This is a genomic window from Betaproteobacteria bacterium (assembly GCA_016720925.1).
Taxonomy (GTDB): domain Bacteria; phylum Pseudomonadota; class Gammaproteobacteria; order Burkholderiales; family Usitatibacteraceae; genus UKL13-2.
The window spans coordinates 173,015-230,685 of sequence record JADKJR010000007.1; the positions used below are offsets into that span (position 1 = coordinate 173,015).

At 57.2% G+C, this 57,671-nt stretch carries 55 protein-coding genes and 2 pseudogenes (2 of these 57 running past the window's edge); 31 read left to right on the forward strand and 26 right to left on the reverse strand.

Annotated elements, in window-relative coordinates; genetic code table 11:
• From IPP88_12565 to IPP88_12600, 8 genes are all read right to left on the reverse strand, one after another.
• Positions 1–4,139, reverse strand: partial view of an NAD-glutamate dehydrogenase gene (locus IPP88_12565; protein ID MBL0123520.1) — the 5' portion only. 703 nt of this gene lie to the left of the window's left edge; 4,139 of the gene's 4,842 nt are visible here — the first part of the coding sequence; it begins with the start codon at positions 4,137–4,139; its stop codon lies off the left edge, out of view.
• Positions 4,140–4,444: 305 nt separating this feature from the next.
• The gene (locus tag IPP88_12570; protein MBL0123521.1) at positions 4,445–6,877 is read right to left on the reverse strand and encodes a GcvT family protein; all 2,433 of its coding nucleotides are present in this window, start codon (positions 6,875–6,877) and stop codon (positions 4,445–4,447) included.
• A 20-nt stretch (positions 6,878–6,897) separates the two neighbouring features.
• Complete coding sequence (locus tag IPP88_12575; protein MBL0123522.1) at positions 6,898–7,779, reverse strand: EamA family transporter; 882 nt, start codon at positions 7,777–7,779, stop codon at positions 6,898–6,900.
• A 54-nt stretch (positions 7,780–7,833) separates the two neighbouring features.
• On the reverse strand, positions 7,834–8,400 hold the full coding sequence (locus IPP88_12580; protein MBL0123523.1) for an HD domain-containing protein: 567 nt from the start codon (positions 8,398–8,400) through the stop codon (positions 7,834–7,836).
• Between the two features lie 3 nt (positions 8,401–8,403).
• A complete protein-coding gene (locus IPP88_12585; GenBank protein ID MBL0123524.1) occupies positions 8,404–10,050 on the reverse strand; it encodes a Na/Pi cotransporter family protein in 1,647 nt (548 codons plus the stop codon).
• A gap of 16 nt (positions 10,051–10,066) precedes the next feature.
• A complete protein-coding gene (gene phnY / locus IPP88_12590; GenBank protein MBL0123525.1) occupies positions 10,067–11,518 on the reverse strand; it encodes a phosphonoacetaldehyde dehydrogenase in 1,452 nt (483 codons plus the stop codon).
• Positions 11,515–12,738 (reverse strand): phosphonoacetate hydrolase, encoded by a 1,224-nt coding sequence (gene phnA, locus IPP88_12595; protein ID MBL0123526.1) that lies wholly within the window; start codon positions 12,736–12,738, stop codon positions 11,515–11,517. Before phnA ends, phnY begins: the two co-directional genes overlap by 4 nt.
• The gene (locus tag IPP88_12600; protein ID MBL0123527.1) at positions 12,725–13,510 is read right to left on the reverse strand and encodes a phosphonate utilization associated transcriptional regulator; all 786 of its coding nucleotides are present in this window, start codon (positions 13,508–13,510) and stop codon (positions 12,725–12,727) included. The genes phnA and IPP88_12600 overlap by 14 nt, the downstream gene beginning before the upstream one ends.
• Before the next feature lie 241 nt (positions 13,511–13,751).
• Here IPP88_12600 and IPP88_12605 point away from each other — a divergent pair, with 241 nt between their 5' ends.
• The 8 genes and pseudogenes from IPP88_12605 to IPP88_12640 all read left to right on the forward strand — a co-directional run bounded on the left by IPP88_12605 (position 13,752) and on the right by IPP88_12640 (position 23,423).
• Positions 13,752–14,792, forward strand: coding sequence for a putative 2-aminoethylphosphonate ABC transporter substrate-binding protein (locus IPP88_12605; GenBank protein ID MBL0123528.1), 1,041 nt, complete (start codon positions 13,752–13,754; stop codon positions 14,790–14,792).
• Between the two features lie 5 nt (positions 14,793–14,797).
• The gene (locus IPP88_12610) at positions 14,798–15,889 is read left to right on the forward strand and encodes a putative 2-aminoethylphosphonate ABC transporter ATP-binding protein (GenBank protein MBL0123529.1); all 1,092 of its coding nucleotides are present in this window, start codon (positions 14,798–14,800) and stop codon (positions 15,887–15,889) included.
• A 37-nt stretch (positions 15,890–15,926) separates the two neighbouring features.
• Positions 15,927–17,618 carry a putative 2-aminoethylphosphonate ABC transporter permease subunit gene (locus IPP88_12615; GenBank protein ID MBL0123530.1) on the forward strand — a complete coding sequence of 564 codons (1,692 nt, stop codon included), beginning with the start codon at positions 15,927–15,929 and terminating at the stop codon, positions 17,616–17,618.
• A gap of 41 nt (positions 17,619–17,659) precedes the next feature.
• Positions 17,660–18,777, forward strand: a pseudogene (locus tag IPP88_12620) (2-aminoethylphosphonate--pyruvate transaminase).
• Between the two features lie 68 nt (positions 18,778–18,845).
• On the forward strand, positions 18,846–20,210 hold the full coding sequence (locus tag IPP88_12625) for a glutamine synthetase (GenBank protein MBL0123531.1): 1,365 nt from the start codon (positions 18,846–18,848) through the stop codon (positions 20,208–20,210).
• Positions 20,210–21,349, forward strand: a complete 1,140-nt coding sequence (locus tag IPP88_12630) for an iron-containing alcohol dehydrogenase (protein ID MBL0123532.1) — start codon at positions 20,210–20,212, stop codon at positions 21,347–21,349. The genes IPP88_12625 and IPP88_12630 overlap by 1 nt, the downstream gene beginning before the upstream one ends.
• A gap of 14 nt (positions 21,350–21,363) precedes the next feature.
• The gene (locus tag IPP88_12635) at positions 21,364–22,737 is read left to right on the forward strand and encodes an aldehyde dehydrogenase family protein (GenBank protein ID MBL0123533.1); all 1,374 of its coding nucleotides are present in this window, start codon (positions 21,364–21,366) and stop codon (positions 22,735–22,737) included.
• Positions 22,734–23,423 (forward strand): HAD-IB family hydrolase, encoded by a 690-nt coding sequence (locus tag IPP88_12640; GenBank protein ID MBL0123534.1) that lies wholly within the window; start codon positions 22,734–22,736, stop codon positions 23,421–23,423. Before IPP88_12635 ends, IPP88_12640 begins: the two co-directional genes overlap by 4 nt.
• A 157-nt stretch (positions 23,424–23,580) precedes the next feature.
• Here the strand turns inward: IPP88_12640 and IPP88_12645 are convergent, their stop codons facing one another.
• Positions 23,581–24,804 (reverse strand): pyridoxal phosphate-dependent aminotransferase, encoded by a 1,224-nt coding sequence (locus IPP88_12645; protein ID MBL0123535.1) that lies wholly within the window; start codon positions 24,802–24,804, stop codon positions 23,581–23,583.
• Positions 24,805–24,936: 132 nt separating this feature from the next.
• On the opposite strand from IPP88_12645, the gene surE reads away from it, so the two are divergent.
• Genes surE through IPP88_12665 form a run of 4 tightly spaced genes read left to right on the forward strand, consistent with a single transcriptional unit; the run spans position 24,937 to position 29,915 of the window.
• Positions 24,937–25,680, forward strand: a complete 744-nt coding sequence (gene surE / locus IPP88_12650) for a 5'/3'-nucleotidase SurE (protein ID MBL0123536.1) — start codon at positions 24,937–24,939, stop codon at positions 25,678–25,680.
• A 44-nt stretch (positions 25,681–25,724) separates the two neighbouring features.
• On the forward strand, positions 25,725–26,363 hold the full coding sequence (locus IPP88_12655) for a protein-L-isoaspartate(D-aspartate) O-methyltransferase (GenBank protein MBL0123537.1): 639 nt from the start codon (positions 25,725–25,727) through the stop codon (positions 26,361–26,363).
• A gap of 47 nt (positions 26,364–26,410) precedes the next feature.
• Positions 26,411–27,421 carry a peptidoglycan DD-metalloendopeptidase family protein gene (locus IPP88_12660; protein ID MBL0123538.1) on the forward strand — a complete coding sequence of 337 codons (1,011 nt, stop codon included), beginning with the start codon at positions 26,411–26,413 and terminating at the stop codon, positions 27,419–27,421.
• Between the two features lie 7 nt (positions 27,422–27,428).
• A complete protein-coding gene (locus tag IPP88_12665; protein MBL0123539.1) occupies positions 27,429–29,915 on the forward strand; it encodes a hypothetical protein in 2,487 nt (828 codons plus the stop codon).
• 74 nt (positions 29,916–29,989) lie between these two features.
• On the opposite strand, the gene IPP88_12670 is transcribed toward IPP88_12665, so the two are convergent.
• Both IPP88_12670 and gloB read right to left on the reverse strand, forming a co-directional pair.
• Entirely contained in the window at positions 29,990–30,493 is a 504-nt protein-coding gene (locus IPP88_12670; GenBank protein MBL0123540.1) for a GNAT family N-acetyltransferase, read from the reverse strand.
• Positions 30,475–31,248: a hydroxyacylglutathione hydrolase gene (gene gloB, locus IPP88_12675; GenBank protein ID MBL0123541.1), complete on the reverse strand. Its 774-nt coding sequence runs from the start codon at positions 31,246–31,248 to the stop codon at positions 30,475–30,477. The genes IPP88_12670 and gloB overlap by 19 nt, the downstream gene beginning before the upstream one ends.
• Before the next feature lie 26 nt (positions 31,249–31,274).
• Here gloB and IPP88_12680 point away from each other — a divergent pair, with 26 nt between their 5' ends.
• From IPP88_12680 to IPP88_12700, 5 genes are all read left to right on the forward strand, one after another.
• Positions 31,275–32,042, forward strand: a complete 768-nt coding sequence (locus tag IPP88_12680) for a class I SAM-dependent methyltransferase (protein ID MBL0123542.1) — start codon at positions 31,275–31,277, stop codon at positions 32,040–32,042.
• Positions 32,039–32,494 carry a ribonuclease HI gene (rnhA, locus tag IPP88_12685; protein ID MBL0123543.1) on the forward strand — a complete coding sequence of 152 codons (456 nt, stop codon included), beginning with the start codon at positions 32,039–32,041 and terminating at the stop codon, positions 32,492–32,494. Before IPP88_12680 ends, rnhA begins: the two co-directional genes overlap by 4 nt.
• Positions 32,495–32,501: 7 nt before the next feature.
• A complete protein-coding gene (gene dnaQ / locus IPP88_12690; GenBank protein MBL0123544.1) occupies positions 32,502–33,227 on the forward strand; it encodes a DNA polymerase III subunit epsilon in 726 nt (241 codons plus the stop codon).
• A gap of 155 nt (positions 33,228–33,382) precedes the next feature.
• On the forward strand, positions 33,383–33,715 hold the full coding sequence (locus IPP88_12695; protein ID MBL0123545.1) for a cytochrome c: 333 nt from the start codon (positions 33,383–33,385) through the stop codon (positions 33,713–33,715).
• Positions 33,716–33,745: 30 nt separating this feature from the next.
• Positions 33,746–34,072 (forward strand): cytochrome c, encoded by a 327-nt coding sequence (locus IPP88_12700; protein MBL0123546.1) that lies wholly within the window; start codon positions 33,746–33,748, stop codon positions 34,070–34,072.
• Between the two features lie 64 nt (positions 34,073–34,136).
• On the opposite strand, the gene IPP88_12705 is transcribed toward IPP88_12700, so the two are convergent.
• From IPP88_12705 to moaA, 15 genes are all read right to left on the reverse strand, one after another.
• Positions 34,137–34,580, reverse strand: a complete 444-nt coding sequence (locus tag IPP88_12705) for a DUF1841 family protein (protein MBL0123547.1) — start codon at positions 34,578–34,580, stop codon at positions 34,137–34,139.
• A gap of 15 nt (positions 34,581–34,595) precedes the next feature.
• Positions 34,596–35,237 (reverse strand): endonuclease III, encoded by a 642-nt coding sequence (nth, locus tag IPP88_12710; protein ID MBL0123548.1) that lies wholly within the window; start codon positions 35,235–35,237, stop codon positions 34,596–34,598.
• A 17-nt stretch (positions 35,238–35,254) separates the two neighbouring features.
• Positions 35,255–35,806 (reverse strand): RnfABCDGE type electron transport complex subunit B, encoded by a 552-nt coding sequence (locus IPP88_12715; protein ID MBL0123549.1) that lies wholly within the window; start codon positions 35,804–35,806, stop codon positions 35,255–35,257.
• 10 nt (positions 35,807–35,816) lie between these two features.
• A complete protein-coding gene (locus IPP88_12720; protein ID MBL0123550.1) occupies positions 35,817–36,938 on the reverse strand; it encodes an alanine dehydrogenase in 1,122 nt (373 codons plus the stop codon).
• Between the two features lie 16 nt (positions 36,939–36,954).
• Positions 36,955–37,971, reverse strand: coding sequence for a quinone-dependent dihydroorotate dehydrogenase (locus IPP88_12725; GenBank protein MBL0123551.1), 1,017 nt, complete (start codon positions 37,969–37,971; stop codon positions 36,955–36,957).
• Positions 37,972–38,069: 98 nt separating this feature from the next.
• A complete protein-coding gene (locus IPP88_12730) occupies positions 38,070–38,798 on the reverse strand; it encodes an arginyltransferase (GenBank protein MBL0123552.1) in 729 nt (242 codons plus the stop codon).
• On the reverse strand, positions 38,785–39,516 hold the full coding sequence (locus IPP88_12735) for a leucyl/phenylalanyl-tRNA--protein transferase (GenBank protein MBL0123553.1): 732 nt from the start codon (positions 39,514–39,516) through the stop codon (positions 38,785–38,787). The genes IPP88_12730 and IPP88_12735 overlap by 14 nt, the downstream gene beginning before the upstream one ends.
• A 61-nt stretch (positions 39,517–39,577) precedes the next feature.
• A complete protein-coding gene (locus IPP88_12740) occupies positions 39,578–40,294 on the reverse strand; it encodes a hypothetical protein (protein MBL0123554.1) in 717 nt (238 codons plus the stop codon).
• Positions 40,295–40,342: 48 nt separating this feature from the next.
• On the reverse strand, positions 40,343–41,611 hold the full coding sequence (locus IPP88_12745) for a molybdopterin molybdotransferase MoeA (protein ID MBL0123555.1): 1,269 nt from the start codon (positions 41,609–41,611) through the stop codon (positions 40,343–40,345).
• A gap of 24 nt (positions 41,612–41,635) precedes the next feature.
• Positions 41,636–42,208 carry a 2'-5' RNA ligase family protein gene (locus tag IPP88_12750; protein MBL0123556.1) on the reverse strand — a complete coding sequence of 191 codons (573 nt, stop codon included), beginning with the start codon at positions 42,206–42,208 and terminating at the stop codon, positions 41,636–41,638.
• Between the two features lie 16 nt (positions 42,209–42,224).
• On the reverse strand, positions 42,225–42,806 hold the full coding sequence (mobA, locus tag IPP88_12755; protein ID MBL0123557.1) for a molybdenum cofactor guanylyltransferase MobA: 582 nt from the start codon (positions 42,804–42,806) through the stop codon (positions 42,225–42,227).
• Positions 42,803–43,642, reverse strand: a complete 840-nt coding sequence (locus IPP88_12760; GenBank protein MBL0123558.1) for a formate dehydrogenase accessory sulfurtransferase FdhD — start codon at positions 43,640–43,642, stop codon at positions 42,803–42,805. The genes mobA and IPP88_12760 overlap by 4 nt, the downstream gene beginning before the upstream one ends.
• Before the next feature lie 85 nt (positions 43,643–43,727).
• Positions 43,728–44,396: a DUF2461 domain-containing protein gene (locus IPP88_12765; protein ID MBL0123559.1), complete on the reverse strand. Its 669-nt coding sequence runs from the start codon at positions 44,394–44,396 to the stop codon at positions 43,728–43,730.
• Positions 44,397–44,480: 84 nt separating this feature from the next.
• Positions 44,481–44,900: a hypothetical protein gene (locus IPP88_12770; GenBank protein ID MBL0123560.1), complete on the reverse strand. Its 420-nt coding sequence runs from the start codon at positions 44,898–44,900 to the stop codon at positions 44,481–44,483.
• Between the two features lie 2 nt (positions 44,901–44,902).
• Positions 44,903–46,000, reverse strand: a complete 1,098-nt coding sequence (gene moaA / locus IPP88_12775; protein ID MBL0123561.1) for a GTP 3',8-cyclase MoaA — start codon at positions 45,998–46,000, stop codon at positions 44,903–44,905.
• A gap of 57 nt (positions 46,001–46,057) precedes the next feature.
• On the opposite strand from moaA, the gene IPP88_12780 reads away from it, so the two are divergent.
• The 14 genes and pseudogenes from IPP88_12780 to msrA form a co-directional block, all read left to right on the forward strand.
• Positions 46,058–46,549, forward strand: coding sequence for a DUF3305 domain-containing protein (locus tag IPP88_12780; protein ID MBL0123562.1), 492 nt, complete (start codon positions 46,058–46,060; stop codon positions 46,547–46,549).
• Positions 46,450–47,160, forward strand: a complete 711-nt coding sequence (locus IPP88_12785; protein MBL0123563.1) for a DUF3306 domain-containing protein — start codon at positions 46,450–46,452, stop codon at positions 47,158–47,160. The genes IPP88_12780 and IPP88_12785 overlap by 100 nt, the downstream gene beginning before the upstream one ends.
• Positions 47,161–47,469: 309 nt before the next feature.
• Positions 47,470–48,978 (forward strand): 4Fe-4S binding protein, encoded by a 1,509-nt coding sequence (locus IPP88_12790; GenBank protein MBL0123564.1) that lies wholly within the window; start codon positions 47,470–47,472, stop codon positions 48,976–48,978.
• A gap of 160 nt (positions 48,979–49,138) precedes the next feature.
• Entirely contained in the window at positions 49,139–49,822 is a 684-nt protein-coding gene (locus tag IPP88_12795; protein ID MBL0123565.1) for a molecular chaperone TorD family protein, read from the forward strand.
• A gap of 52 nt (positions 49,823–49,874) precedes the next feature.
• The gene (locus tag IPP88_12800; protein ID MBL0123566.1) at positions 49,875–50,093 is read left to right on the forward strand and encodes a hypothetical protein; all 219 of its coding nucleotides are present in this window, start codon (positions 49,875–49,877) and stop codon (positions 50,091–50,093) included.
• A 29-nt stretch (positions 50,094–50,122) separates the two neighbouring features.
• A pseudogene (locus tag IPP88_12805) lies at positions 50,123–53,043 on the forward strand (formate dehydrogenase subunit alpha).
• Positions 53,044–53,070: 27 nt separating this feature from the next.
• Positions 53,071–53,688 (forward strand): 4Fe-4S dicluster domain-containing protein, encoded by a 618-nt coding sequence (locus IPP88_12810; protein MBL0123567.1) that lies wholly within the window; start codon positions 53,071–53,073, stop codon positions 53,686–53,688.
• On the forward strand, positions 53,685–53,915 hold the full coding sequence (locus IPP88_12815) for a hypothetical protein (protein MBL0123568.1): 231 nt from the start codon (positions 53,685–53,687) through the stop codon (positions 53,913–53,915). Before IPP88_12810 ends, IPP88_12815 begins: the two co-directional genes overlap by 4 nt.
• Before the next feature lie 12 nt (positions 53,916–53,927).
• Positions 53,928–55,025, forward strand: coding sequence for a formate dehydrogenase subunit gamma (locus IPP88_12820; GenBank protein ID MBL0123569.1), 1,098 nt, complete (start codon positions 53,928–53,930; stop codon positions 55,023–55,025).
• An 11-nt stretch (positions 55,026–55,036) separates the two neighbouring features.
• Positions 55,037–55,360, forward strand: coding sequence for a hypothetical protein (locus tag IPP88_12825; protein ID MBL0123570.1), 324 nt, complete (start codon positions 55,037–55,039; stop codon positions 55,358–55,360).
• Positions 55,338–55,907, forward strand: coding sequence for a superoxide dismutase family protein (locus tag IPP88_12830; GenBank protein ID MBL0123571.1), 570 nt, complete (start codon positions 55,338–55,340; stop codon positions 55,905–55,907). The genes IPP88_12825 and IPP88_12830 overlap by 23 nt, the downstream gene beginning before the upstream one ends.
• Before the next feature lie 207 nt (positions 55,908–56,114).
• Positions 56,115–56,711 carry a superoxide dismutase gene (locus IPP88_12835; protein MBL0123572.1) on the forward strand — a complete coding sequence of 199 codons (597 nt, stop codon included), beginning with the start codon at positions 56,115–56,117 and terminating at the stop codon, positions 56,709–56,711.
• Positions 56,712–56,745: 34 nt separating this feature from the next.
• On the forward strand, positions 56,746–57,489 hold the full coding sequence (locus IPP88_12840; protein MBL0123573.1) for a DUF3047 domain-containing protein: 744 nt from the start codon (positions 56,746–56,748) through the stop codon (positions 57,487–57,489).
• A gap of 18 nt (positions 57,490–57,507) precedes the next feature.
• A protein-coding gene (msrA, locus tag IPP88_12845; GenBank protein MBL0123574.1) for a peptide-methionine (S)-S-oxide reductase MsrA crosses the window boundary here: on the forward strand, positions 57,508–57,671 show its start. 376 nt of this gene lie beyond the right edge of the window; only the first 164 of its 540 coding nucleotides appear in the window; its start codon is at positions 57,508–57,510; its stop codon lies off the right edge, out of view.

A 57,671-nucleotide genomic window follows, 5' to 3' on the forward strand; every position in this document is an offset into this window, starting at 1 on the left:
CGGAATACGTCCCGCGTGAGGATATAGCAGCGCACCACCTCAGCTGCGGTCGCGCCAGCTTCCTCTTGCATGCGATGCACGAATACGCTGCCGGTCCTGTTTATCGTACTGTTGGCGATTTCGGTTGCGATGATCTCGCGCTTGAGAGGATGCCTTGGCATCACATCGGCAAATTTCTCCTGTAGCGCTGTTGGAAAGTAGGTGACGAGCGAGTGCGCGACGTATTCGTCGTCGATCAGATTCGATGCCACCAGATCGTCAAACAATTCCATCTTGCTGTATGCCAGGAGCACCGCTCGCTCGGGCGCGGTCAATCCCTGTTTTTTCGCTTTGCGCTCGGCAATTTCCTCGTCGGAAGGAAGGAATTCAACTTTGCGATTCAGCCGCCCGGTCTTTTCCTGATGGCGCATGAAACGCGCCTGGGCATCAAGCAGTTTTTCAGCATTCACGCCAGAAACGGATAGCGATTGGGTCTGAAAATAATTATCTTTCAACACCAATTGGCCGACTTCATCGGTCATCGTGGCCAGTAGTGCGTTTCGATCTTTTTCGGCGAGCTTGCCAGCGTCGATCACCGCACTCAACAGGATCTTGATATTGACTTCATGATCTGAACAGTCGACGCCGCCGGAGTTATCGATGGCGTCGGTATAGATGCACCCACCGTTCTGCGCGTATTCCACGCGGCCCAGTTGTGTGAATCCCAGGTTGCCGCCTTCCGCAACCACCTTGCAGCGCAGTTCATTGCCGTTGACCCGCAAGGCGTCGGTTGCGCGATCTCCCACTTCGGCCTGCGACTGGTAGCTCGCCTTTACATAGGTACCAATACCGCCGTTGTAGAAGAGGTCGACTGGCGCTTTCAGAATGGCGCGCATCAATTCAACCGGCGTCATCGCGTTAATTGACGGATCGATGCCAAGCGATGTCTTGACTTCGGGCGTCAGCGCAATCGTCTTGGCGCCACGCGGATGAATGCCCCCACCGGTTGAGATCAGCGTGACATTGAAGTCCTCCCAACTCGAGCGCGGCAGGTTGAACATTCGCTCGCGTTCCTTGAAGGACTTGGCCGCGTCCGGATTCGGATCGAGGAAGATATGCCGGTGGTCAAACGCGGCAACCAGGCGAATATGTTCGGATAACAACATGCCGTTACCGAAAACGTCACCAGACATGTCGCCGACGCCGACCACCGTGAAGTCGGTCGTTTGAGTATTGAGGCCAGCCGGTTCACCCTTTCCGACTTCCCGGAAATGACGCTTGACACTTTCCCATGCGCCTTTCGCCGTGATACCCATTTTCTTGTGGTCGTAACCCGCCGAGCCCCCAGAGGCAAATGCATCCGCCAGCCAATGCCCGTACTCGATGCTGATCGCATTCGCATAGTCAGAGAACGTTGCGGTACCTTTGTCGGCGGCCACCACCAAATAAGGATCATCCGCATCGTGGCGAACCACGCCCCGCGGCGGTACGACCTTGCCTTTTACCAGGTTGTCAGTCAGGTCAAGCAATCCACGCAGGAAAGTCTGATAGCAGGCGATACCCTCCTTCATGTACGCCTCGCGATCGGTAGCAGGCGGCGCGGCCTTCAACACAAATCCACCCTTCGACCCCACCGGCACGATGACCGCGTTTTTTACCATCTGCGCTTTCATCAGGCCCAGCACTTCGGTCCGGTAATCTTCGGGGCGGTCTGACCAGCGCAGTCCCCCGCGCGCGACCTTTCCGCCACGAAGGTGTATACCTTCAACCCGCGGCGAGTACACGAAAATCTCAAACAATGGTCGTGGCGCGGGAAGTTCAGGCACCTTTGCCGAGTCCAATTTAAAAGAGACGTAACTCTTCCTTTTCCCTGCAGGGTCAGGTTGGTAGTAATTCGTGCGCACAGTTGCCTGCATGACGGCAAGGATGCGCCGAAGGATGCGGTCTTCGTCGGCATTCGCGACTTTATCCAGCGCATTTTCGATGCCCGTTACGCCAGCTCTGTCGTTGACGGTGCGATTGTTTTCAAGCGCCGGATCGAAGCGCGAATGAAATAGTGAGACCAGCTTGCAGGTGATATCTGCGTGCCTGGCAAGCGTGTTCTCGATGTATTGCTGGCTGAATGTGAAGCCGGTTTGCTTCAAGTACTTCGCATATGCCCGCAGCATGACGATTTCATCGGACGCAAGTCCTGCCGCCAGCGTCAGGCGGTTGAAGCCATCATTCTCGATTTCCCTGGCCCATATGCGCGAAAACGCGTTCTCGAATTTCAGCTTGACGTCATCAAGCTGGAACGCGACATCGACCGGGGACAATTCGAAATCGTGGATATACACGGCAGGTGCGTCATGGCGCTCGATCACATATGAGCGTTCGCCCTCGACGCGCACCCCCATGTTTTCCAGCATCGGCAAGGAACCGGAAAGCGGTACTGGCTTGGCAAGATGATAGAGGCGAAATCCCAAGGCGTGATCCGCGGATTCGCCGGGCTGCCGATAAAGCGTCATTGCGATGGGCTTGTCCGCCGTCATCGACTTGGCCGCGATAAAATCCGCCACCGCTTGGTCGGGACCGGTGTCCTCGGTATAGGCGGCAGGGAAGGGCCGCACAAAATCGCGGCGCGCATCGTTTGCCACGCCTTCGCCTGCAGTCTGGATCAGCCGCTCAAATACGCCATCTTCCCACCGCCGCACGGCAGCCACAACTTGCGCTTCCAGCGCCTTGAGATCAAATGCCGGTTCGGCCGCCGGTGCGGTGCGCACCAGCATATGGATGCGGGCCAGCACCGATTCCGAAAGCTGAACATTGAATTCCGTGCTGGTGCCGTTGAACGCGCGTTTGAGAATTTCCTGGAGCTTAAGGCGTACCTCGGTGTTATAGTTTTCGCGCGGCAGGTAAATCAGGCATGAATAGAAACGGGCAAAAATGTCGCGCCGAACAAACAGCTTGGTCCTGGCGCGCTCGCCTAGCCGCAGCACCCCTGTGGCGGTATCGAACAGCTCATCGTCACCAATCTGGAACAATTCATCGCGCGGCCATTTTTCCAGAATCGAATACAGGTTCTTGCCGTCGTGACTGGAATGCGGAAACCCCGCGCGATCCATGACCCGCTGGATTTTCTGCCGGAGGAGCGGAATCTGTTGCGGATTGGCGTGATAAGTCGCGGAGGTATAGAGGCCGATGAAACGGCGTTCGCCGATCACTTTTCCCTTTTCGTCGAAGCGCTTCACGCCAATGTAATCAAGGTAGCCGGAACGATGCACCGTGGCGCGGGAGTTGGCCTTCGTCAGTGCCAACAACGTCGGTTTACGTGCCAACGCACGCAGCGCCGCGGGTAACTCGTTAAAACTCTGCGAGACGCCGCCGAGCTTTGGTTCGCGCAAGATGCCCAGTCCCGAGTTGGGAACAATCTTGAGAATGTCTGCACCGTCTGTTTCCGCAAGGTCATATTCACGGTAGCCCAGAAAGGTGAAGTGGCTGTCACCTGCCCAGGTCAGGAAAGCCCTGGCTTCATCCAGCTCTTCCAGCGGAACCGACTTTGCCGCGCCGCCCATGGCACCAATGGTTTCAGTTACTTTGCCCAACATCTTCGGCCAGTCCTCGACGACGGCGCGGACATCGCTCAATACCGTGACGAGGCCATCGCCAAGCGCCTTTAATCTAGCCACATCCGTAATGCGCTCAGTCTCGACATGAATCCAGGATTCGAGCTTTTCGCCATCGTGCGCATCATTCAGGCTGCTCAACGCGCCGTGGACATCGCGAGCCACGCTGAACAGCGGATGAATGATGAGATGCGCGGCGATGCCTTGGCGGTTAATCTCCATGGCGATCGAATCGACCAGGAACGGCATATCGTCGTTGACGAATTCGATCACCGTGCAGCCGGCTTCCCAGCCGTGTTCGGCAAGTGTGGGATTGAAGATGCGCATTTTCGGGGCGCCGGACTGGAATGCCTGTCCGAAACCAAAATGGGCGAGTGTGAGCGCGCTCCATGACACCGCATCGCGTGCCAGCAAATCGTCGGCATCCACGCCACTGCAGTACTTGGTTGCAAATGTCTGCGCGTATTCGCGTTGCGCCGCAGGTGCCTTGGCGGCTATTTGTTTGGCAATTTCTGCGAGGAGGGCGATTTTTCTTTTTTCTGCCTGGGTTGGCATGGTTGTTTCCCGACGTTGTTTTGATAGACAAGAATTATATGCCCGTCGGTGGGTGCAGGATTTTCAGCAAGCAATGCCTTAATTGCGCGAAATGCAGATTGCCGTCCCGGCAGGATGCAAAACTCACTCAGGAAATTCAAAAAAAGAACAGCGATATCGCAAAAGTTGGAGGGCGCAACCAAGTCCGCGCGGGGACGACGTGGACCTCGCAAAAGTTGGCGAAACGCCAGCACTGGCGCCGCTTACAGGCCGAAAAGGCCTGGAAAGGCCCGCCAAATGGCGTCTGCGATCCTATTCTCTGTTGGTTAAGCCAGTTTCTTCGGCGGCCATGAATCCCATGCGCGCGCGGAAACACGCTCGCCCCATAACTCGATCTGAATCGGTGTGTCATGGTGTGTTCGTTGTGCCGCCGCGCCACGCGCGTAGCCGAAGCCCACGCAGGCGTTCGCTTTCGGGCTCCAGCCAACCGACGTCAGTTCGCCCACGATCTCATCGTTGATGACAATACCTTCTCCACCCCACGCGTAGATGTCGGGCGAATCGAGCACGACCGTGATGAGTTTCTTTTTCAAGGGTTGCTGCAGCTTTGTGATCAGCGCGGTCTTGCCGATGAATGTGGTGGCCTTGTCGAGTTTCACGGCATAGCTCAAACCGGCCTCGAACGGCGTCTCGTCCGGTCCGAGCTCAGCACTCCAGGCGCGTCGACCGGCTTCGATACGCAGGGCATCGAGCGCGTAGTAGCCCGCGTCCCGCAAATTAATTGCGGGCAACCCCGGTTCCCGCGCGGCGTCCACCAATGCCAGATAAACGTGGCGAGCCATTTCGACGGGTACGTAAAGTTCGAATCCCGGTCCGCCGACATAGCTCATGCGTGCCGCACGTACGCGGGCGAACCCCAAATCAATCTCACGCGTCCACGAGAACTTGAGCCGCTCGGCTGATAGATCGTCGGGACTGACTCTTGCCAGCAAATCGCGCGCCTTGGGGCCCATCAGCGAGAGCACGCACGATTGCGCGCTGACGTCGGTGAGAAAAGCATGCTCATGAGGCTCAATGTGGCGGCTGATCCAGTCCATGTCGCGTGTCGTTTGCGCGGAACCGGTGACGATCAGGAAGCTCTCCCCTGCCAAGCGAATCACGGTAAGGTCGGATTCGAAACCACCGCACTCGTTCAGCATCGCAGTGTAGACCATCTTGTCGACCGGGATGTCGATCTCGTTGGCGCACAATCGCTGCAACACAGTAAGTGCGTCGCGGCCTTGCAGCAGCAATTTGGAGAAAGAGGTCTGGTCGTACACCGCGACGCCATCGCGGGTGGCATGCTGCTCGTCAATGACCCAGTCGAGCCAGCCAGGACGACCCAACCCATGCACGGCAGGGTCCGCATTTGCGGGACGAAAATAGTTGGCGCGTTCCCAGCCGTTTTTGCTGCCGAAGACCGCGCCTTTCGCTGCCAGCAGGTCATATAGCGGCGAGGTGCGCAAGGGCCTCGCGGTCTCCAGTTCCTGTCTCGGCCAGCGCATTGCATAGTGCAGGCCGAGTGTCTCCCCGGTGCGTTGCGAGAGCGCACGCCGGTTGCCGGTGAAGCGGCCGAATCGGCGAATGTCCACGTCCCACAAATCGGATGGTGCCTCGCCCGCGATGATCCACTCCGAAATCAGCCGTCCCGCGCCACCTGAATTGGCGATGCCTGCGGAATTGAAACCGGCGCAGACAAAATAGTTGCGCAGTTCGGGTGCTTCGCCGAGGATGAAATTGCCATCCGGCGTGAAGCTCTCCGGTCCGTTGAGCAACATCTTGATCGGCGCGTTTTCCAGGCAAGGGGTGCGGTGAATGGCATTGTTCATGAGAATTTCGAACTGATCCCAATCTTCATCCAGCAACTGAAACTGGAACGTTGAGGGAATGGGGTCCACCTTCCACGGCTTGGCTTTGGGCTCGAATCCACCCATGACCAGACCGCCGACTTCTTCCTTGTAGTAGATGAAGCCGTCGGGATCGCGCAATACCGGCAGCATCGGGTGCACGCCTGGAATGGCATCGGTGACGATGTAGAAATGCTCGGCAGAATACAACGGTACATTGACCCCCGCCAGCGCGCCGAATTGGCGCGACCATTGCCCCGCGCAATTTACCAGTACGGCACATTTCACATCACCTGCGGCTGTGCGCACGCCGGTGACGCGGCCGTTCTCCGTGAGTACGCCGGTGACCTCGATGTTCTCTCGCATCGTCACGCCACGGTTGCGCGCGCCTTTTGCGAGCGACATCGTGAGATCGGCCGGATTGGCTTTGCCATCGCCCGGTATCCAGATGGCACCCTGCAAATCATCGGTTCGAAGGATCGGAAACAGCTCTCCCGCGCGCGCGGGACTGATGACCTCCACGTCCACGCCAAAGCTTCGCGCCATCGAGGCTTGTTTTCTTAACACCTGCATGCGTTCGGGTGTCCTGGCGACATTGACGCTGCCGCATTGTTTCCAGCCGGTCGCGAGCCCAGTCTCGGCTTCGAGCCGGGAATACAGTTCGATCCCATACTTGCTCATGCTGGTCATGTTGCGATTGGGTCGCATCTGCCCAATCAGTCCCGCCGCGTGCCACGTTGTTCCACAGGTGAGCGTTCCCTGCTCCAGGAGCAAGACATCTTTCTTGCCCATTGTCGCCAAATGGTAAGCGGTCGAGCATCCGGCAATGCCGCCACCGACAATAACAATTTCTGCCTGGTTAGGGAGTTTCATGTTACCTCGTAAAGAGCTTGTCAGGCCAATCGAAGTGCGGCGACCCCGCCGACGATCAGCAGTGTGCCGACACCACGTTGAACACCGAACGATTCTTTCAGGAACCACGCGCCAAGCAGTGCGGCGAACAGGACCGAGACTTCTCGCAATGCTGCGACGACGGCGACCGGGGCCTTGGTCATTGCCCACAGCGCAATGCCGTATGAGCCCAGTGAAGCGATGGTTCCCAGCAATGCCAGCGGCCATCGCTTGCGCATGTAACCCCACGCATCCAACCGATGCTGCGCACTGCGCTGTGACATGACGATGATGAAGTATGGCAGGCCGTCGATCAGGAACAGTGCGGCGACGTATTGCAGCGCGCTGCCGCCACTCGCAACGGCAACGCGTACCCCAAGGCCATCGACAACGGTATATATCGCAATGATGACCGCATTGCTTAAGGCAAATAGAACGGCCGAACGGTGGCTGGATTGCGCCCATGCGTTACGCGACAGACCCACCAGCAAGACACCAGCGCTGATGCCCGCAACGCCTGCCCAGCCGAGGATTGAGATGCGTTCGCCTATGAGCGCGCCACTGCCCATCGCCACCAGTAACGGGGCAAGGCCGCGCATGATCGGATATGTGAGCCCAAGATCACCATGCTTGTAGGCGCCGGCCAATGCAATGTAATAGCCGATATGAATAACGATTGAAGCTGCGAGATAGGGAAGCGACGCAGCAGGCGGCAGGCCCGCAACCAGAAGTAGAGGCAATGCCACCACGGTGCCCATCACGTGAATAAGCGCGGTATCGAGCGACTTGTCCGGGGCAGATTTGATCAGGGCATTCCAGGATGCGTGAAGCAATGCGCCAAACAGGACGACCAGGGTGATGGGTAGCGTCAGGGCCAGTGTCATGTCAATTCCGGTGTCCGTTGCTGCAACGCCTTGTGTGTGGAGTTGATGCCACCTCTAACGCGCTGTGGCCGACGACGTAATCAGGCATCGTTCAGCATGTTGAAGAAAATGCTTGAGTGGCGGCGTCTGGAGGCCGGCTTGCTTGGCGCGGTCGTCCCATTTTCGAAGCTGGACCGCATCGACGGCGCCGGCTTGGGTAATGAAAATGTCACACGCATGCGCCGTATACGTACCGCCCTGCAATTGAAGGCTGCGCTTCGAGTCATCCGAGAGCGCGGCCCAGTAGCCGGGATCTACATTGCAGAGATAGCGCTTGGCATCGACATGAAGCTTGATGGGATCCAGAACGCGATCCGGAAAAAGTCCACGAAGAAACGGCAATGCAAAATACTGGTGCACATCATCAATGCCGCGCAGGGAAGGTGTCTCCCCTTTGTCATTGAGCAAATGCCCCAAGTCATGCAACAGGCAGGCAGTCACCAATTCGTCGTTGGCACCCGCCTGTTCGGCCAGCAACGCCGTCTGTAACGCATGCTGCAACTGGGTAACGGGTTCGCCGCTGTACTGGCTCGCGCCAAGACGCGTGAACAGTTGCTCAATGTCGTTGAGATCAAATGGCATGACTTAGTTATCACTTGTCTTGAGTCTGCTGGCTGCGAGCACGCCGGCGGACTCAAGGATCGGATAAGCGATCGAACAGATCAGCGAATTAATGCGCCGCAACTCGCTGATCAGGTCGATATGCAGTGAACTGGTCTCAATGCTGGACGTCGTATTGTCGGACAGTCGTTCAAGATGGGCACTCGCGTAGCTGCGCTCCAAATCACGAAAACGTGCCTTCTCTTCAAGCAGCTTTTGCGCATCGCGCAGGTTGCCATTCAGGAATACGCCCATTCCCAGCCGCAGGTTGTCGACCAGCCGGGCATGTAGTTCGCAAATTTCTGCCATTCCTGCATCGGACAGATTGCGCTGCGGTTTGATTTTCTTGTCCTCGATATCTATCAGGACGCGTTCAACAATGTCGCCAATCTGCTCCATGTTGATGGTGAACGAGATGATGTCGGTCCAGCGGCGGCTCTCTTTTTCTTCGAGCGCCTCGCGCGAGATTTTGGTCATGTAATATTTGATCGCCGAATACAGTTCGTCGACCGTATCGTCAAGTTTGCGCAGGTCCCCTGCCATCTTCAGGTCGTTGTCCCTGATCACAGGCAGGATGCCGTTGAGCATGGTTTCAACAACATCGGCCTGGTGGAGTGCTTCGCGGGCTGCGCATGAGATTGCCAGCGACGGCGTTGCCAAGGCGACCGGATCGAGATGGCGCGGACGACCGCTCCTACCGGGCTTGTCCGGCGTCGGCCACCAGGCTTCCAGGCGCCGTGCCATGGATTGGGTAAACATCAGGAATCCCATTGCAATCGCCGTATTCAAGGCGAGGTGAAACATGACAACGGCCTGTTGCGGGTGGTTGAAAAGCGCGGGTATCTCGCGAATGAGCAGGCCAATGAAGGGGGCCGCCGCGAGGCATCCCGCGAGCTTGAAGATAAAGTTGCCCAGCGGCACGCGGCGCGATTCAACGGGTGACTTCGCGGTGGTGATCATCGCGAGGAGGCCGCTGCCGAGGTTGGCGCCCAGTACGAGGCCCAGCGCAACATCCAGCGGCACCACGCCCGAGGCGGCAAGTGTCGCCGTCAGTAACACGATGGCCAGGCTGGAATACGCCAACAGTGTGAGCGCCGCGCCCACCGTCATGTCCAGCAGAATATCGCTGGTCAGCGAAGTCAACATCAGTCTGACACTGGCCGACTGCATCAGCGGATGGGTTGCCTGCACGATGAGCTGCAATGCAAGGATGATGAGTCCGATGCCGATCAGGACGCGGCCCACCTGGCCGGTCGTGGTGCCCTGGCGAGAGATAAACAGGACAACACCGGAGAAAATCAGCAATGGTGACAGCCAGGAGAGGTCGAAGGAAAATACCACCGTCATCAGGCTGGTGCCAATGTCCGCGCCGAGCATGATCGCCAGCGCGGACGCCAGCGTGATCACGCCGTTCGCGACGAAGGAGGAGACAATCAGCCCGGTGGCGGTGCTGCTCTGCACGAGCGCGGTAACGCCCAGTCCTGCCGCCGCCGCGCTCATTCGATGGCGAACACTATTTGAAAGTACCCGCCGGAGATTGCCGCCGAGCACGCGCAGAATGCCGGTACGCACAATATGCGTGCCCCAGACGAGAAGCGCGATAGCCGCCAGCAGGTTCAATAAATGCTGCATCAGAAATAATGCTCATTCACCACGGCAGCGAGTAGGTCTTGGTATTGGTGAAGCTCTTCATCGCCTCTTGCACACCTTCCTTGTAGCCCAGGCCTGAATCCTTGATGCCGCCAAATGGTGTGAGCTCGAGACGATAGCCGGGCACCTCGCGCACATTTACCGAGCCGACGTGCAACTCGGCGATGAAGCGCGTAATGTAATCGAGGCGGTTAGTGCAAACTGACGATGAGAGTCCGTACGCTGTTCCATTGGAAATGCGGATGGCTTCATCGATATTCGCAAATCGAATGATCGGCGACACCGGACCGAAAGTCTCCTCTCTAACAATCGTCATCTCCGGGCGCACCTGATCAATGACGGTCGGCGCATACAGCGCTCCCTGTCGCTGATTACCGACCAGCAGCCGTGCGCCTGCCGCGATTGCCTCATTGACCCGAGACTCAAACATGCGCGCGGCCGTTTCATCGATTACCGTACCCATGTCGTTGACGGCATCAAGGGGATCGCCAAATTTCCACGAGCGGGTCTTTTCAACGACCAGATCCGTAAATTGATCGGCAACCTGCTGATGCACCAGCATGCGTTTAATGGCGGTGCAGCGTTGCCCGGAGTTCTTGTACGAACCTTGCACGGCTAACGACGAGGCTTCATCCAGATCGGCATCCTCCATCACGATGATGGGGTCATTGCCGCCCAGCTCCAGCACGATGCGCCGGTAACCGGCCTTGCCCGCGATGTATTTGCCGATGGCAACGCCACCAGTGAAAGTCACCAGGTCCACATGCGCGTTGGTGATAAGCTCATCCGCAATTTCGCGAGGGTCGCCGGTGACCACGGAAAACATTTCCGGCGGCAACCCGGCCTCGTAAAGAATATCAGCCAGCAGCAGGGCAGAGAACGGCACTTTCTCCGACGGCTTCAAGACCATGCGATTGTTGGTGGCAATTGAAGGCACGACCTTATGCGCCACCTGGTTCATCGGGTGATTGAATGGGGTGATGGCGCTGATCACGCCGAGCAAGGGGTCGCGCTGCGTATAGACCCGACGCTTCTTGCCGTGCGGCGTCAGGTCGCAGGAGAATATCTGCCCATCATCCTTCAGTACTTCATTTGCGCCGAAGCCGAGCACATCGGCAACCCGGCCCACCTCATATGTTGAATCCTTCAAGCACAGACCCGATTCAGCGGTAATCACGGCCGCGATTTCGGCGGTTCTGATGCGAACCATGGCCGCCGCGCGATCGAGGATATTGGCGCGGTCGAAGCGTGTAAGGCGCGAGCGATAAGCCGCCGCTGTCGAAAATGCAGCGCGAATCTCGTCAGCAGTCGCCTTGGGTACCGAGCCAATACATTGGCCGGTGTGCGGATTTGAAATGGCGATACTGCGCTCGCTACTGCGATCAACGCCGACAATCTTGCCGGCGATGCGCATGCCCTCGCGCCTGAAGAATTCGCTGTCCATGGTCATTGCGCCGGTTTCGCAAGGTTAAGCGCCAGGTCAAAGGCGTCGAAGTTTCTCCAGCGGCGCGCGGTAACCGGCTTGTCGATGCGACGATTGAGAATCAGTGGAACGCGCTGTTCGGAAACGCCGCCGTGCGATCGTAACGGCACGTCGAGAGCGGATAAATCGTGACGCGCGACTGACGTGCCGATGACGGTCGATCGCTCGGAAACCACCACCAGATCACCAATGCGGTCGGGCGGCAGTTCAAATCGTTCCGCGGCCTCGGCGCGGGAATAGACGCCTTCCATGCCACGTAGTGCGGCAATGCGCCCTTTTAGAGCACCACTGTCGATTGTGGCTGGCAGATAGAGGGTCGCAAACGAGCCCAGAGCCCCGTGGTGAACCACGTACGGATCGGTGATGGGAAGAATGACCCTTGCGACACTTGCACCGAGCCAGTCGTCAAGCACATCCTGCAGGTAGATCACATCAGGCGTTGCATCGAGCCAAGTTTTGGCATTCATGCCATGATCGGCGGTAACCGCAATGACGCATCCGAGCGCGTCCAGTTGCGCGAGGTAACCGTCCATCATTCCATAGAATTGGTCCGCATCGGGCGTCCCTGGCGCGTGCTTGTGCTGTACATAGTCGGTGGTCGACAGATACATCACGTCCGGCCTTTTCGTCTTCATCAGCGCAACACCTGCGGCGAACACGAATTCCGACAATGCCGCGCTATACACACTTGGCACCGGCAACTTGACCAGGCCCAGTACATCGGCGATGCCGTTATTCGCCACGGTGACTTGGTCCGCCTTCTCCGCCGAAAAGCAGATCCCACGCATCTTGTGACCCAGTAACTCGCGCAACTTGTCCTTTGCCGTGACGACAACCACAGCCTTGCCGGCATCCGCAAGCGCCGCCAGCAGGGTCGGCGCCCGCAGCCATTTTGGATCGTTCATCATTACTTCGGTATCGCTGTCGATGTCGTAGAGATAGTTGCCGCAGATGCCGTGAACGGCGGGCGTGACACCGGTCACGATAGACAGGTTGTTGGGATTGGTAAAGCTGGGAATCACACAATCACCGCATAGTGCAGTTCCCGTTGACAGAACACGTTTCATCCACGGCATATGTCCGTGTGCGACGGCCTGTGCAATGTATTCCGGTTCGCAGCCATCAACGCAAACGACAACAGTCGGTTGCTGCGGCAATTGGTACGAGCGGTTGTTAACCTTGAGCACGGGTAGACCTCGTTGTCTTGGATGCGGATTTGGCTTTGGTGGCGGGAAGTGCAGGCGTCTGTGCGACTTGGGTACGGGATCGCTGGCGCAGGTCGTGTTCGATGGTGCGCGCCTTGCTGTCCATGACATGCTCGAACATCGCCCTGCCAGCCGCGTCCGCGTCGCCCGAGGCGATCGCCTTGACGATGAGCCGATGCTCGGCCGCTGAAATTGGCATTAACCAACCATCTTCAAGATTGAGCCGGCGAAACAGCGACAGTTCCTTGATCAGCTTGCGGTAAATCTCCGCCAGTTTGCTGTTGCCGGCCAATTCCACCAAACGATCGTGAAACTTAAGGTTCAGCAGGTGATAGTGATACGCGTCTTTATCTTTGACCGCCTTTTCCATCGCATCGACCATGCCGCGAATTTCTTTCAATTGCGCCGGGGTAATGTTTTCCGCGAGTTTGCGGCCGACCAACTCGTCCATGGCTGCGCGCAGGTCAAAAATCTCGATCGCTTCTTCGACCGGGATATCGCGTACAAAAACACCGCGATTCTTGGTGATGCGTACCAATCCTGCTTCCTCCAGCATGCGAAAAGCTTCGCGCAGGGGGCCCCGCGAAATACCCAGTTTGGCGGCAATGGTCAACTCGGTCAGTTTCTCGCCGGGCGCGAGTTGTCCCGACAGAATCATGCGCTCCAGTTCGCCGTGCACCACGTTGACCAACGAGCTGGTCTGGAGCAGGGTGATAGTGGGATGAGCGGAAGTTGGTGCGGTGTCTGGAATCATTACGATAAATAATAGCCCGATATCCATGGATTGTCTACAGTCGACAAAAAACAGTTGACATCAGAATCGATGAATCGATAGACTCAAAATTACCTCAGCGCGTCCGCACGCATTTCTCGCTGTCGTTTACACTTCCCCTGTTAGCGCACTTGCATGCGTCGTGTCATGGCGGCGTTGTCACGGTGCTGACATGGTTTTGTCGCATAGTCATGAACTTTGGTCCGAACGAAAGGGGTTTTGCATGAAATACGCTTGGATAAAAACCGCATTGGCATCCGTTGTGGGATTGACGTTGGCGTCGGCGGCGTGGGCACAGAAAACACAGTTGCTCGTGTATACCGCGCTTGAAACAGACCAGCTGAAGGCTTACGAGCAAGGCTTCAACAAGGAATATCCGGACATCGAGATCAAGTGGGTTCGCGATTCGACCGGCGTGATCACCGCCAAGTTGCTTGCCGAAAAGGGCAATCCGCAAGCCGATGCCGTGATGGGGGTCGCTGCTTCTAGCCTTGCGTTGCTGGATTCAAATGGCATGTTGGCGCCGTATGCGCCGTCAAATCTTGCTGCGATCACGGCAAAATACCGCGACAAGAAAAATCCTCCCGCCTGGTTTGGCATGGATGTTTGGGGCGCGACCATTTGCTTCAATACCGTTGAAGCGGCGAAGAAAAATCTACCCAAGCCTGAAACCTGGCAGGACCTGACCAAACCAATTTATAAGGGACAGATCGTCATGCCTAATCCTGCTTCATCCGGAACTGGCTTTTTTGACGTGACCGCGTGGCTCACGCTATGGGGCGATGACAATGGAAAGGGCGGCGGCTGGAAGTTCATGGACGGATTGCATGAGAACATCGCGCAATACACGCACTCCGGATCCAAACCATGCACGCTCGCCGGAAGCGGTGAGTACCTGATGGGAATATCTTTTGAGTACCGTGCCAACAGCAACAAAGCCAAAGGCGCGCCAATCGACTTGGTGTTTCCAAAAGAGGGTTTGGGCTGGGACCTGGAATCTTTCGCTATTCACAAGGGAACGAAGAAACTCGATGCGGCTAAAAAGCTGGCGGACTGGGCCTCGAGCAAGAATGCCGCTTTGTTGTATGGCAAGAATTTCGCCATCACAGCTGTGCCTGGCGTCGCGGAGCCGCTGGCAAATGTTCCCAAAGATTATGAATCTCGCCTCGTCAACGTGGATTTCGCATGGGCCGCCAACAATCGCGAGAAAATACTGGCCGAATGGACCAAGCGCTACGACAGCAAATCTGAACCAAAGAAGTAATCAAGATGACGGGTACGGACCGCGCGAAAACAAACGCTGTACCCGCGCTTGAATTGTCCGGCATTCATAAGGACTTTGGCACTTTCCAGGCTTTAAGAAACATCGAACTCACCGTCTATCGCGGTGAGTTCGTTTGTTTTCTGGGGCCGTCGGGATGTGGCAAGACGACGCTGCTGCGCATCATTGCCGGACTGGAAGTACAGACGTCCGGCACGATTCGGCAATCCGGACGTGATATATCGCGGCTGCCGCCGGCGAACCGTGATTACGGTATTGTTTTTCAGTCGTACGCGCTGTTTCCCAATCTGACGATTTTCGATAACGTTGCTTACGGATTGGTCAATCGGCATGTGGCGCGTGCGGATATCGGAACAAGGGTCAATGAACTACTGAAATTGGTTGGACTACCGGGCAGTGGCGGCAAATTTCCGAGCCAATTGTCAGGCGGCCAACAGCAGCGCATTGCGCTGGCACGCGCAATCGCAACGTCACCAGGACTACTGTTGCTGGATGAGCCTTTGTCGGCGCTTGATGCGCTGGAGCGCGTGCGCTTGCGCCAGGAAATCCGCTCGTTGCAGCAGCGCCTCGGCATTACGACGATCATGGTCACGCACGATCAGGAAGAAGCGCTCTCCATGGCCGATCGCATCGTCGTCATGAATCACGGCGTGATAGAACAGGTGGGTTCGCCGATGGAAATCTATCGCGAGCCGGCTTCGTCGTTTGTGGTCGATTTTGTCGGCAAAGCGAATGTGCTGGAAGGCATGATTACGGCCCCCGGTAAACTCAAGCTGGGCGGCCATGTACTCGACTGCACACAATGTATCGACGTCGGCCGCGCGGTTCGCACTTATCTGCGCCCGGAAGATATCGTTGCGCGCCCCATCGAGCAAGGGGATCCCAACGTGATTGACGCGTCGATCGACAAAGTGGAGTTCCTCGGTTCGTACTGCCTTGTTCGTGTCTCCACGATTGCCTTTCCCATGGCGCTCACGGTCTACCTGTCGCTTAATTTTCTGGCGGAGCATGGACTTGAGGCCGGCAGCCAGCTCAAACTCAAGATCCTGACCGAACGCTTGCGCATGTTTGGAGCATAGATTGTCCGCGGTCAACCAGTCATATGCCGTCAACGCCATGCCCGTCACACAACGTGTGCACTGGACGGATCGTATCGGACATGCGGTACTGCTGTTGATCGCGCTCGTGCTGCTGGTGTTCTTGGCAGCGCCGCTGGCGGCGATCCTGATGCAGAGCGTTGAAGGCAAGGATGGCGCATTCGTCGGCCTGGAAAATTTTGTTTCCTACATGCAGACGCCGGCGCTGAAACAATCGCTTTGGAACAGCATATGGGTGTCCTGCGTGGTCACGCTGGTAGCGGTGCCATTTGCTTTCCTGTTTGCTTATGCGCTTACGCGAAGCTGCATGCCGTTCAAGGGCCTGTTCCGCACCATAACGCTGACACCATTATTGGCGCCATCGCTGCTTTCCGCCATATCCTTCACGTACTGGTTCGGGAACCAAGGGATGCTCAAAGACGCCATGAAGGCCGTTGGCATCGCATCGATTTACGGTGCACCGGGAATTGTCCTGTCGGAAATCTTTAGTGTGTTCCCGCATGCGCTGATGATACTTGTCACAGCGCTTTCATTGGCGGATGCACGCCTTTACGAGGCCGCCGACGCGATGGGCACAACTGCTTCGCGAAAATTTTTTACCATCACTTTGCCAGGCGCCAAGTACGGCTTGATCAGCGCGGCCATGGTGACCTTTACGCTGGTCATGACCGACTTCGGCATTCCCAAGGTGATCGGCGGAAATTTCAACGTGCTCGCCACCGATATTTTCAAGTTGGTGATTGGACAACAGGATTTTCAGAAAGGCGCTGTCGTCGGCCTGATCCTGCTGGCGCCGGCGTTGCTGACTTTCTTCGTCGATCGCGTCGTGCAGCGTAAGCAGACATCCATGCTGACGGCGCGTGCGGTGCCGTTTTCGCCGACGCCGAGCCGCGGGTTTGACATTGCCATGACGCTTTACTGCGCACTTGTCGGCGCATGGATGTTTTCGGTGCTGGGAATGGCGATCTTTGCATCGTTCGTAAAATTCTGGCCGTATGATCTTTCCATGAGCCTGCGACATTACGTATTCGGCTTGGTCGATGGTGAGGTTGGCATGGCTTTCCTCAATAGCCTCAAACTAGCCAGTGGGACGGCGGTAATCGGCACGGCGATCGTATTTGTTGGTGCCTACCTCATCGAGAAAACCCGCGGCTTGCAGGCGATGCGTCCGATCGTCCAGTTACTGGCGCTGATGCCGATGGCCGTACCGGGGCTGGTGCTTGGCCTCGGATATATTTTCTTCTTCAATAGCGCAGAAAACCCTTTAGACAACCTGTACCACACGCTTACCTTGCTGGTGATGTGCACAATCGTCCATTTCTACACCACGGGACACCTCACTGCCGTGACGGCATTGAAATCGCTCGACGCCGAATTTGAAGCCGTATCGGCGTCGCTCAAGGTGCCGTTTTACAAGACATTCTGGCGGGTCACGTTACCAATTTGCACGCCGGCGCTGCTGGATATTGCCCGGTATTTCTTCATCAATGCCATGACCACGATTTCTGCCGTGGTGTTCCTCTATTCACCCGACACCAAGGTTGCGGCCATCGCAATTCTCAACCTCGACGAGTCAGGTGATATTGGTGCCGCGGCTGCGATGGCTGTGCTTATTGCCGCTGCGTCAACCACCGCCACGCTGTTGTTCATGGCATTTGGCTGGCTGGTGAATCGGCATACGCAGGCTTGGCGGCGACCCGCGTCAACGTAAAAATTACTGTGTCGAAAGAACAGGAAGAAAGGGAAGTTGTCATGGATCGCGATCGAATACTCCTCACGCCGGGGCCGCTCACCACGAGCCTGCGAACCAAACTTGCGATGCTTCGCGACTGGGGTTCCTGGGATGCCGAATTCAACGCCATCACGGCACGCATTCGCCGGCAACTACTGGAAATCATTCACGGTAGTGAATCACACGTTGTGGTGCCATTACAAGGTAGCGGCACATTCTCGGTCGAGGCGGCGGTCGCCACGCTGGTGCCGCGCCATGGTCACGTGCTGGTGCTTGACAACGGTGCCTACTGCAAACGTTTCGGGAAACTCTCCACGCTGATGGGGCGCCGCACCACAATCCTCGAGCGCGCCGAGGACGAACCGGTATCTGCGGAAGAACTCGACGCCCGATTGCAGAAGGACCCGTCGATCACCCATGTCGGTTTGATCCACTGCGAAACCGGTACCGGTGTGCTTAATCCGTTGCAGGCCGTCAGTGATGTGTGCAAGCATCACGGCAAAGGATTGATCATCGATGCCATGAGTTCATTCGCGGCCATCGACATTGACGCCAGGAAAGTGCAATTCGACGCCTTGATTGCTGCCAGCGGCAAATGCCTGGAAGGTGTCCCAGGCATGGGTTTTGTATTCATTCGCAAGGCAGTTTTGGAAGCGTGTGCGGGAAACTCGCATTCGCTGGCCATGGACCTCTTCGACCAGCATGCGTACATGGAAAAGACCACGCAATGGCGTTTTACGCCGCCGACTCATGTGGTAGCTGCCCTCGCCGAGGCGCTCGCCCAGTTCGAGGAAGAGGGCGGACAGCCGGCGCGCCTGGGGCGCTACACCGATAACTATCAGACACTGGTGACGGGCATGGGAGCGCTAGGTTTCAAGCCTTTCCTGCGCGCAGAAATTCAGGCACCGATCATTGTCACTTTTCACGCGCCAGCCGATCCTGCGGCTATCAGTTCAAGAAGTTTTATGAGGCCGCCAAGGACCGGGGATTCATTCTCTATCCGGGCAAGCTTACCAAGCTTGAAACATTTCGTGTCGGTTGCATCGGCGCAATTGGTCGAAATGAAATTCAGCAAGCGGTCAATGCGGTGGCAGATTCATTGCGGGCGATGGGGATTGCAGATGGCCAGCCGGGCTGACCGCTCGCGTTTCAACAAGCAAAGCATTCCGGAGCGATTGTTGCCGGAGCAAAAAATCAGGAGAAGTCATGGCCACAAAAAGTAAGTCGCATCCCGCACTTGACGCGATCCACAAGTCTGGCGCGACGAAGGTGAAGGTCGCCGTATCGGACATTGATGGCATCCTGCGCGGCAAATACCTGCACAAGGACAAGTTCTTTGGCGCTGCGGAGAGCGGCTTCGGTTTTTGCGATGTCGTGCTGGGCTGGGATTCTAGCGACAACTGTTACGACAATGCAAAGCTGACGGGTTGGCAACACGGGTTTCCGGACGTCAATGCGAAACTCGATCTCGACACGCACCGTCAAGTGCCTTGGGACGGCGGCGTCGATTTTTTTCTGGGTGAATTCGTGAAAGCGGACGGCAGCCCTTATCCCGCGTGTCCACGGCAAGTCTTGAGAAAAGTGCTGAAGCACGCGGAGAAACTTGGCGTGCAACCCATGTGCGGCCTCGAGTTCGAGTGGTTCAATTTTGCCGAGACGCCGCAGACATGGGCGGCCAAAAAGGGTGTTGGCCCGGAACCCATTACTCCCGGCATGTTCGGCTATTCGCTGCTGCGCATGAATCACAGCCAGGAATATTTCAATGCGCTGATGGATGAAATGCTGGCGTTCCGCGTACCGATTGAAGGCTTGCATACGGAGACCGGTCCCGGCGTTTTCGAGGTGGCCATCATGTTCAGCGAGGCGCTGGAAGCCGCCGACCGCGCCATCCTCTTCAAGACCGGCGCGAAAGAAATCGGCGCGAGTTTCGGCATCATGCCGAGCTTTATGGCCAAGTGGAGTGCGCAGTATCCCGGTTGCAGCGGGCACATTCACCAGAGCCTGTCTGACGGCAAAAAGAACCTGTTTTACGACGCGAAGAACGACCGTTCCATGAGTAAGCTATTTGAAAGCTATCTTGCCGGGCAGGTCGCCTGTCTGATGGAATTTGCCCCGATGTTCTGGCCAACCATCAACAGCTACAAGCGGCTGGTGGACGGCTTCTGGGCGCCAGTCAAGCCGACGTGGGGACTGGACAATCGTACCGCGAGCTTCCGCGTCATCGCCGGCAGCCCCAAGGCCACGCGCCTCGAAACACGTTGTCCGGGTGCTGACATCAATCCCTATCTGGCCGTCGCCGCGGTTATTGCCGCCGGGCTGCATGGCGTTGAGAAGGGCCTGAAGTTGACGACACCTCCGATCACGGGCACTAATCAGGGAGCTGAGAATATTCCGCGTGCGCCACGCACGCTGATTGAGGCAACTCGCAATTTCCAGAAATCCGCTATTGCCCGCGACTGGCTGGGGGATGATTTCGTCGATCACTTTGCCGCCACCCGCGAATGGGAATGGCGCCAATGGCTGGATTGCGTGACCGATTGGGAACTGAAACGCTACTTCGAGATCATCTGATGACTATCACCAAATTTTCCTTCCCCACCACCATTCACTTCGGTCCTGGTGCCCGCAAGCTGGTCGGCGAGCATTTGAGCAGCATGGGCTTGATGCGGCCGCTGATCGTGACCGACAAAGGGCTGGCGGCTTTGCCACTGATCGCGGAAATGCCGGCCGCGTTGAAAGCCGACGGATTGTCCCCTGCCGTATATGCCGGTATCTGGGGCAATCCCACCGGCAGCCAGGCAATGAACGGTGCTGCTGCATACAAGACCCACAATGCTGATTGTGTTGTCGGTATAGGGGGAGGGGCCGCACTGGACGTAGCCAAGGTCGTCGGCCTCATGGCGACCCACCCTGGCGACGTGATGGAGTATGTCTGGGATCATTCGCAGGTGCGCGATATCAATCGACCGTTACCGTACTTCATCGCTTTGCCCACGACTTCCGGTACCGGCAGTGAAGTTGGCCGTAGCAGTGTCATCAGCGAAGAAGACACTCATGTCAAACGCGTCATTTTCTCACCGCAGATTCTGGCGAAAGCTGTGTTCGCCGACCCGGAACTTACGCTCGGCCTGCCCGCGCATGTCACGGCGGCGACGGGCATGGATGCGCTCACCCATAACGTAGAGAGTTACCTTTCCCCTGCGTACCATCCGCTGTGCGACGGCATTGCACTCGAAGGTACGCGCATTGCAGCGCGTGCGCTGGTGACCGCCGTTCGCGAACCCGGCAATGTTGATGCGCGTGCCGACATGATGATGAGTTCCATGATGGGGGCCATCGCATTCCAGAAAGATCTGGGTGCCGTGCATTCCTGCGCGCACGCACTGGGGACCGTGTGCGATTTACATCACGGCCTTGCCAACGCGCTCATGATCGATACGGTAATGGCGTGGAATTTTGAGGCGGTGCCGGCAAAGTTTGACGAACTTGCACATGCTGCAGGCGTCGAAGGGGGTGGCGCTGCATTTGTGCCGTGGCTCAAAAGCCTCAAGCAACAAGTCGGCATCGCGTCGAACTTGTCCGCGGCGGGTGTCACAGCCGAACACATGCCGCGTTTGGTGAAAATTGCTACGAGCGATATTTGCCATCAAACCAATCCGCGGCCGTGTACGTCCGCCGATTTTGAACGACTCTTCACGCAAGCTCTCTGAGCAAGACTGGACTTATGAACAAACTGAGCATTTTCAATCCCGCGACGGGTGCGCTAATTGTTGACGTCGACGCCGATGACGCCGCCAGCGTGGCGGAAAAAGCGGCGCAAGCGCGCGCCGCGCAACCGCGCTGGGCGTCTACGCCGCTCGCGGAACGCAAGGCCTGCATCGTGCACTTCCGCGCGTTGCTTTTGGAGCGCATTGATTCACTCGCACACACCCTGAGTTCGGAAGTCGGCAAGCCGATCAAGCAATCCCGCAACGAGATTAACGGCCTCTTGGGCCGTATCGACTTCTTTCTCTCAGAAATGGAATCTGCGATCAGCCCTGAAACGGTGATGAGCGATAGCGGCATGACGGAGCGTATCACCCATGAACCGCTTGGCGTGATCGGCAATATTTCCGCCTGGAATTACCCCTATTTTGTCGGCGGGAACGTATTCATTCCGGCCTTGCTCACCGGGAACGCTGTTTTGTACAAGCCCTCTGAATTCGCCACGCTTACGGGCTGGCATATTGCGCGGCTTTTGCATGAGGCCGGGATTCCCAAAGACGTCTTCATTCCCCTGATCGGCTCAGGCGAGGTTGGCGCCGCATTGCTCGACCAGAAGCTGGATGGTGTTTACTTCACCGGCTCCTACGCAACCGGCATGAAGATCGCAACGATTGTTGGCCCGCGCATGATTCGTTTGCAATTGGAACTGGGCGGCAAGGATCCGACATACGTCCGTGCTGACGCCGATGTAAAGAACGCCGCCGAATCGCTGGCCGACGGCGCGATGTACAACACCGGGCAAAGCTGTTGTTCGGTTGAACGCATCTATGTGCACCAGAGCATCTATGACGCGTTCGTCGATGCGTTCGTTTCGACCGTGCGGGGATTCAAGTCCGGCGACCCGATGGATGACGCAACCTACATTGGCGCCATCACCCGCGCTCCCCAGCTCGATGTCCTTGAACACCAGGTTGCGGACGCCGTGAGCAAGGGCGCTCGCTTGCTGCTGGGGGGGCACCGTATTCACCAGCCCGGCAACTGGTTTGAACCAACCGTGTTGGCGGATGTAAATCACGACATGGAACTGATGCGCGAAGAGAGTTTCGGTCCCGTCATCGGCATTCAAAGTGTCGCCGATGACGACGAAGCCGTTAGTCTCATGAACGATACCCGCTACGGCCTCACGGCAGGCGTGTACACCCGAGATGTCAAAACCGCCGAAGCCTTGCTTGCACGCGTGAATGCCGGTTCGGTCTACTGGAACTGCTGCGACCGCGTCAGTCCGCGCCTGCCATGGTCGGGGCGCGGCGACTCGGGAATCGGACTTACGCTATCCACCTACGGCATTCAGGCGTTTACGCGGCCAAAGGCCTGGCATCTACGTCAGCCATGACCGCAGTCGGAAACAGGCGGCTCGCACTTTTCGATCTCGACAACACCCTGCTGACGGGCGACACCGACGCGCTGTGGTGTAACTATCTGATCGAGCAGGGCCGGCTCGATGCGGCAACGTTTTCGGCCGCCAACGCCGATATGGAACATCGTTATCGTGCAGGTCAGGCCAGCGCGCAGGATTTCTGCGCGTTTTACGTCTCGCTGCTGAAAGGCATCGCGCGCCACGAAGGTGAAATACTCCGTCGCCGGTTTTTCGATGCATCCATCCGGCCGCGCATCCCGGATGATGCACGCGCCATCGTTGAAAACCATCGGGCACTGGGTGACGTGCTGATTCTTACCACCGCCACCAATCGTTTTACGACTGAACTCACGGCGCGCGACCTCGGCATTGAGAATCTGATCGCAATCGAAGTGGAGACGGTTGATGACATCTTCACAGGAAACTCCGTCGGCGTACTCAATATGCGCGAGGGAAAAGTGACCCGGCTGGCGCAATGGCTTGACGCAAGGGGCTGGTCGCAATCGCTCATCAAGGCAGCGACCTTCTACAGCGATTCGATTAACGACTTGCCGCTGCTGTCGGCAGTGGCAAACCCGGTTGCTGTGGACCCGGATCTGAAGCTAGCGCAAGAAGTAAAGGCGCGGGGTTGGCCGACGTTGCAGCTTCGCAGGGAAAAGTGAAAGTCTAGCACTGGCGCGGCGTTCCAGGCGTTTTGCCGCCAAACGGCAAGCTGGATGCGGACTTTGCCATTTCGCACATCATTACACAGTGGGGCAGACTGCAAGAACGACAAAGCCCGCACGACGCGGGCTTTGCGCTTGCTGGTCTCGCGGCGGATCAGGCCGCGATAGCTTGTTTCAGCTTCAGTTCCGAGCACGCCTTCTGGATACGCCGGCATGCTTCTTCGAGCAACTCCGTCGATGCCGCATACGACACCCGAAAATGCGGTGAAAGCCCGAACGCGGCACCATGAACGACCGCGATGCCCTGTGAATCCAGCAGGTAGTTGATCACGTCTTCATCGTTCTTGATGACTGAGCCTGATGGTGTCGTTGCACCGATCAGCCCGGCACAACTCGGGTACACATAGAACGCGCCTTCGGGAGTGTGGCAATTGAGACCGGGCGCCTGGTTGAGCATGCGCACAACGAGGTCACGGCGCTGCTTGAAAACGGCGTTATTTTTCGGGATGAAATCCTGGGTACCATTCAGCGCCTCCACGGCGGCCGCCTGGCCAATGGAGGAGGGATTGGATGTCGACTGCGATTGCACGTCGCCCATCGCCTTGATCAGATGCTCGGGACCACCCGCGTAGCCAATGCGCCATCCGGTCATGGAATAAGCTTTTGACACGCCATTCATGGTCAGCGTGCGGTCGTAAAGCGACGGCTCAACCTGCAATGGGGTAAAAAACTTGAAATCGTCGTACACCAGATGCTCGTACATGTCATCGGTGAGCAGCCAGACGTGCGGATGGCGCACCAGTACATCGGTGATGGCTTTCAGTTCCGCGTAGGTGTAGGCGGCGCCGGAAGGATTGGACGGCGAATTCAGCAGCAGCCATTTGGTTTTTGGCGTGATGGCCTTTTCCAGATCGGCGGGATTCAGCTTGAAGCCGGTTTCCTGCGTACAAGGCACGATCACCGGCTCACCCTCGGCCAGCAGCACCATTTCCGGATACGACACCCAGTAAGGCGCCGGAATGATCACCTCATCGCCGATGCAAAGCGTAGCCATGAAAGCGTTGTACAGGACCTGCTTGCCACCCGTACCGACCGTGATTTGCTTGGTCGTATAGGTGAGTCCATTCTCGCGTTTGAACTTGGCAACAATGGCTTCCTTCAACTTGGGCGTGCCGTCGACGGCAGTGTATTTGGTGTCGCCGGCCCGGATCGCATTGATGGCGGCTTCCTTGATGTTGTCCGGCGTATCGAAATCCGGTTCACCAAAGGAAAGGGCGATGACGCTCCTGCCTTTCGCCTTCATTGCGGCGGCTTTGGCGGAAATGGCGATGGTCGCGGAGGGTTTGACGCGTGAGAGGCGGTCGGCGAGGAAAGGCATGTCAGTGTCCCAAAGTTCAACCGCAATTATTGCGGTGCACCATGATTATACGACGACTCGAAACGCCGTGAATGGCAAGGGGAACGATACCCCTGTGTGGCATAATTCCCCCTTGTAAATCTCAGAAATAACATGCGCATTCTTCTCTCTAACGACGACGGCTATTTTGCCCCCGGGCTGGTCGCGCTGCATCAGGCTCTTTCCCCATTTGCCGATATCACCGTGGTTGCACCGGAACGCGACAAAAGCGGGGCCTCCAATTCACTGACGCTTGATCGGCCACTCAGTATCCGCAAGGCGCCCAACGGCTTCTTTTTCGTCAACGGCACGCCCACCGACTGTGTGCACATGGCGGTTACCGGCATGCTTGATTTCACGCCGGACATGGTGGTATCCGGTATCAATTCCGGCTCAAACATGGGCGATGACACGATTTATTCCGGGACCGTGGCGGCGGCGACCGAGGGTTTCCTGCTGGGTGTGCCGTCAATTGCCATCTCGCTTGCGGGTCATGAAGCGAAGCACTATGAAACGGCGGCGCGCATTGCGGCGGAATTGGTGCAGCGTCACAACCGCGTGGCGCTGAAGCCACCGGTACTGCTGAACGTGAATGTTCCGGATGTGCCTTACGAACAACTGGCCGGTTACGAGATTACACGCCTTGGCAAACGTCACAAGGCCGAGCCAGTCGTAAAAACCACCAACCCGCGTGGCGATATCGTTTACTGGATCGGCGCTGCCGGCGCGGTCGCCGATGCCGGGCCGGGAACCGATTTCCACGCGACCGCGAGCAAGCGCGTCTCCGTCACGCCCTTGCAGATGGACCTCACCAACTACCAGCAAATGAAATATGCCGCGGAGTGGGTTATCGCATGAGCGGTCCGGTATCTAGCACGACCGGCAGGTTTCAGGGCTCAGGCATGACGTCCGATCGCACGCGTGTACGCATGATTGAGGCGTTGCGCAAAGGCGGCGTCAAAAATGAACGGGTGCTGAATGTGATGGCGGAAGTGCCGCGTCACGTATTCATCGAAGAAGCCTTGCAGGAGCGCGCCTACGAAGTCGACAAGGCCTTGCCGATCGGACACGGACAAACAATCTCGACGCCAGAGATTGTCGCGATCATGACCGAGCTATTGTGCGAGAACGGCACCCCGAAAAAAGTGCTGGAAATCGGCACCGGCTGCGGCTACCAGACCGCCGTTCTCGGCAAGCTCGCCAAAGAGGTGTACACCGTTGAACGCATTGCGCCGTTGATGGACAAAGCCAGACGGACCTTGCGCGACTTGCGTTACTTCAATGTCATCTTCAAGCATGCGGACGGCCATTTTGGCTACCCCGATGGCGGCCCGTACGATGGCATCCTGATGACGGCAGCTGCCGGCTACGTGCCCGATGAATTGAAGCAACAAATGGCGGTGGGTGCGCGCATGGTATTGCCGGTGGGACGCGACGGCGAATTGCAGAAGCTCTATGTCATCGACCGGACGGCAGAAGGTTTCACCGAAAAAATTGTGCACGATGTCAGGTTCGTTCCGCTGGTTCCGGGCATCGTATGAAAGAGGGTTCCATGGTTATCGTTGAAAAAATTGTTCGCCATGCAGGCATGTCGATCCTCATTGCGATGCTCGCCGCCTGCGCGGCGAACCGTCCCGCACCGGTCAGCGACGCGCGCCCTTCACCCGCGCCGGGATCAACGCTTTCCGCCGGCGCACCGACCGGGGCGAGCACGCTTGTCGCGGTGAAGCCGAGCGATGGCGAAAGAGTCCACGTCATCCAGAAGGGCGAAACGATGATCAGCATCGCGTTGCAGAACGGACTGGATTATCGCGAACTGGCGGCGTGGAACAACATTGAAAACCCCAACGTGATCAAGCTGGGCGAATCGTTGCGTCTCACCGCGCCAGGCGCGCCGGTGATCGTTGCGGGTTCCGCGCCTCAGCCAAAACCTGGCGAGCCGGTGGCGACCCCACTGATTCTCACGCCGATGCCGATGGCAGCGACGTCATTGAACACCGACAAGCTAAAGTCTGAGCCCAAGGCGACCAAGTTGCCTTACAGCGACGCGGCCTACGCAGGCCTTACGGCAGAAGCAGCCGTTACCGTGGCAGGCGTGCCGAACGGATCGGCGAGTGTTGCAACGAGTGCTGCAGCGAGTACTGCGGCGAGTACTGCAGCAATTGCTCCTGTGCCCGTCGCAAGCACCCCAGGCACCACCGCCCCGGTGACTGTCGCCGCCAATGATGACGTGGACTGGGCGTGGCCGATCCAGCCGCAGCCCAAAGGAAAAATCATCGCCAATTTCACCGACGCCAACAAAGGCATAGATATCAGCGGCGCGAAGGGTTCGCCCATCGTCGCATCGGCCGCGGGAAAGGTCGTCTACAGCGGCGCCGGGCTGCGCGGCTACGGGCGCCTCGTCATCATCAAGCACAACAATACGTGGCTATCGGCTTACGCGCACAACGAAAAAATCCTGGTGGCGGAAAGCCAGAGCGTCAAGAAAGGCGAAAAGATCGCCGAGATGGGCAATTCCGATGCCGATCAGGTGAAGCTGCACTTCGAGATTCGCAAGCAGGGGAAACCGGTGGATCCGGCGAAGTTGTTGCCGAACTGATATTGCGATGCGCGAGGCGACTTCGGTGATTCGCAATATCGCCTCGCTGGTACTTTTCGGATTTGTTTTGGCGGTCTGTGCGTCGGCGATTGCGCAGGCACCGGTAGTGATGTGGAAGACTGCCCCAGCGGCTACGGAACTTGGTGGACGTAGTCTAAAAAATTACTTTCCGGAGCAGAACCTGCCCTACGGAAGAGTATTTCATTTGGACGCGAATGGAAACTCGTATGTCGCGGGATCAACCACCATCGCGGGCAATCCAAATCCCAACTTCATTACCATCAAATATGACGCCGGTGGCAACGAAATCTGGCGCAACGTTTCTGACGGCTATTTTGATGATCGAGTCACTGCATTGTCAGTTGATGGCGCAGGCAACGTTTACGTGCTGGGTGTTCAGGGCTATACACTCCAGAGTCTTCAACGCCTCTTGTTGATCAAGTATGCACTGGATGGAATCGAGTTCTGGCGAGCCACGTCATCGCTTAGCGACAATACGCTCGCGCTGGCGCTGGATGTTGTGGGAAATGCGTATGTAAGCGGTACCCGGCCTCAGGGTAGCCAAATTACGTTCAAGTTTTCTGCGGTTACCGGTGAAATGTTGTGGAACAAAGAAATTGCGAGCGGTGCGGTCAATCAGCCGAAAACTCTTGCCGTGGATGCGGCGGGAAATTGTTTCGTCGTGGCAAATACCGGGCCAAGCTTGGGCAATTACAACTACGTAACAGTGAAATACAACACCGATGGCACCCAACAGTGGAGATCACCACTCTCGCCAATTGCTGGGGTGAGCGGTAATCAGGCCTATGCACTCGACGTAGATGCGAACGGCATCGTTTATGTTGCAGGAATGACTTATGTCGCGTCTGCCCCACCGAGCGCGACAGATGTTACTGACTTTCTTGTTGTCAAATATGGCGCGAACGGAGGGGAGCTCTGGCGCAGATCCTTGAATACTCCCGTTGAATATTGGAACAGTGCCCGCGCGATCGCGCGGGATAACGTGGGAAATATTGTTGTTTCCGGGTTTCGCCACAATATTCCAATCGGTGACGTGGATTTCATTACCGCAAAGTTTGATCCAGCGGGCAATCTATTGTGGCAGGTAATCACCAGCGAGCCGGGCTATACGTTGGAGTTTTGGCCTGTGATTGCGACCGATCAAAACCAGAATATCTACATCACTGGGAACACCGAGAACGTTGGTGCCGGTGTCAGCACACCAACCTACCGCGGGGTGACATTCAAGTACAGTCCGAATGGTGTTGAACAGTGGCGAATGTTGATCGAGAATCAGACGAGCCTACAGATTAATACAAGCCATGGGATCGCGCTGGATGCAGCACGAAATGCCTATGTTGTCGGCAACAGTTCGAACCGTGATGGCTCGCAGAGCATGATGACAGTCACAAAATACTCGCAGAATGGCGCTACCGTCCCCAATTCACCAGTAATCACATCCGCAACGGTGGGCATTGGCTCTGTGCAGATCCAGTTCACGCCGCCGGTCTCGAGCGGTGGCTCACCCATTCTTCAATACCTTGCCCGCTGCGGCACGACAAACGCAGTTATCGGTCCGGCTTCACCCTTGACCGTGCCCGGACTCTTGGTCGGCGTAACTTACTCCTGCACTGTCGTGGCCATGAATGCCCTCGGCAACAGTGCAGCGTCGTCACCGGTATCCGTGAAGTGGATCGTGGCGCCATCGGCACCTTCGAATGTCACGGCCATCGCTGGAGACGCGCAGGCGCATATTGGCTTTTCGGCGCCGTCATCAGATGGCGGTTCACCGATTGTGACTTACACCGTGAGCTGCAATCCCGGTTCAATCAGCGGCTCGGGCTATCTGACTCCGATAACAATTAGCGGACTTGCAAACGATCAATCGTATGCGTGCAGCGTCGTTGGCAGCAACGCCTTTGGCGACGGCCCTGCCTCCGACGCGGTGAACGTCACTCCCGCGGCGGCGGCACCCATGAACTTGATTGCCGCGGAATCGAGGAAAACGCACGGCCCGGCAGGTGCCTATGGAATTCCGCTGCTCATTTCGCCACTGACCACCGACCCCATTACGGTGGAACCGCGCCGTGCCGGTGCAAGCCACGAAATCGTGTTTCGCTTCAGCCGGCTGGTTGCAGCTCCTGGTTCTGTGTCGGCGCTGGATGGAAACGGGGCAGCGGTGCAGGCGATGATTGCCGGCTATTCGGGCAACGATTTGCGTGTCGCACTCGCAGGTTTCGCCGACAATTCCCGGGTCTCGATATCGCTGACGGGGATTAACGACTCGTTCAGCACGTCAGCGTCGATCGGATTTCTTGCCGGCGATATCAATAATTCGTACGCGGTTAACGCCAGCGACATCAGCGCGGTGAAAGCGAATATCGGCAAGCCCTTGACACCCGCGAACTTCGTGTTCGATCTGGACGCATCGGGCGCGATTGACTCAGCGGATGTCTCGATCGCTAAAGCGCGATCAGGCTTGACAATTAGATAGCAAACACAAGTACTGGCGCGCCTTTCCGGACCTTTCTGCCCGGAATGCCGCGCCAGCGCTTGACTTTCGCTGTGTTACGCAGCCAGAAGGGCAATCTCTCCCTCAGTCATCCTGACCAACTGCCACTCGGGCATGATCGTCGCCCCGAGCGATTGGTAGAACTGGATCGATGGTTCATTCCAGTCCAACACCCGCCATTCGAAGCGACCGCAATTGCGCGCTTTCGCAAGACCCGCGAGGTGCTTCAAGAGCGCTTTGCCGTAGCCTTTGCCGCGTGCGGCGGGAATGACGAACAGGTCCTCCAGATACAAGCCGGGCTGGCAGAGGAAGGTGGAAAAAGTCGTGAAGTACAGTGCGAATCCAATGGGCTGGCCATCTTCCTCGGCGATCACGCATTCGCAGGAAGGCCTTGTACCAAATAGGGCCTCGTGCATCATCGCTGCGCTGCCGGTGATCATGTCCTCCAGTTTTTCATAGATGGCCAGCTGCCGGATGAGGTCCATGATCACGGCAACATCGTTCGGCGTCGCGGGGCGAATGCGGAAATTACCGATGGGTTTCAAAATATGTTTTTCCATTCGCGTATGACGGCAAATATTTCGTTGTCGCTCCTGAGTGCGTGGCCGGCACGTTTCCCGGCGGTGGCGATTACCGCGCCGGCATCCCAGCGCAGGAAAGGGTTGGTGGCAAGTTCGAGCGCGATGGTGGACGGCACGGTCGGTTCATTACGATGGCGCTTCGCCGCGCAAAATGCCTTGCGCAATTTCAGGTCGGCATTGTCAGGTTCAACCGCTTCGGCGAACTTGATGTTCGCCATCGTGTACTCGTGCGCGCAGTAAACTTTGGTGTGCCCCGGCAGGCGCTTCAGTTTCGATAGCGAATCGGTCATCTGCGCGGCCGTGCCTTCGAACAGTCGCCCACAGCCGCATGCAAACAGCGTATCGCCACAGAACAGCAGATCGTGCCCCACGTAGGCAATGTGTCCCGCGGTGTGGCCGGGCACGTCAAGTACCTCAAACTTCATCGCCAATTCGGGCAGCGAAATGCAATCGCCTTCACGCAGCGCGTGCGTACGCGCCGGGATGCGCTCGTTCGCCGGACCAAAGACCGGAATCGATCCGCGCAACTTTAACTCGTCGAGAATAGCGTCGACGCCGCCCACGTGGTCCGCATGATGATGTGTGCAGAGAATTGCGGTGAGCGTGAGTTGGCTGGCGGCCAGATAGTCGAGAACCGGTTGTGCATCGCCGGGATCAACGACCGCGGCGTGGTGCCCATCGTGGATGACCCACAGGTAGTTGTCGGAAAAGGCGGGGACCGGGTGGATGTGAATCACGGATATTCGATTAAAATAAAAACATGGTTCATTCAAGCGCAACGTTGAGTTTACACGAGTGGTTTCTTTCTCCGCTTGGCGAGTATCTGCTGGCGCGCGAACGCGCCTGGCTGGATGAAGTGGTACCGGACATATTCGGATACCATGCCATACAACTTGGCCTGCCACAGTTCGATCTGTTGCGAGAATCGCGAATTGCCCATCGCGTTACGGTGAATCCGGATGGCAATGCGGACATCCTGGCGCAGTGGTACGAGCTGCCGTTTGACACGCAGAGTGTGGACCTGTGCCTGCTGCCGCACGTATTGGAATTCACGCAAAACCCGCACGAAGTGTTGCGCGAAATCGATCGTGTCGTTCGTCCCGAAGGTCGCATTCTCATTCTTGGCTTCAATCCCTGGAGCCTGTTCGGCACGCGACGCCTGTTGTCTTCGAAGGGTTTTCCGTGGCAAGGACATTTTGTCTCGCTAGTGCGCATGAAAGACTGGTTGCAGCTGCTTGGTTTTGAGCCGTCTGCCGGCAGACTGACCTGTTACATTCCGCCTTGCGAATCGATGATCTGGCAAAGGCGCTGGAGGTTCATGGAATCGGTCGGCGACCGCTGGTGGGGCGTGGGCGGCGGTGTTTACATGCTCGAGGCCATCAAGCGCGTCCAGGGCATGCGCCTGATCGCACCCGCATGGAGTGACCAGAAAATCAAAGAACGCAAATTTGCGGTGGCCGCGAAGCGCGAGGGTTCGTCGCTGACCGAGGCGTCACGCTCGGCGGCGCATTTGCGACTCGTCAAATGACCGGCAAGCCGGCTTCGGTGCGGATCTACACGGACGGCGCATGCAAAGGCAATCCGGGCGTGGGTGGCTGGGGTGCGTTGCTGCAATTTGGTTCCACTGAGAAGGAATTGTTCGGCGGCGAGGCCCACACTACCAACAATCGTATGGAGTTAATGGCGGTGATTGAAGCCTTGCGTGCGCTCAACCGCACTTGCCATGCGCTGGTCTACACCGATTCGTCATACGTGCAAAAAGGTATCAGTGAGTGGATCCACGGCTGGAAGCGTAACGGCTGGAAGACATCGGACAAGAAGCCCGTGAAGAATGCCGATCTTTGGGTCAAGCTCGATGAGCTTGCCCGCCAGCACCATGTGGACTGGCATTGGGTCAAGGGGCACGCCGGACATCCCGAGAATGAACGCGCTGACCAGCTCGCCAACCGAGGCGTGGAAACCATGCTGATAAATAAATGAGCCATCGATGACAAGACAAGTCATTCTCGATACGGAAACCACCGGCCTGGATCCCTCACAGGGACACCGCATCATTGAAATCGCCTGCGTGGAAATGATCAATCGGCGTCTCACGCGTAACAATTTTTACAAGCGAATCCATCCGGAGCGGGCAATTGACGAAGGTGCCACGCAAGTTCATGGCATTACGCTGGAAGATCTGGAGAACGAGCCCAAGTTTGCAGAAATTGCCGATGAGTTTCTGGCGTATGCGCGTGGCGCCGAACTTGTCATCCACAATGCGCCGTTCGACGTCGGGTTCCTGAATGCGGAGCTCACGCGGCTGAAGAAACCTCTCATTGGGGAAATCTGCACGGTAACTGACACGCTCGCAATGGCGCGCGACCTGCATCCGGGCAAGAAGAACTCACTTGACGCATTGTGCGATCGTTACCAGATCGATAACAGCGCGCGAACGCTTCATGGCGCGTTACTCGATGCCGAGTTGTTGTCTGATGTTTACATAGCCATGACCCGCGGTCAGGATAGTCTTGCCATCGGCCTTGAATCGAGCAACGGTACTCACGGCGGCGGCAATGGCGTACTGAATCAGGATCTTGTGTTTGAACGTCCTCCTGCGTTGAAGGTGTTATGCGCAGACGCGGAGGAAGTGCGCTTGCATGCCGAACAGATTGGACGCATCAACAAGGCCAGCGGTGGCAAGGCAGTCTGGTCCATACTGGACGATGCGTGAGGTGCTGCGTTGAGGCTGAGGGAGGGTTTCGGACGACGGGAGCCCATGCTATACTTCGCCGGATTTTGCATAACGCTCCACGGTTTTCCACACGATTTGCCACGACAGGGGACGCATTTTTCGCCCCTTACTCGCTCAATCTTTTCCTGAAAAACATGAAAAAAATTGCCCTTTCGCTGATCGTCAGCGCGTTTCCATTGTTGGCACTTGCCCAAGTGCCGGTGGCCATTCCGAAGGGCGACGCGGTTGTCGGCAAGGGCAAGGCTGTCGCGATCTGCTCCGGTTGTCATGGCGTGCCTGGCATTCGTACCGCCTATCCGGAGGTCTACAACGTTCCCCGGCTTGGCGGGCAGAACGCGGATTACCTGGTGACGGCGTTGCGTGCGTATCGTGCCGGGGATCGCTACAACCAGACCATGAAGGCCCTCGCGAGCGCACTGACGGAAAAAGAAATCCTGGACATCGCCGCCTACTACGGCCAGAAATAGTCGGCCAGACATCGAGACAGAGATACCGAAATGAAAATAATCAATATTCTTATTGCCCTTGCATTGTGCACACCACTCTCCGTCATGGCCGCTGGTGATGCAGAAGCGGGTGCGAAAAAATCTGAAACCTGCAAGGCTTGCCACGGTGAAGGCGGCGCCAAGCCAATTCAGTCAGACTATCCGGTACTGGCGGGCCAGCATCAGGACTATATCGTTGCCGCGCTCAATCAGTACAAATCCGGCAAGCGCAAGAACGCGACAATGAACGGATTTGCCGCGGCGCTGAAGCCTGAAGATATTCGCGATCTGGCCGCATTCTTTTCGTCGCAGAAATCTGATTTAAAAACGAAATATTGATTGCGCGCCAAATCCAAAGAAAAGCCCGCAAACGCGGGCTTTTTTTTCGGGCGCATTGGTGACATCACTTGCCGCTCTTTCGCATCAGGCATGTCAAATAGAGGCCGGCGTCCGGTGCGCTTCGATTGCGCTGTGCCTGCCAGATCATTTCCGCGAGGCAGTCCATCATCTCGTGCTCCGCGTCAAGAACCGAGCCAAGTTTTGTGCTCAACGTCAGATGATGCCCACGCACGCCGCCAGGTTGATCGATTGAAATCTGCTCGCGGATGGCGATATGCATGCCCAGATGCAAAAATGGATTGGTCTCGCCGAATTCGGGTGGATAATCGCGGTCGCGAAAGGTTTGCAGGTAGCGATCACGATTGTTGAGCATGGCATGATATTCAGGGTGCACGGCAATCACCTCGACCGCCATCGATTCCATCGCCGACAGCGGCTCATTCGCGCCATACTTTCGCCAGGCCTCGAACAGGAAATCACGCGCCTGATCGCGTGAGGGATTAAACATGGGGAGTTTTCCTGTTCATTCGACAAACTTCGCTTTTTCCTTGAAGCCGCAGATATCAAACACCGCGCACTGGCCGCACTTCGGCTTGCGTGCGACACAGGTGTAGCGTCCATGCAATATCAGCCAGTGGTGGGCGTGCATGCCGAACTCGTCCGGCACGACCTTCAATAATTTTTGCTCCACGGCGACAACATCCTTGCCGGGTGCCAGGCCCATACGATTGCTGATGCGAAAAATGTGAGTATCCACCGCCATGGTTGGCTCGCCGAACGCTACATTCAGCACCACGTTTGCTGTTTTGCGACCGACGCCCGGCAGGGCTTCCAGCGCTTCGCGCGAATGTGGCACTTCGCCGCCATGCCGTTCGACAAGCATTCTGCACATGCCGATCACATTCTTCGCTTTAGTACGAAACAGGCCAATAGTTTGTATGTACGGAATGAGCTTTTCTTCGCCAAGCGCCAATATGGCGTGCAGCGTGTTCGCGACCGGAAAGAGTTTGTCGGTGGCGATATTGACGCTTTTGTCGGTTGCCTGTGCGGAAAGGATCACCGCGACCAGCAATTCAAACGGCGAGGCGTATTCCAGGTCCGAGCGCGGATGTGGATTGATTTCCTGCAGGCGCCGGAAAAATTCGTGGCGCTCGGCGGGTTTCATTGCGCGCGAAGCGGACGTCATGGGCCGTCACCCTGAATGTCCAATACCGCGCGCTCGCGTTCCGCGAGCTGCTCGGTACGCTCATTCTGCGCGCGCTGAAGACGGAACTGATGAAACCCGTAGCGTTCTCGCGCAACGTCCCTGCCCATCATGACGGGATAAAGGGGCACTTCTTCCATATGTATGCAATCGACCGGGCAAGGAGGAATGCACAATTCACAACCGGTACATAGAGACGCGACCACGGTGTGCATGAACTTGCTGGCGCCGACGATGGCGTCGGTGGGACACGGCGCCAGACACTTCGCGCAGCCGATGCAAGCCGTGCCATCGATAACCGCGATGCGGTGCGGCAAATGGAGCCCACGGCTGGTATCAAGCGGCACCGGTGTGCGCGCGAGCAGGGCCGCGAGTCCCGCGATGCCGGCTTCGCCGCCCGGCGGGCAGCGATCGATTTCCGCCTCACCGGCTGCGATTGCCTCGGCGTAGGGCATGCAACCGTGAAAACCGCACTGCTTGCACTGCGTTTGCGGAAGCAGGGCATCGATCCTGAGGGCGAGCGTGGTCATTTATGTTGAATCAGCACGAGAACAGGATGGCATCGAGATCGAGATGTGGCCGGCTCAATTCGCGGGCAATGGCTGAGTGGGTGACGTGCCCGCCGTGAATCTGTAGCCCAGCCGCCAAACCGCTGTCATCGCGCAAGGCACGTGTGAGACCCTTGTCGGCGAGCGCCTTTGCGAGCGGGAACACCGCGGCCGAAAGCGCCATGCTGGCTGACCGGGGCACCGCCGCAGGGATGTTTGCGACAGCGTAATGCGTGACGCCTTCTTCGACATAGGTTGGCGCCGAGTGCCAGGTCGGACGAGAGGTCTCTGCAACACCTCCGCCATCAATACAGATTTCAATCAGCACCGCGCCAGGACCTTTGCGAAGAGTCATTGTTTTCATGTCGCGCCGCATGAGCAGCTTGGGCGTGGCGGTGCCGGGAATATTGACTGCGCCAACGACAACGTCTGCATCCCGGATGGCGCCGGCCAGCGTGGCAGGATTCATCGTCATGGTACGTGCCCTCAAGCCCAGTTTATCGGCAAGTGCCGCCAGTCGAGGCCCCTCCCGCGAAATCACGCTGACATCGGCACCCAGTGCAATGGCGGTGTCTGCCGCGGCGACACCGGCGCTGCCCGCACCAAGAATGACAACCTGCGCGTCGCCCATCGCCACGCCGCGCCCGCCGTTCGGCGTCATAAGCAGATTGGCGGCAATTGGAACCGCGAGCTTGCCTGCGATCACGGACATTGGCGCCAGAATGGCAAGCCGGCGGGATGCGTCCTCCACCGTTTCAAACGCGATGCCGGTGATTCGTCTGGCGAGCAATTCTTCCGCCATCGGTACGTCCGCGCCCAGGTGCAGGAACGAAAACAGCATGCTTCCCGGATTGAGCAATCGCCACTCGTTGACGGGGCTACCCTGAATTTCCTTTACTTTCACGACCAGTTCGCAATCGAAAGCCTTGCTTGCGCTATCGACGATTTCTGCGCCAGCCCCGGCATAGTCAGCATCGGAAAAGCCGGAACCGCTGCCCGCGCCGCGTTCGACCCGTACCGGATGTCCTGCTGCAATCAGCAAAGCAATCGCATCTGGCGTGAGTGCCACGCGACGCTCGCCGTCTTTGATCTCTTTGGGAAGGCCAATGATCATGAAAGTTACTGCGCCGCTACGTCCTGGAAAGTTCGCGAACCGCGTCGCGAATCAGGTCCGGGCCGTGATAAATGAAGCCGGTGTAAATTTGCACCAGCGATGCGCCGGCGTTCATTTTGGTTTTAGCGTCCATCCCCGACATGATCCCGCCGACACCGATAATCGGGATGTTTCCTTTCAGCGCTTTGGCAAGCTCACGCAACACTTCCGTGGAGGAAGAAAACAGTGGCTTGCCCGAGAGACCGCCAGCTTCCTTGGCCAACGGGTGATCGCGTACGGCGTCGCGGGAAATCGTCGTATTGGTGGCGATAATGCCCTCAAAACCATTCTCGAGCGTTAACGCGGCAATTTCACGAATCGATTTCAGGTCGAGGTCAGGGGCAATTTTCAGCACAAGGGGTACGTGTTTTTGGTGCTTTTTCGCAAGTCGAACTTGCTCGGCCTTCAGTGTCGAAAGCAGTTTTTCCAGTTGCTCGGCGGCCTGCAAATCGCGCAGCCCCTTGGTATTCGGCGAGGAAATATTGACGGTCACATAACTGGCGAATGGATAAACGCCGTTCAGGCAGGTGACGTAGTCATCAACGGCATTGTCGATCGGCGTATCAAAATTTTTTCCGATGTTGAGTCCCAGCACGCCCTTGAATTGCGCGCGCTTGACGTTGGCGATGAAGGCATCGAGTCCCAGATTGTTGAATCCCAGGCGATTAATAAGCGCCTCGTGTTCGGGCATGCGAAACATTCGCGGCTTGGGATTGCCCGGTTGAGGGCGAGGCGTCACGGTGCCAACTTCGATGAAGCCGAACCCCAATGCCGCCAGCGCATCAATGTATTCGCCATTCTTGTCCAGCCCGGCCGCCAATCCGACGGGGTTATCGAATCGCAGTCCCATCACCTCGCGGGGCGCGGACAGCCGCGAGGCGATCAGGCCGGACAAATGCAACTTGTGGATTCTTCGCAGCGAATGCAACGCGATGTGGTGGGCGACCTCGGGGTCGAGCGCAAACAGGGCAGTACGGGCGATGGGGTAGAGCACTAGAGCCTGACGTGGGATTGATATAGATGTGGGCTTCACCTACATTTTATCGTACCGTACGTCCGGCACGCGTCGACGGCGATTCCCCTGACGCAGGATCAGCTCAACGCAAGGCGTGCCCAGTTTCCCCGCACCAATCCCTCGATCGGGCGGAATTCTGTCTTGTAACTCATCTTGCGGGACTCTTCGATCCAGTAACCAAGATAGACGAAAGGCAACCCGCGGCGGCGTGCCTCGGAAATCTGCCAAAGCACGCTATAGGTACCGAGCGATTGGCGCGCGCGTTCGGGATCGAAGAACGTATAGACCGATGACAAGCCGTCCGCGAGATCGTCCATGATGGCGACCATGCGCAGATAGCCCTGCTCACGAAATTCGACCAGCCGGGTATTGACGTTGCTTTGCAGCAGGAAATGCGAATACTGTTCACGACTGTCGTGATCCATACCGCCGCCGGGATGGCGCATGGATTGGTAACGGCGATAGAGCGCGTAGTGTTCGTGCGAGAACTTGAGTTCCATCACTCTTGCCGTGAGGCCCGCGTTGGCCTTGAGCGTGCGTCGCTGCGTACGGCTGGGATTGAATTCATTGACGATAACACGCACTGGCGTGCAGGCACGACATTGATCGCAGTACGGACGGTATGTGAATGCGCCACTGCGGCGGAAGCCTGACGCCACCAGATGACCGTAGGTGGCGGTATCAATCAGGTAGCTTGGCGTGGCGACCTGCGAGCGCGCGAGTCGGCCCGGCAGGTAGCTGCACGGATACGGTGCAGTTGCGTAAAACTGCAGATTCGCGAATGGCAAATCGTTAAGTTTTGACATTTTCCACGCGCCAATTGGATCCGGACTGCCGCAAGTCTATCAATTCTGCCAGGCGCTGCACGAAGTCCCGGCGCGGAATCGGTCTCGCGCCGAAACTCGCCAGGTGCCGCGTCTGTTGCTGGCAATCGATTAGCTCAAAACCGTCGCGCCGGAGCTTGTCCACCAGCGCAACCAATGCAACCTTCGAGGCGTCGGTCGCGCGGGTGAACATCGATTCGCCGAAAAACATGCGGCCCAGCGCAATGCCATAGAGCCCCCCGATCAGTTCACCGCCGTTCACGGCGCCGGTTTCGCTATTCGTATCTCCCGGCAGCCAGCTCTCGACCGAATGTGCAATGCCCAACGCGTGCAGGCGAATGTAGGCTTCCTGCATTTCCTTGACGATCCAGGTTCCGCCTTCCGGACCGCGTGGCGCGGCACATCCCGCAATGACGTCGGCGAACGCGGTATCGAAGCGCGTCTCGAATTTTTCTGATTTCACCGTTTTGGCAAGTGACTTCGAGATCTTGAACTCAGCAGGGAAGAGCACCATGCGCGGGTCCGGGCTCCACCACAAAATGGGTTGATCGTCGGAAAACCAAGGAAAAATGCCGCGCGAATAGGCGTCAATAATGGTGGCAGGCTCAAGATCGCCACCTGCACAAAGCAGTCCGTTGGGTTCTATGCGTGCGAGTGCCGTATCGGGAAAACCGTTGGCGGGATTGAGCCACGGAATCATCGTCGAGTCGCCTGCCTTTGAATCCGGCAGAATCCAATCGCCATCGAGCTGGGAAAGATTTTCAGCATTGCGCCGTTTGTGTTGAGTAGTTCACAAGATCCAGAAGTTTGGTCGTACCGGCAACGGCATCCTTTGCCCGATCGCCCATTTCCATCGAAAGCTTAAAATCGTATTTTAGAAAAAACTCGTTGAACTTCTCGCCGCCAAATGTTCCGACCGCAAAAATTTCATCGGTCGCGGCATCGTGTTCCAACAGAATGGCCGCGAGCGGTTGAGGCGCGGGTCCACTGACGACTTTTGCGCCGGCGAACGGGTCGTACACGCTCTTGTCTGAGCAACAGGTGATGACCTTGCCGCGGGAACTCGCCTTACTCGGGCTGGCGCGAAAGCCGATGAAGCTCACCTGCCGGGTTGGATACGCCAGCTTGTGCGCGCAGATAGCGGAATAGGCGACTATCGTCCTGTTGGAACCAACGCCGCCCGGCCAGTCGTAGACATTGCCGGCTTCGGTCTTCAGGCTCACCGTATCGGCTACCGGCCCGTCAAGATTCAACAGGAAGCAAGGCGTCGATGCGTAAGGATAGTGGAAGACATAGTTGTAATTGGCTTTGAGTGATTTCGCCTTGATCGCTTTGCCGTCGGCATCGACCAACTTTGCGCGCGCGTATTTGCGCACAGTGAGTGAACTTGAGGAGTTTGCGGAGGCGCCCTTGGCCCCTGACTTGGCAGCGTCCTGCGCATAAGCACACGCCACCGGACCTGAAGCATGCGCGGTCACACTGGCAACACAAATTCCGATGAACTTGCGGCGCGCCTGCTCCATGCCCTAAATCACGCCTTCCAGTATTTGCACATCCACCGTCGCGCCCGCGTCGACGTTGCCGACATGATCGTGCAGCATGATGAAGCAATTGGCGTCCGACATTGATTTCAGGATGCCCGATCCCTGTTCCCCCGTCGTTCTAACGTTGAACTCACCATTTTCGAGATACAGCACGCCGCGCTGAAACTCGGTCCGGCCCGGCGCCTTCCTGATGGGTGAGGTACAGATTGCTTTCAACAGCGGTTGCACGGGCAATGGATTCACACCCTGCAAAATGAGCAACGCATCACGGACGAACTGATAGAACGTCACCATTACCGATACGGGATTCCCCGGCAGACCGAAAAAATGTGCGTTGCCAATTTTCCCGTAAGCGAGTGGCCGTCCAGGCTTCATCGCGATTTTCCAGAACACGACTTCACCGAGTTTGGCGAGCAACGATTTGACGAAATCCGCTTCGCCCACCGACACACCACCGGAGGTGATAACCACATCGCCGATTGCGCTGGCATCGTGAAATGCCTGCTCCAGCAATGCCGGATCGTCGCGAATCACGCCCATGTCGATGACTTCGCAGCCCATGCGCGCCAGCATGCCGTGCAGCGTATAGCGGTTGCTGTCGTAAATTTGCCCTTCGGCGAGCGGACTGCCAATCGATACCAGTTCGTCGCCGGTTGAAAAGAACACCACCCGCAATGGCCGATAGACGCCAATTTCCCCGATGCCGAGCGAAGCGAGCAATCCAAGTTCCGCGGGACGGACAGTACGGCCCTTTGCCAGCGCCACCGCACCAGCTTTCAGGTCCTCACCTGCGTAGCGTACGTGTTGCCCCTGTTTCACACCGGGGTCGAAAACAATTGACTTTCCGTCTGCTTTCGCCTTCTCCTGCATGACGACCGCATCGCAACCTTCGGGCACCACGCCGCCAGTAAAGATGCGCACGCATTCGCCTTTGCCAACGGTCTTTCCAAACGGGACCCCCGCGAAACTCGCGCCGACCTCTTTGATCGCGGCCGATGGATTCCCGGCAATATCCTGGTAACGAAGCGCCCAGCCATCCATCGCCGAGTTGATATGCGAGGGCACATTGACCGGGGAAATGATGTCTTCGGCCAGCACGCGGCCGAGGCTGCTGCGGATGGGCATACGCGCCACGCCGGTGACCGGCGAGAGAAACGCATGGATGAATTCGCGCGCCTTGGCCACCGGCATTGAATTCGGATCATAGTCGTCGGCGCAGGAGGCTTCGGCAATGGTGAGTGGTTTGTTCATTGGTCCAGTGTATCCATTTTCGATCTACGCGAAATTGAGCGGAATGGTTTTATCGATCGTGATTGTACCGTCTTGATGCAGCGTCACGATCGCGAGCTCTTTCAACACACAACGCCATTCGCCTCGTACTTCCTGTGCCGCAATATCGTGCATGACCTGATACGTGGCGCCGGACGGATTACCGGTGGCACGACCGAGCGTGACGTGAGGGACGTACGAAATGTCGTCGCGCAGGTATGCCTTGAGAATGCCGCGATACAGTTTGTCGTGAAGCGCAACGATTGCATCGGCGCGATCGCGCAGCATCAGGAAAACAAATTCGTCGAGAATGCCTTCAACATCACGAAAACTTACCGGCAGCGAGGGCCAGTTGCCAATGATGCGGCGGATGTGAGAGGCCAATTGCGTGATGGTGAGATTGGTGGGAAAGGGGTAGACCAGCGTCACATGTGCCGGGAGGTCATCCGCCATCGGATCGAACCGGCGCCGGAAAGGCTCGATGGGCGCGTCCATCGGAAACGGCGGAAACCAAACGATCGCGCGCCGCGGCAACGGCGGACGGAGCGCGAGTTTGCGGACGTTGCGTTTACCCGCCATGACTTGGCCTGCGCGCCTAGTGTCGCGACTGCTCGAAGGCGTTCAGCTCGTCGACAGTGTTGATATTCGAAAATGCCGCTTCTTCGTCATCGAATGGGACTTCCACCACGTGCAGCGTGGCATACCATTTGTCGATCTTGCGCTGGCCGCTTTCCAGAAAGGCCTGCAGATGTGGCGCGAGACTGGTTTTTGTCAGGCAAAAGACCGGGTGGGGCTGGTCGAAGGTCTTGGCGACGGCAAGATCGGCGTTATCGCGGGCCATGGCTGCCGCCAGTCGCGCGATCAAATCCAGCGGCAGGAACGGCGAATCGCAAGGGACGGTAGCGATGAGCGGATGGCCGGCATGCGCCATGCCAATCTGCAGCCCCGCGAGTGGTCCGGCGAAGCCGTCGATGGCATCAGGTATGACACGCGGGCCGAAAGCGGCGTATTCGACGAGGTTGCGATTGGCGTTGATCAGCACGTCATCGACCTGCGGCGCGAGCCGCTCCAGCACATGTGCGACCATCGGTTTCCCGCGGAAAATCCGCAGCCCCTTGTCGATATTGCCCATCCGGGAACCGCGGCCGCCGGCAAGAATAAGGCCGGTGATCTTCATGCTTTCTCCGGTGCTGGATGGTGAACGGTATCGCGTACCAGCCGCGCGGCGCCCGTGAAAAGCAGGTAATGCTTGTTCACCGCGCGCCCGATCATGGTGATGCCGGTTTTCTGCGCGATCTCATACCCCATCTGCGTAAGCCCGGAACGCGAGACCAGGAATGGAATGCCCATCTGCGCAGCCTTGATCACCATTTCGCTGGTGAGCCGTCCGGTCGTGTAGAAAATCTTGTCGCCGCCGTTGACGCCTTCCAGCCACATCCAGCCGGCGATGGCATCGACCGCGTTGTGTCGGCCGACATCTTCGATGAACGTGAGAATCTCCGTACCCGCCGCCAGCGCGCATCCATGCACCGCACCCGCCTGCTTGTAGATCGATTCATACACTCGCACATTATTCAGCAGCCCGTACAGCGTTTCTTCCGATAGGCGAACGTCCCCGGGCAGCTTCACATTTTCCAGGTCCGCCATCAGGTCGCCGAATACCGTGCCTTCGCCGCAGCCCGTGGTCTTGGTGCGCTTGGCCATTTTCTCGTCGAGGTTCTTGAGGCCGCTGCGCGTCACCACCGCGCAGGCATTGACTTCCCAATCGACCTGCACCGAGACGATCTCGTCGATCGATTCCAGCAGGCGCTGGTTACGCAAATAGCCGATCACCAGCGCCTCGGGTGCCGCGCCGAGCGTCATAATGGTGAGGATTTCGCGCTTGTCGACGTAGATCGTCAGCGGATGTTCGCCGGCAATCGGCGTGGGCCGCACGGCGCCGGTCTCGTCAAGGGCATCGACGGTAAAGGTGGAGGGGCGGGCAGAACAGGAAAGGAGGGGACGATACGTCATGTTCAATTCACAAGGATGACAAACTCAAGCACTGGTGCGGTTTACGGGGCCATAGCGCCCGGAAAGCCGCGTCTATGCTAGGGTTTTACTGTCCAAGTACTCCCCGCAACCACACGATCAGCGGATATAGATCCTCGAAGTTTCCCGCAAGTTCCTTTGCCAGATCTTTCGACTTGTGTTTCTTCATATCGATTTCCAGAAAGCTGAAAAAGTGCCGGTTCTTGATCATGTCCATCATTGGATGGTCGGCCGGCAAATGCTGATAGCCCTTCGGCGCACGCAGCATGCGGTCTTCTTCCGAGAGCCCACCAAAGGTCGCGAGGAAGCGTTTGTTCTTCAAAAGCTTCGCCACCGCATCCGGTTCCGCGAGGATTTCGTGGCGAATCTTGTTCAGCGTTTCCGGCTCCGGCATATACACGCCGCCGCCCAAGCCAAGAATGCCCTCATGATTAATCTGGAAGTAGTAACCCGGCACCGCCTTGTGATCTTTCTTCTCGCCGATCATGGCTGAGAACTGCGTTTTGTACGGCTCTTTGTTGTGGGAAAAACGCACGTCTCGGTAGATGCGGAACAGCGACTTCTTCGGGTCCACGTGTTCGATGCGTTCATCGAACCTGGCAATGCGCTGGATGATGTCCGCCACCAGTTCCGTGAACTCCTCGCGCAGGATGTCGTAGTTCGGCTTGTTGTGCAGGAACCACGGACGGTTGTTGTTTTCCGAGAGTTCTTTGAGGAATTGGAGGAGGGCGGGGATGGAGAGCCGGGAATTCGAAGGACGCCCATTGAGGGCGTCCGAGCCGGCGAGCGGAGGAGCGCTCGGGCTGACACTGGTTTTTGATCAAATGCCGCTTGCCCATATTTGCCTTTCAGTCCATACATAGCGATACAACGCGAACCAAAGTGGTACGAGAAGTCCAAACATCAGTACTGCAATCGCAATTCCAAGAGTGGGAGTGATTATTTCAAGAGTTTGCAAGTCTGTATCCCGCCAAGACATATATGCAGAGTAAACGGAGATCGACACGGAGACAGCGAAAACAATTTTCCAAATCGCGCGGCTTCCAATTTGCCGCGAATACATGTAGCCGTACAGTCCCAGTAGTTCGATACCTGCCAAAAGGGAAGTGCCGACGTCTTCCGCGTTAAATTCAAGGCCATATTGTGGCAAGAGCGAGGGGAGAAAAGGTATGCAGAATCCTGCAAGCGGCGACAAAATGAACAGAAAAAAATAGACTCGCCAAAAGATTGACTGTCGCACCGCTATCCCCCAATAAAACTCATCTCAACCTTGCGCGCCTTCGCCTCGTCGTTGGTGAGCGCCGTGCGAATCTCCGAATACCGGTCGGCCCGATGTTGCCAGATCGCCGTCAACGCATCGCGGATCGCGTCATCCGAACTTCCGCCGCGCAACAGCCGCTTCAGGTCGTATCCCTTCTCGGCAAACAAACACGTAAAGATTTGACCATCGGTGGAGAGCCGCGCACGTGTGCAGGTTCCGCAGAATGCCTCGGTCACACTGGAGATTACGCCGATCTCACCCGCCCCGTCCGCATATCGCCATCGCTCGGCCACTTCACCCTGGTAATTCGCATCGACTACCTGTAGTGGAAACGCTTCGCCAATTCGGCGAACGATCTCAGCCGAGGGAATCACGTCGTCCATGCGCCAGCCATTGGTGGCACCGACATCCATGAATTCGATGAAGCGGACGATGTGCGGCGTGCCGCGAAAGTGCCGCGCCATGTCAATAATTTCGTGGTCGTTCACGCCACGCTTGACCACCATGTTGATCTTGACAGGGCCGAGGCCTGTGTCCGCTGCCGCGTCGATGGCTTCCAGCACTTTTGCCACGGGAAAATCCACGTCGTTCATGGCGCGAAAGGTTTTTTCATCGAGCGAATCCAGGCTGACGGTGATGCGTTGCAGGCCGGCATCCTTGAGTGCACGCGCCTTGGCTTTCAACGCCGAGCCATTGGTGGTGAGCGCGATATCGATGCCGGGCAGCGCCTCGACTAGCATGGCGATCAATTGCTCGATGCCGCGCCGCAACAGCGGTTCTCCACCGGTGAGCCGAACTTTTTCTACGCCGAGGCCATGCGCGATTTTGGCGACGCGGACAATTTCCTCGAAGGTCAGCAATTCATCGTGCGGCAGGAATTCATGGTTGGCGTCGAATACCTCCTTCGGCATGCAATAGGTGCAGCGAAAGTTACAGCGGTCGGTGACGGAGATGCGCAGATCACGGATATGGCGTCCGCGCGTGTCGGCGAGCACGCGCGCTTGCGCCGCACCCTGGAGCGCGGGAATGCGCAGGCTGCGAACGTCGGCGATGGGGATGATGGTGTCGCGGTGGGACATGGTGATTGCAAGCATAACGCTTTATGGCCGCGCAATTTGCCGTGTAACATTCGCCACATGGAAAAACCAACCTTTCCGGTTTGCATTGTCATGGAACGCATCGCGATCAACAATCGCTGGCAGAGCGAGAAATGGCAATTGGCGGGCGTGTTGCCGGATGATCGCGGCAGCCGCGAGCCACGAATACTGCTCGAACGCGAAGGGTTGTTGCAAAAAATTCATCCGGGCTATGCGCTGGTCATTTATCCCGACGAAGGGGAGGGCTATTACCTGAACATCACCTCGCCTGAGCCGCGCGTATTCGTGACCTGGCGGATGAGCGAGGACGAGTCGGAAGCAATTCCGCACCTGCTGACGCTTTCCTACAACGAGGCGGCGCGCTGGATGGACGCGCAGGAGAAGGTTGATAGCGTGGCCATTCCCGAGGATATCTATTCCGAACTGGTGGGATGGGTCCAGACGAACTATCAACCACCCGAGAAGAAGCAGCGTATCCGGCCAAAGTCGTTTGCGAGCAAGGATGGGCGTTACAAGGATGGAATGTCGTGAGCGAAATCGATAAGCCTGCAGAGCCATCATTCTTGACGCGCTGGTCGCGCCGCAAGGTGGACGCGGCCGCACAGGACGCGGCAGCTGTTACGCCGGCTATACAGTCAGCGCCATTGCCGGACGTTCACGCATTGCCAAACACCAGCACTGGAGCGGTCCCTGGCGCGGAAATGGCTGGAAACCCTCTCCCAGAGCCGACTTTACTTGCGGAGCCGGAGGCAAAAGCAGCGCTCCCGTCGATTGAGAGCCTCACGCACGACGCCGACTTTTCGCCATTCATGGCCAGGGATGTTGATCCGGGCTTGCGAAATCAGGCGATGAAGAAATTGTTCACCAATCCGCATTACCAATTTGCGCAGATGGACAAGTTGGACATCTACATTGACGACTACTCCCAGCCCGACCCGATTCCGCTGGAAATGCTGCGACAGATGAATCAGGCGAAAGCGTTGTTTCTATTTGAAGATGAAGAAAAAGACTCGCCGCCCCAAGTGGATACGCCAACTGCCGGGTTGGTTGACGCCGCCCCGGTTGTCGCAGACCCCGCCCGCGCTGGCGCAGCGGAGGCTGGCGCGGACGAGAAATCCGACGCTGAAAATTCCCCTCAATAAAATGTGGAATTGCGCGAGCGATCGAGTCGTGGCTGAAGTAAAAACTATCCGTAACCAAATTGTGGCTTTCGGTTATGTACATGCCGCGCAGAATGTGTTTTAGTGCATGCCTGTACGTTTTGTTGCGTATCGAGCTGAAAATGGCTCAGGAACTGAAAGGCAGACACGAAGTGCTGCCGGCTGAAAATAACGATCGAGGAGTTGGCCATTATTCGCGAACCGCGCGAGGTGGATGCCGTAGCCGAAAGGGCTGCGGCGGTAGAACATGTCAGGACGGATTCCCACCGTCCAGGCCACGACGCATCGGTTTTGTCTGGTTCACCTGCACACCCGGCTGTTGAGCCTGCGGGGGGCAATCGACACGGCTGGTCGGTTCCACATTTCTCTGGCAATGATGCCGCCCGCATTTCCCTCGATGCCAAGATCGCCGCGCTGTTCGCGATGGCAGAACTTCCGTCGTTTGCACCGGTTGCAAGCGTGGACTATGTGTCGAACGGCAAACTGCTGATACTGGCCGATTCCGCGCGTGGACCGCAGGCGATTGAGGCGTTGGCAGACAAACTGCCGCTTGCAATGCTCTGGACGGGCGCTGACGTGCCGTCGGCGTTGCCGGACGTCGAAGTCGTTTGTGGGCAATTGCGATCGCTCTCCGGCTACCTCGGCGCATTTGAGGCCACCTTTCAGGTATCGGATGAAAGTGCGCAATCAGCCGCTTTCGATCTGGTGCTCGACCTCCGCCGTGAACCCGCCTTCAAGATGCACCAACCTCCACAAGGCTATTTTCATGCCGCCGATTCGGCCGCATTCGCCACCGCCATCGCGGAATTGCCGGACATGGTCGGAGAATTTGGCAAGCCGCGCTTTTTTGCCTACAAGGATTCTCTGTGCGCACACAGCCGTTCGAAAAAAGTCGGATGCCATAAATGCATCGATATCTGCTCGACCAAGGCCATTTCATCGATTGGCGACAAGGTCGAGGTTGATCCGCACCTGTGCATGGGATGCGGTGCCTGCGCGACCGTGTGCCCGTCCGGGGCGATGGCGTATCAATATCCGCGCGTGGCGGATCGTGGTTCGCAGTTGAAGACCCTGCTCAATACCTATCGCGTTGCGGCAAGGGGGCAGGGAGGTACACCGACGGTGCTGTTCCACAACGCGACCGATGGCCGCGATCTACTGTCCGCCATGGCAACGACAGGCGCAGGAATTCCCGCCAGCATGTTGCCGCTGGAAACCTGGCACGTGGCGTCCAGCGGGCTCGATGTGCTGATGGGCGCAATAGCCTATGGCGCCGGTCATGTTGCGATACTGGTCGCGGGTTCCGAAGCACCGGAATACCTTGATGCGCTGAAGCGTGAAATGACGCTGGGTCAAATCATCCTCAACGAATTGGGTTATGCGGGAACGCATTTTTCCATTGTCGATTCGCCGGCGTTGCTGGATCGAATTGCGGCGGGTCAAACGGTACCGGTCCCGGCAGGATTCAACCTTTCCAACGACAAACGCGGCACGCTGGAGTTTGCAATTGAGCACTTGCTCAAACACGCGCCGGTAAGGCGCGATGAAATTGCTTTGCCCGGGGGGAGCCTTTTCGGAACGCTCAAGGTGGACGCGAAGAAATGCACCCTCTGCATGGCGTGCGCCGGCGCCTGCCCGGAATCGGCGTTGATGGATGGCAAGGACTATCCGCGCCTCAGCTTTCTGGAACGCAACTGCGTGCAATGTGGCCTGTGCGAAAACACCTGCCCGGAAAACGCCATCACGATGCGTCCCACGATTGCTATTGAACGACACCGCGCAAACAGGCCGTGGTATTAAATGAGGCCGAACCTTTCAATTGTATCGCGTGCGGCAAAGAAATTGGCACCAAGTAATGATCGACAAGATGCTGAAAAAACTTTCAGGGCATTCGATGTTTCAGGGTGACGGAAAATTGAAACGCTTGCAGATGTGCGCTGATTGTCGCGTGGTTGACATGATGTCGAATAAGGAAGAGGCGTCAATACTCACGGGAAAACCGATTTGCAATGACAAGCCGCCATGCAAGCCATTCAGTTTGAACAACCCTCGCCTGATCGACCCGGAAGACCAGGTGCGCGCTGATTTCTACGCGCTGCTGGCGACGCTCTTTTACCGTGCGCCGGATGAAGCCTTGTTGCGGGCGATGATGCTTTCCGCCGAACCCGAAGGCGAAGCTGCAGATGGCCTCGCGAAAGCGTGGGCGGCGCTGGCGGCAGCGTCCGCCGTGGTCAGTCACGATGCGGTCGCGGAAGAGTACGAAGCCGTATTTGTCGGCGTGGGACGCCCTCCGGTGATGCTGTTCGGATCGTTCTATTTGTCAGGCTTCATGAATGAAAAACCGCTGGCGGAATTGCGCGGCGACCTGAGCGCGCTAGGTTTTGCACGTGACCCGGCGGTCACGGAACCGGAAGATCATCTGGCGGCACTTTGCGATGTGATGCGCGCCATGATTTTGGGAGATGTTGCCGACTCACCTGCAGAGATTGGACAGCAGCGTGCATTCTTCGCTAAACATTTGCAGCCTTGGGCGCTGCAATGTTGCGCCGCAATAACACAAAATGAAAAATCAAATTACTATAGAAAAGCGGCCGCATTTGCCCAGACCTTTTTTGAAATTGAAATTCAAGCTTTTGAAATGTAGGAAATTGCTGGAAACGGACTTATTCGAATGACCCAATGGATGGAGGTACGAAATGAAACCCGAACAGAAACCTGCTGAGCCAGCCACTTCCAATCGCCGGAAATTCCTGTTGGGCGTGACACTGGGAAGTGCGGGCGCCGTTGCGGCCGTCGTCTCCGGCGGTGGTGTACAAAAGGCGCTTGAGGTCACCGCCGTGCCGGCCGAGAAAAAAATCAAGGGTTATCACGAGACGGATCACATCCGTCAGTACTACGAAACGACGCGCATTTAGCGAATTTCTGGAACCGCGAGGAGACAATCATGTTATTGACCAAGAAATCCAGCAACGTACAAAAAGATGCCGCGTCCGGTCTTGCACAAAGGATGAATACTGCCCTGGGCACTATGGATCGCCGCGCGTTCCTGCGACGTTCCGGCATGGCCGCCGGCGCAGGGGCCTTCGCATCCCAGTTGCCGTTCTCGATGGTGCGCAAAGCACAGGCGGCGGATGCTGTCGCTGAAGGCAAGCTGGAAATCAAGCGCACCGTATGCACCCATTGCTCGGTCGGCTGCGCCATTGATGCGGTGGTGCAAAACGGCGTGTGGGTGCGCCAGGAGCCGGTATTTGATTCACCAATCAACCTCGGTGCGCATTGCGCAAAAGGTGCCGCGATTCGCGAACATGGCCACGGCGAGCATCGCCTCAAATATCCGATGAAGCTGGTCGGTGGCAAATACAAGCGCATCAGCTGGGAACAGGCGATCAACGAGATCGGCGACCAGATGATGAAGATAAAAAGGGAAAGCGGCCCGGACGCGGTGTACTGGATCGGTTCCTCCAAGCACAACAACGAACAGGCATACTTGATGCGCAAGTTCGTGTCGCTGTTCGGCACCAACAACTGCGACCACCAGGCGCGCATCTGCCATTCGACCACGGTCGCGGGCGTCGCCAATACCTGGGGCTATGGCGCGATGACCAATTCGTACAACGACATGTCGAACACCAAATGTGCGCTGTATATCGGTTCCAATGCCGCGGAAGCACATCCGGTGTCGATGCTGCATATGCTTAATGCAAAGGAGCACGGCGCGCGCATGATCGTGGTTGATCCGCGATTCACACGCACGGCAGCCAAGGCCGATCAGTACATTCGCATTCGTTCGGGTACCGATATTCCGTTCCTGTTTGGCATGCTGTATCACATCTTCAGCAACGGCTGGGAAGACAAGCAATACATCAATGACCGCGTCTTCGGCATGGACAAGGTCAAGGAAGATGTGATGAAGAAGTGGAACCCGAAGGCGGTGGAAGAAGCCTGCGGGGTGCCGGAAGCCGAGGTCTATGCCGCGGCCGAGGCGATGGCCAAGAATCGCCCGTCCACCATTGTCTGGTGCATGGGGCAAACGCAGCACACGATTGGCAACGCGATGGTGCGCGCCTCCTGCATCCTGCAACTGGCGCTGGGCAATATCGGCACATCCGGCGGTGGCGCAAATATCTTCCGCGGCCACGACAACGTGCAGGGCGCCACGGATGTAGGCCCGAATCCGGATTCGTTGCCCGGGCTACTACGGCCTGCCGACGGGTTCGTGGAAGCATTGGGCGAAAGTCTGGAACGTCGATTACGACTGGATCAAGGCGCAGTACGCCTCCCAGGCGATGATGGAAAAGCCTGGCATGACCGTGTCGCGCTGGATCGACGGCGTACTGGAGAAGAACGAACTCATCGATCAGGAAAGCAATCTGCGCGCTTGCGTGTACTGGGGGCATGCGCCGAATTCGCAGACGCGCGGCGTGGAAATGAAGCAGGCAATGGAGAAACTGGATTTGCTGGTCGTGATTGATCCCTATCCGACAGCAACTTCCGCAATGCCAGATCGCCAGGAGGGCGTGTACCTGTTACCCGCCGCGACGCAATTTGAAACCGTGGGTAGCGTAACGGCGTCGAATCGTTCGATTCAGTGGCGTGAAAAGGTCATCGAACCGCTGTTTGAGTCCAAGCCTGATCACACCATCATGTATTTGCTTGCCAAGAAATTCGGCTTCGGCGATCAATTGCTGGGCAAGGCCAACGGCAAGCAGAACATCGCGCTCAAAGGGGATGAACCTGTCGTCGAAGACATCCTACGCGAAATCAATGCGGGTACGTGGACCATCGGCTACAGCGGACAATCGCCGGAGCGCCTGAAAGCGCACATGCGCCATATGGACGCGTTCGACGTGAAAACGCTGCGTTGCACCAAGGACGTGGTTGACAAAGAAACCGGTTACAACATGAATGGCGATTATTTCGGGCTGCCGTGGCCATGTTACGGCAACGCGGCCCTCAAGCATCCGGGTTCGCCCAATCTGTATGACACCAGCAAGCATGTCATGGAAGGCGGCGGAAACTTCCGCGCAAATTTTGGCGTGGATCGCGAAGGTGTCAATTTGCTGGCGGAGGATGGTTCGCATTCCAAAGGAGCGGATATCACTACCGGCTACCCCGAGTTCGACCATGTGCTGATGAAGAAACTGGGCTGGTGGTCAGAATTGACCGAGGCCGAGCAGAAAGCCGCGGAAGGCAAGAATTGGAAAACTGATTTGTCCGGCGGCATTCAGCGCGTTGTGTTGAAAGTGCATGGCTGCCATCCCTTCGGTAATGCCAAGGCGCGCGCCGTGGTGTGGAATTTCCCTGACGGAGTTCCGCAGCATCGCGAGCCGATCTATAGCCCGCGTCCGGATATGGTCGCCAAATATCCGACCCACGACGACAAGAAAGCCTTCTGGCGCTTGCCAACCCTGTACAAGTCGGTACAGGAAAAGAACAAGGACATCAGCAAGGAGTTTCCCTTGATCTTGACGTCCGGGCGCCTAGTGGAATACGAAGGTGGTGGCGAGGAAACGCGGTCCAACCCGTGGCTGGCCGAATTGCAGCAAGAAAATTTCGTCGAGATCAATCCCAAAGATGGAAGCGCGCGGCATCAAGAACAACCAGTATGTCTGGGTCATGTCGCCGACTGGCGCAAAGCTCAAGGTCAAGGCGCTCGTGACTGAACGCGTTGCATCCGGCACTACGTTTATCCCGTTTCATTTTTCAGGATGGTGGCAAGGCAAGGACCTGCTCGACAAATATCCGGAAGGCTCGGCACCAATCGTACGTGGTGAGGCCGTTAACACCGCCACCACCTACGGCTATGACAGCGTGACGATGATGCAGGAAACCAAAACCACGCTATGCCAGGTTTCGGCGGCTTAACCCTCACGGATATCAGGAGAACTCATCATGGCAAGAATGAAATTTATCTGTGACGCCGAGCGCTGCATTGAGTGCAACGGCTGCGTGACGGCATGCAAGAGTGAACACGAGGTGCCGTGGGGCGTGAATCGCCGGCGCCTGGTGACGGTGAACGACGGCAAGCCAGGCGAGCGTTCGATCTCGGTGGCGTGCATGCATTGCACTGACGCGCCGTGCATGGCGGTGTGCCCGGTGGACTGCTTTTACAAGACTGAAGAAGGCGTGGTTCTGCACGACAAGGATCTTTGCATCGGCTGCGGATATTGTTTTTACGCATGTCCCTTCGGCGCCCCACAATTTCCGCAGGCAGGCGCCTTTGGTTTGCGCGGCAAGATGGACAAGTGCACGTTCTGCGCGGGGGGACCGGAAGCGAACAACACCGACGCCGAATTCAAGAAATATGGTCGCAATCGGCTTGCTGAAGGCAAATTGCCCGCCTGCGCCGAAATGTGTTCCACCAAAGCGCTGCTGGCCGGTGATGGCGATGTCATTGCGTCCATCTACAAGCAGCGAGTGCAGACCCGTCGCAAAGGTGAGGAAGTCTGGGGCTGGGCGCAAGCGTACAAGATGGATGCGCGGATTGCACCCTTGGGAGCAAAAGCATGATGGCCCGCCAAGCACGCATTCTCGCTTTGTCGCTGGCCACGCTGATGGTGGGCGCCTGCGGCGAAATCGATCAGAACGCAAAATCCGAAAAAGTCTACGCCGGCAAGAAAGATACGCGCGCGGCGGACGGCACACAATTCGGCGGCGACAAGAAGAAATGGGAAGCCGCGCTTTCGCAGCGCAGCAATACCCAGAATGAGTACCTTCGCACCGATGTCAAGAAATAGGAGAAGAGGGTGATGATCATGAAATTCGGAAAATGTACGATGACCTGGTTTATCGGCGCGCTGGTACTTGCATCTGGCATCACGCATGCGCAACAGCCTGCGGCGCCTGTCAATGCGCCAGTGGTAACGGCGCCTGCTGCGGCGCCATCGCCAGCCGCAGAGGTAGTCACAGCCGCGCCTGCGCTGGCTGCAGGAAGCACGGCGGCTGTCGGCTGGAACAATCCACCGAAGTGGTCAGAGGTGGAGCAGAAGGCGCAATATGCGTCCGTCGCGGGGCGCGAAACGAACGTGCTGGTCGAAGATCAGGGTCAGTGGTGGCGTGGTGTTCGCAACGGCCCCGTGACCTTTTACGGCGGTATTTTATTGTTGATTGCGCCAGCGTTACTGCTGGTTTTTTACGCGATCAAGGGTTCCATCAAGCTGCATGGCAAACCGACCGGGCGCTTGGTTGAACGTTTCAATAGTGTCGAGCGAATGTCGCACTGGACCATGGCGCTTTCTTTCGTGGCCCTTGCCGCGACGGGCATGATTACGCTGTTCGGCAAGTACCTCTTGTTGCCAGTCCTGGGTGCACCGGCGTTCTCATGGGTCATCGCGACAGGTCTGCTGGTTCACAACTTCATCGGGCCGTTGTTCATGTTTTCGATCGTCGTGGCATTTTTCATTTACGTGAAAGATAACTTCATGACCGGCGCGGACATCGCCTGGCTGTCCAAGTTCGGCGGCATGTTGTCCGAGCATGAAGTTCCGTCCGGTCGTTTTAATGGCGGAGAGAAGGTCTGGTTCTGGCTCGGCGTTGTTTGCTTTGGTACGTTGGTAAGTGTCTCTGGCCTGATCATGCTGTTTCCCAACTGGAATACTGCGCGTGAGCTGATGGCACAGGCGAATCTGGTGCATGCGGTGGGCGCAATCCTATTTGCGTGCATGACCTTTGCACATATCTACCTGGGAACAATTGGTACCGAAGGCGCGTTGCAAGGTATGCGTGAAGGATATGTGGATGAAACATGGGCGAAAGAACATCACGAACTTTGGTACAACGATGTGAAGGCAGGCAAGCGTGCTGAAAAAATTGTTGGTGCCGCCCAACCCGCGGCCGGCGACGACTAACGGAGATGATGATGAAAATTTCACAATTCGTGTTGGCATTTGGCATCGCAACAATCGGCACGTCTGCATTGGCTAAAATTCCCCCAGCACCTCCGCCGGATCCTGCCGTTGCCGCAGCCAAGGCTGAGAAAGACAAGGCCGCCGCAGACAAGGCCAAGGCACTGCAGGCGGCTTCCGAGGACAAGGCCGTGCAAAATTTTCAGGCGAACATGAAGAAAGCAGGCAAACCGATTCCAAAGCCAACCGCGATCATCGTTGCGGCGGCTCCGGCGCCGGCCGTTCCCCCGGCTAAGGGCGCTGCGCCCGCAAAAGATGCCAAACCGGCCAAAAAGTAGTCCGCATCGACCCAATCAGGAGATTTGCTTGAATCATAAAATACTTGGCATTACGGTCGCGTCGGTGCTCGCCGCATGTGCGCATGTGGGCGCATCCGGTCCGATAGCGTTGGCAAAGCTTGAATCGACCAAAGGAAACACGGCAACGGGTACGGTTACCTTCACGCAAGTCGGCGACAAGGTCCGAGTCGAGGCGAATCTGAGTGGACTAAAGCCCAACGCCGAACATGGCTTCCACATTCACGAAAAAGGCGATTGCAGCTCCGGTGATGGCATGAGTACGGGTGGACATTTCAATCCGCTCGGCAAGCCCCACGGCGCGCACGAGGGAATGGAGCGCCATGCGGGTGATCTGCCCGCGCTGAAAGCCGATGCCGCCGGTCATGCAAAAATGTCAGTGATGATGGATGTAATCACCGTGTCGCCAGGAGCCACCAGCGTAATCGGCCGGGGCATGATCGTGCATCGCGATGCTGACGATTACAAAACCCAGCCTACCGGCAATGCCGGGCCACGTATCGCGTGCGCGGTGATTCAGGCCGGATAAGCCACGTTATAAATGCGTCGCATGCAATAATTCAAACGGGCACCACGAGTGCCCGTTACTTTTTCAGTGTTATTGAAAAGAAACTATCATGGCTGGCCCGGCAAAAAACTGCGAAAATGTTGTTCACATTTCTTCAGCGGGCTTGCGAAATTCTCGTTTGAGCCCATCTGCAATCTGTCGTATTACACATTACCTACAGGAGTCGCCATGACCGTTTTCGCCCAAGTCCCATTGCCCTACGCAAAGGATGCGCTTGTACCGCATGTTTCCGCCGAAACCATTGATTTTCATTATGGCAAGCACCACGCCACCTATGTAACCAACCTGAATAACCTGGCCAAGGGCACTGAATTCGAGAACCTGACGCTGGAAGAAGTGGTACGGAAAGCACCCGCAGGGCCGATCTTCAATAACGCCGCCCAAATCTGGAACCACGATTTCTATTTTCTCGGTTTCAAGCCGGCGTCGCAGGGCGGTGGTGGAAAGCCCTCAGGCGCGCTGGCTGCGGCGATCGACAAGCAGTTTGGGTCATTTGAGGAATTCCAGAAACAGTTTGACGCGAAAGCCGCTGGCACATTCGGCTCCGGCTGGGCGTGGCTGTGCAAGAAAGCGGATGGTTCGCTATCGTTGGAAAGCACCAGCAATGCCGCCACCCCGCTCACGCAGGGCCTGACCCCGCTACTGACGTGCGACGTATGGGAGCACGCCTACTACATCGACTATCGCAATAGCCGCCCGAATTACCTCAAGGGCTTCTGGGCAATCGTAAACTGGGAATTCGTTGCCGCAAATTTCGCAAAGTAACGGCTCCATATTCAGAGGTGCCGGCGTAGCCGCAATGGCGCTCGCGTTTGCCGGCTGCGCCACGTTTCCGTCGGAAAGTGTAAACGGCCATCGGTACGATGGCGTGGCGACGTTCTCCGAAGCCGCGCCGGGCGGAGAATTGCCCGGTGGCTGGCAACCCTGGATACTCTCGCGCTTCAAACGCAATACCGAGTACCGCCTGGTCAAGGATGAGGATGGCATGACGGTGGTGCGGGCTGATGCCGATCAATCAGCTTCCGGCATTATCCGGGAGCTCGATATTGACGTGAACCAGACGCCGCGGCTCACGTGGCGTTGGCGGGTGCCGGCGCTGATCAAAAGCGCTGACAACACTGACCACAATCGCGATGATTCGCCGGTACGCGTGATCTTGACCTTTGATGGTGACCACAGCAAGCTGGATGTCGAGGAGCGCGCAATTGCGGGACGCGTGAAAGCCTTGACTGGCAGGGAAATGCCTTACGCCACCATCATGTATATCTGGGAAAATCATCGCCCGGTCAACGACATCATTGAAAGCAAGCACACTAGCCGCGTTCAAATGGTAGTGGTGGAGAGCGGAATCTCAAGATCGGGCCGCTGGCTTTCGTTTGCACGCAATGTGGCCGACGACTATCGACGCATATATGGCGAGGCGCCTGGGCGCATTCGTGGCATCGGCCTCATGACCGATACCGACAACACTGGCGAAAGAACTCGTGCCTACTACGGGGATATCAATTTCTCCGCCATTCCGCCGCCCAATCCGGCGCGATAGCCGACAAAGGATGACCACATGACGCAAGCAGAAACCATCACATTGGGCGGCGGCTGTTTTTGGTGTGTAGAAGCCGTTTTCGATGACCTGCGCGGGGTCGAGGATGTCGTCTCTGGCTACATGGGCGGCGCTACAGCCAACCCGACCTATGAAGATATCGGCGGTGGTCGGACCGGTCATGC

Bases quoted from the DNA above. Each gene is read 5' to 3' on its own strand.
- IPP88_12615 (MBL0123530.1), top strand. From the start codon at position 15,927: ATGCCCGTCACACAACGTGTGCACTGGACGGATCGTATCGGACATGCG.
- IPP88_12570 (MBL0123521.1), bottom strand. From the start codon at position 6,877: ATGAAACTCCCTAACCAGGCAGAAATTGTTATTGTCGGTGGCGGCATT.
- IPP88_12780 (MBL0123562.1), top strand. From the start codon at position 46,058: ATGGAAAAACCAACCTTTCCGGTTTGCATTGTCATGGAACGCATCGCG.
- IPP88_12655 (MBL0123537.1), top strand. From the start codon at position 25,725: ATGACGTCCGATCGCACGCGTGTACGCATGATTGAGGCGTTGCGCAAA.
- dnaQ (MBL0123544.1), top strand. From the start codon at position 32,502: ATGACAAGACAAGTCATTCTCGATACGGAAACCACCGGCCTGGATCCC.
- phnY (MBL0123525.1), bottom strand. From the start codon at position 11,518: ATGACCATGGACAGCGAATTCTTCAGGCGCGAGGGCATGCGCATCGCC.
- mobA (MBL0123557.1), bottom strand. From the start codon at position 42,806: ATGAAGATCACCGGCCTTATTCTTGCCGGCGGCCGCGGTTCCCGGATG.
- moaA (MBL0123561.1), bottom strand. From the start codon at position 46,000: ATGTCCCACCGCGACACCATCATCCCCATCGCCGACGTTCGCAGCCTG.
- IPP88_12640 (MBL0123534.1), top strand. From the start codon at position 22,734: ATGACCGCAGTCGGAAACAGGCGGCTCGCACTTTTCGATCTCGACAAC.
- IPP88_12760 (MBL0123558.1), bottom strand. From the start codon at position 43,642: ATGACGTATCGTCCCCTCCTTTCCTGTTCTGCCCGCCCCTCCACCTTT.
- IPP88_12680 (MBL0123542.1), top strand. From the start codon at position 31,275: ATGGTTCATTCAAGCGCAACGTTGAGTTTACACGAGTGGTTTCTTTCT.
- IPP88_12665 (MBL0123539.1), top strand. From the start codon at position 27,429: ATGCGCGAGGCGACTTCGGTGATTCGCAATATCGCCTCGCTGGTACTT.
- nth (MBL0123548.1), bottom strand. From the start codon at position 35,237: ATGAAACCCGCCGAGCGCCACGAATTTTTCCGGCGCCTGCAGGAAATC.
- IPP88_12795 (MBL0123565.1), top strand. From the start codon at position 49,139: ATGTCGAATAAGGAAGAGGCGTCAATACTCACGGGAAAACCGATTTGC.
- IPP88_12575 (MBL0123522.1), bottom strand. From the start codon at position 7,779: ATGACACTGGCCCTGACGCTACCCATCACCCTGGTCGTCCTGTTTGGC.
- IPP88_12625 (MBL0123531.1), top strand. From the start codon at position 18,846: ATGGCCACAAAAAGTAAGTCGCATCCCGCACTTGACGCGATCCACAAG.
- IPP88_12800 (MBL0123566.1), top strand. From the start codon at position 49,875: ATGAAACCCGAACAGAAACCTGCTGAGCCAGCCACTTCCAATCGCCGG.
- IPP88_12605 (MBL0123528.1), top strand. From the start codon at position 13,752: ATGAAATACGCTTGGATAAAAACCGCATTGGCATCCGTTGTGGGATTG.
- IPP88_12830 (MBL0123571.1), top strand. From the start codon at position 55,338: ATGCCAAACCGGCCAAAAAGTAGTCCGCATCGACCCAATCAGGAGATT.
- IPP88_12785 (MBL0123563.1), top strand. From the start codon at position 46,450: ATGGGTCCAGACGAACTATCAACCACCCGAGAAGAAGCAGCGTATCCG.
- surE (MBL0123536.1), top strand. From the start codon at position 24,937: ATGCGCATTCTTCTCTCTAACGACGACGGCTATTTTGCCCCCGGGCTG.
- rnhA (MBL0123543.1), top strand. From the start codon at position 32,039: ATGACCGGCAAGCCGGCTTCGGTGCGGATCTACACGGACGGCGCATGC.
- IPP88_12840 (MBL0123573.1), top strand. From the start codon at position 56,746: ATGGCGCTCGCGTTTGCCGGCTGCGCCACGTTTCCGTCGGAAAGTGTA.
- IPP88_12660 (MBL0123538.1), top strand. From the start codon at position 26,411: ATGTCGATCCTCATTGCGATGCTCGCCGCCTGCGCGGCGAACCGTCCC.
- IPP88_12815 (MBL0123568.1), top strand. From the start codon at position 53,685: ATGATGGCCCGCCAAGCACGCATTCTCGCTTTGTCGCTGGCCACGCTG.
- IPP88_12705 (MBL0123547.1), bottom strand. From the start codon at position 34,580: ATGTTTAATCCCTCACGCGATCAGGCGCGTGATTTCCTGTTCGAGGCC.
- IPP88_12580 (MBL0123523.1), bottom strand. From the start codon at position 8,400: ATGCCATTTGATCTCAACGACATTGAGCAACTGTTCACGCGTCTTGGC.
- IPP88_12835 (MBL0123572.1), top strand. From the start codon at position 56,115: ATGACCGTTTTCGCCCAAGTCCCATTGCCCTACGCAAAGGATGCGCTT.
- IPP88_12630 (MBL0123532.1), top strand. From the start codon at position 20,210: ATGACTATCACCAAATTTTCCTTCCCCACCACCATTCACTTCGGTCCT.
- IPP88_12745 (MBL0123555.1), bottom strand. From the start codon at position 41,611: ATGAACAAACCACTCACCATTGCCGAAGCCTCCTGCGCCGACGACTAT.
- IPP88_12585 (MBL0123524.1), bottom strand. From the start codon at position 10,050: ATGCAGCATTTATTGAACCTGCTGGCGGCTATCGCGCTTCTCGTCTGG.
- IPP88_12820 (MBL0123569.1), top strand. From the start codon at position 53,928: ATGATCATGAAATTCGGAAAATGTACGATGACCTGGTTTATCGGCGCG.
- IPP88_12700 (MBL0123546.1), top strand. From the start codon at position 33,746: ATGAAAATAATCAATATTCTTATTGCCCTTGCATTGTGCACACCACTC.
- IPP88_12730 (MBL0123552.1), bottom strand. From the start codon at position 38,798: ATGTCAAAACTTAACGATTTGCCATTCGCGAATCTGCAGTTTTACGCA.
- IPP88_12715 (MBL0123549.1), bottom strand. From the start codon at position 35,806: ATGACCACGCTCGCCCTCAGGATCGATGCCCTGCTTCCGCAAACGCAG.
- IPP88_12810 (MBL0123567.1), top strand. From the start codon at position 53,071: ATGGCAAGAATGAAATTTATCTGTGACGCCGAGCGCTGCATTGAGTGC.
- IPP88_12670 (MBL0123540.1), bottom strand. From the start codon at position 30,493: ATGGAAAAACATATTTTGAAACCCATCGGTAATTTCCGCATTCGCCCC.
- IPP88_12735 (MBL0123553.1), bottom strand. From the start codon at position 39,516: ATGATTCCGTGGCTCAATCCCGCCAACGGTTTTCCCGATACGGCACTC.
- IPP88_12635 (MBL0123533.1), top strand. From the start codon at position 21,364: ATGAACAAACTGAGCATTTTCAATCCCGCGACGGGTGCGCTAATTGTT.
- IPP88_12825 (MBL0123570.1), top strand. From the start codon at position 55,037: ATGAAAATTTCACAATTCGTGTTGGCATTTGGCATCGCAACAATCGGC.
- IPP88_12750 (MBL0123556.1), bottom strand. From the start codon at position 42,208: ATGGCGGGTAAACGCAACGTCCGCAAACTCGCGCTCCGTCCGCCGTTG.
- IPP88_12610 (MBL0123529.1), top strand. From the start codon at position 14,798: ATGACGGGTACGGACCGCGCGAAAACAAACGCTGTACCCGCGCTTGAA.
- IPP88_12645 (MBL0123535.1), bottom strand. From the start codon at position 24,804: ATGCCTTTCCTCGCCGACCGCCTCTCACGCGTCAAACCCTCCGCGACC.
- IPP88_12720 (MBL0123550.1), bottom strand. From the start codon at position 36,938: ATGATCATTGGCCTTCCCAAAGAGATCAAAGACGGCGAGCGTCGCGTG.
- IPP88_12695 (MBL0123545.1), top strand. From the start codon at position 33,383: ATGAAAAAAATTGCCCTTTCGCTGATCGTCAGCGCGTTTCCATTGTTG.
- IPP88_12600 (MBL0123527.1), bottom strand. From the start codon at position 13,510: ATGATTCCAGACACCGCACCAACTTCCGCTCATCCCACTATCACCCTG.